Raw genomic sequence first — 57,671 nt, 5'->3', positions numbered from 1 at the left:
CTTGGGAAAAAATGGGACATGTTCGCCTTCGAAAAACAAATTCATGAAATAGCCGAGAAGCATGACAAAGAACAATATCGAATGCAGGCTGATTATTGCTTAGGCCATCTCAATAATTTGAGGGATAACGGGATTGGGTCATCGTTGTTTGTTGAGGATCGGGAAGAAATGATTTTTGATAGGAACATTTTGATATCCATTACAAGAGGGCTGATCGTACCGAACAGCCGTTCAACTAAAGATCAATGGACTATGGATGAACGAATTTCTGCAGCAATCCGGTACGCGACGTCAACATTGTCTTTCCGGCATTTAATGTCACTTAAACGGAGCCAGCTCAAATTCCAAGTATTTGAGGAATATTGGATCCTTAAAAAATTCCCTGGTGGTCGCCAATTAATTGAAGAAGCCTTGCGATTCTCCAGATTTGAAAACATGTTAGTCATTTTATCTACACAGAATCCAACGGATTCACTAGAAGATGAAACATCGGATTCAGATGATATCAATGGCTTATTCAGTTGGAAAATTATGCTTAGGTTAGAGTCAAAGGAACAAATTAAAGCTGCTTTAACGCTGTTAGGAATGAGTGAAGAGGATCCAGAAGATTGGTACACTACTTTCTCTGTTACCTATCGCAATGGAAAGGGTATTGCTAAGGATCCAGAAGGGAATATTGGAGAACTTCAGATTAATCCTATAGATGAGGAATCAATGCCTTACTTTAAATCAACTCCACAAGAAGAAGATGCAGAAATGGTGCAGCTATGAATAAGCCCATACGATCGATTTTGCTGGTTATATTGTTCTTTATCTTAAGTTTTGGAGTATCTGCTGCTGCAGAAACAACAACGGGAATGAAGCCGCCAGATTACTCGGATAGTTTTCGTTTAATACCCGATACAGAAGGGTTTGAGACTCCTGATCCTTCGTTCTTTGTATGGGAAACTGGCGGAATACTGGGCAGTATTATAGGTTATCTGTCCAACATTCTTCTTCTCGTCGGGACATCTTCCCTGAAGATGTCAATATGGATATTGGATAAGGGGTTACATCCCAAGTGGCTAAACTCGACTATTGACTCAATAGCTGGTGCAGCTCATACCAAAGGATGGGACTTTGTTGATAATTTATGGCCGTTCATTGTTATTGGCGCATTCATATTAGTCGGTAAAGACTTCATTCAGGGTAGCATGGCAACTACAATAAAGCGTTTGATGACATTTGGCATTTCATTAGTAGTCATGGCCAGTTTGCTAAATATGCCTTCGACTGCACCAGCAAAAGGGCTGACTGCAGTTGTGGATTTTTCAGATTGGATAAGCATGAAGTTCATGTCAGTTTTTTCTGATACTGATTCTAATACTATTTATGGATCTGTATGGGACCAGATGGCAAATCGACCTTTTGAAGCTGGACAATTTGGTGACATAAATACCAAAATAACTGCGGAAGATGCAGAAAAAATCAATAAAGCAATCGAACCATATGCGGTTGTCTCCGGTATGCGATGGGTTGATGCTGTACTTTGGTTTGCTCCGGATACAGATGAGCGCGGTGATATTATTGACATTTATTCAGACAACTATGAAAAGAAATATGAGTCTGCAAAGAATCCATATTCACGCTTAGGTATAAGTTTTGTAGCCTTGTTATGTTCTATACTGAGCGCATTATTTCTCTTTGTTATGGGAGGAATCATGCTCATATTGGTAGGCTACTTTTTAGCACTAATAATTGCAGGGATTATTGTGCTACCGCTTGGTTTGGTGCCAACAAAAGAGCCGGTAATGGTGATGAAGTATCTTCAACGTATATTAGGAGTTTTCATGACCGTTGTTTTTATCTTCCTGTACATAGGAGTAACACTGCTGTTAACAAATATCGTAACACTGATGGAGAATGTAGAATTTTTATTCTGTCAGCTATTAGTTATGTTGATTTTTGTAGCAGCATTAATACTTTTCTTTGTACTAATAAGTAAAATGCAAAGTTCACCTGGTTTAAAACATATGAATGATGTGTTAAGGCCCATCAATAAGGCAGGTAGTAACTTCCGAAGACGATATGGAAGAAATAGAAGGGCAAGAGCCTTGGATGACATGTACGACGATGATGAATTTGAGGATTATGCGGATCAACATGAGAGAAAAGAGAGAATCAGCAGCAATATAAGAGAACGCAAGTGGCTAGAAGAACAGACAGGGCGACCACCAATGAAGGACACAGAGACCAGGTTCATGTTGAAAATACAGATGCTCCCGAGAGCTCTTCTGAAACTAGGGCAAACAGTGACCGGGTGACGAAGCAAAATAAAAATAAGGAAAGTCTATATAACACAGCACCTCCTGAGAGGATACAACCGAATGAGAAGAAGGAAAATCAGGAAAAGGTGGTTGACAAACAAGAGTCGGAAACCAAAACAACAGGTGTATCTCCAGAACATCAGCGTGCTTCTAACAGTAAAGATGTGACTGAAAAGCAAGAATCTGATGTTTCTTCACAAGAGAGATCCGCAATTAGTGATGAAGTTTCAGTCAATAACCGCAATCCGGAAAAGACGATAGAAGCCCAGGCTACTAATCGAGTTGGAGATCGAACGGATAATTTGGAAGTGTTAGATACTATGAATCCAACTGAACCCAAAGCGAGTCTTGCAGAACAACCAGAACAAGATTCTGAACCTGCTCTGGTACCAGTGGAACAAATACAAAGAGCAACTAACCAAGTAGCGGTTACCGAGAGCGAAAGCACTTTAGAAAGTGTATCCAATCGAATTAGACGGGGCCAACAGCGTGATTTAGAGAGTATTGAATCTCCTGCGAAAGATCGCACAAGTGAGAACGGTAATAGTCATAATAATGATATTCCTGATATTCAAGCCTCAAAGCAACAAGGAATTAGTAAAAATACAATAAACGAGCTTATAGATAATGCTGGAAAAATATCAGGTTCTATAAGTGACCGTGCAGCTGGTGTGGAAATTGGTATTCGAGATACAGAGTTGAAACATAAGGAGCAATTTACTGACTCGCTGATTAAGGATGCTGAGCTTACAAGAAACGGAGTTGGTAGTGATGTGTCAGAAATAGGGCCATCGCCACTATCTGATGTATCTAAATCTGATTCTGAGTTGCCGAATGGACATACAGTAGATAAACCGGCTACTTACAATGAGACTCAAAATCAAAGAAATACTTTGGACCAGGAACAGGAGCTTGCTACAAATGCTGATATTGATAAGTTGAGATATGTGAGCGGTGAAAGGGACAAGGTATTGTCCAATTTGTTGGATGAAACTGAGCGTCAATTTGAAAAAATTGAGAATGCAACTGAAGAAGTGAATCAAAACATTAAGGAAAATCAGTCACAAGTTCAGAAAAGCGTAAAGTTAAAAGAAGAGGTGGCTGAAAGTATGAAGAAAGGATCAAATGAAAAAGAGATGGCGAGCGTCGAGAGATAAATCATGAAACAGATGTAAAGAAAAGTGATGTTCAAGAAAAGAAATCGACTGAAGAAAGAGAAAATAGGGCCAGAGACAGACTGAATAAATGGGAGTAGACCCGATGCCGGTAAACAACTCGAAAGAGCATGTTTACCGGTAATTTGTTTAAAGGTAAAAAACGAATAATAATTCGTTTTTTAACACTGGCAAAGCACAATTGGAATTAGGAGAAATATAAACTTGGACAGTAAATTACGAGAATACATTGAATATCTCGAAAGACGTGAAAAGTGGATAAAAGCGCTAACGACTATAGTGCTTATTGGGTGGGCTATTTTGTTCTTTGGTTGGATGATATGGTTGTAAGTCCGATTTAACGATCTGATCCGGATAGATTCCCTTCGTGAATTCGACTTAGCGGCTAGGAGCAGCTGCAGGGATCCGGAAGGACGACGGCAGCCGGTTGGCCAGGCTGAAGCGATCGACGCGCCAGTGCGGCCCAGGAGCGCCTGTTGGAGCCCGGGAGCAGCTGCAGGGATCCGGAAGAACGACGGCAGCCGGTTGGCCAGGCTGAAGCGATCGGCGCGCCAGTGCGGCCCAGGAGCGCCTGTTGGAGCCCGGGAGTAGCTGCAGGGATCCGGAAGAACGACGGCAGCCGGTTGGCCAGGCTGAAGCGATCGACGCGCCAGTGCGGCCCAGGAGCGCCTGTTGGAGCCCGGGAGTAGCTGCAGGGATCCGGAAGGACGACGGCAGCCGGTTGGCCAGGCTGAAGCGATCGACGCGCCAGTGCGGCCCAGGAGCGCCTGTTGGAGCCCGGGAGTAGCTGCAGGGATCCGGAAGGACGACGGCAGCCGGTTGGCCAGGCTGAAGTAATCGACGCGCCAGTGCGGCCCAGGAGCGCCTGTTGGAGCCCGGGAGTAGCTGCAGGGATCCGGAAGGACGACGGCAGCCGGTTGGCCAGGCTGAAGTAATCGACGCGCCAGTGCGGCCCAGGAGCGCCTGTTGGAGCCCGGGAGTAGCTGCAGGGATCCGGAAGGACGACGGCAGCCGGTTGGCCAGGCTGAAGTAATCGACGCGCCAGTGCGGCCCAGGAGCGCCTGCTGGAGCCCGGGAGTAGCTGCAGGGATCCGGAAGAACGACGGCAGCCGGTTGGCCAGGCTGAAGCGATCGACGCGCCAGTGCGGCCCAGGAGCGCCTGTTGGAGCCCGGGAGTAGCTGCAGGGATCCGGAAGGACGACGGCAGCCGGTTGGCCAGGCTGAAGTAATCGACGCGCCAGTGCGGCCCAGGAGCGCCTGCTGGAGCCCGGGAGCAGCTGCAGGGATCCAGAGGAGAGGCAGCAAGCGGTCGGACAATATAAACCAGCAGCATGTTATGAGGTCCATGGACGGAGCCATTGTGATCCATGTCAAAGTAAAATTCAAAAGTATTAGGAGTGATGAGACATGCCGAGATTTACTACCTGTAGAATCTGCAACAGACGGCTTTCAAATGCTAGATCAATATCAGTATCCATGGGACCGGTCTGTGCAAGAAAGTATGGGGCAATCTTTGAGGAGGCGCTGGCCTACGCTAGATCAATAGGTAGACAGCTTGATACTGGATTGCTTGAAAACAATATTATTATTGCTTCACAGCAAGCATACCGAGAGTCGCTTCGAAGAAGGAGATCCAATCAAGCTGCACCAGAGGTCCGTAGTGTCAGCATGTGGTCAGAATCAAGGAGTCAGATGGAGACGGTTCAGGTTGAATTAGTTGATGAGCAAAGAGGTCGCGTAACATCCGAATCTGGACATGTCTATGAAACGAGTGCTAATTCTTGTAGTTGTCCACATTACACAAATCGACTACAGGGATCCGGTGGCAGTTGTCGTCATATGATGGCACTACAGTCAGCTAGAACAAACTCAAATAACATAGAGCACCAGGCGTCTCACCAAAATGAAGTTATTAGAGGGATTGTGGATCAGTCTCTACATAGAGCAGTTGTTCAAAGATTTGCTGATATAGATTGGGCAAATGAAGAGGCCAGGGAAGGTGTCCTGGATGCATGGAGAGAAAACAGGGCGTTCGATGGTATTTACTTATCGCGAGATGATACGGCTTGGGAAGAGCTGAGTAATAGGGCAAAAAATGATTGGGAGTATCAGTATGGGGATGTGCTTGGAGGAACAGGAAACTCTTTTGGGATTGAAATCGAATTTGAATTACCTTCAAACGTCAGAAAAGAAGAAGTAGCTGAGCTTCTTTACGAGGCTGATCTGATAGATTCAAGAGCGATACAGCGGTATCATGCCAGAAACTCAGGACCAGGATATTTTAGATTGGAGAGGGATTCGTCCTTAGAAAATGGCCTGGAACTTGTATCACCAATCTTGTTTGATAACGAAGACTCGTGGCGTAGGATAGAGCTCGCAACTCAAAAATTAAGAGAGGTAGGAGCCCAAACATCTAGGAGAACAGGTGGGCATATTCACATAGGTATCGCTCCGTTGGACCACAGGACGTATTCATGGCAGAGGTTAGCACGCATAGGTAAAGGATATGAAAAGAACTTGTACCGAATGGGTGCAGCAGATGCTGACCATTATGAAAGAACGGGTCAGCCAGGCATACACAGAGGCAGCCATTATGCAGCTCCGTTCCCAGATACAGTATCACGAATTTCGGGATTCACAAGCCCAGAATCTGCGCGCAGAATGTTTGGAGATCGATACACTATTTTCAACGCATCAAATGTAGACAGCTCATGGGCAGGTAGAAAGCCTACGGTTGAAATGAGGTACCCGAATAGCACTCTAAATCATAAACAATGGCAAGCTCAGGTGCAGGTAGCTAATTCAATTGTTCATCAGGCAGCTGTGATCAATAATAACAGTCCACAGAGTGAATTTACTCCTGGTCTCATGCAAGCAAACAAACAATTGAGATTGCAAGATTCTTGTAATGAGCAGATGCAAATTGATAACTTCCGGAGCTTTCTAGACGTACTTGGCAATGATAAGGACAGATTAGCAGCCACATGGCTATTTACAAGAGGAAGAGCGTAGAGTTGCTATTTTATCGATGTAATGCTATATTTTGAAATAAGTAAACTTATTTCAAATACAAGGGGTGCTTTCTTTGCCTGGAAATAAAGATCAATCAGGCAAATTTGAAAAAGATCTGATTAATCAGCCGAGTACGAAAAGTAAACCTGACGGTAGAGGTGGGGCACGAAAAGGTGCCGGTAAAAAATCTTTACAAGACAAAAATATGGAATCCAGGATGGTTAAGCTTTCAATGAAAGAGGACACCTGGAGAACTGTTGATATGTACCATGAGTTGAGATCAAAGACAAAATTTAAAGTTGATGTAATTAGGGATATGCTCTCGGCAATAACGGAAATATTGGACGAAAGTGGCCTATCTCCAAAGGAGCAAGCTGAAGCTACACATGATTTAAAGAGTTTTTTGAAGGAACATTTTAGTCAGGGGAGCGATGAGAAATGAAATTCCATATAGATAATAGAAACTGGCTTCGAGAACCTGAAGAACCAAAACGAACATATTATTTTGAATTACGTGATGGAAGAAGAGGAGAGTCAGATACAGCTTTACAACTCTTTGATCTGCTCGCAAATCAGTATTATTCTGATACTGATGACCGTATTACTCAAATAATGATGTTAGGCGCAATGTGTAAAGATATTGCGGTGTCAGATTTTGCAATACGAGGATTACGTGCCAAAGTATATTCAGGGGTAGGACTATTCTATGATAACGGGCAACCGGTATATGCAGATGAGATGAAAGAGACTCAAGCTGTGAAGTTTATAAATGATAAAGTCTCCGTATTGGATTTTTGGAATGAATGGACTTGCATTGCTACCATGATTAAAAGCGGATATTTATCTTTGTACGAAAAGGCACATCTTGTAAGTAGTGAAGAAAGAGATACAGGATATGAAGATCTCACATATTTTGAAAAGATTTTAGGTGAAGAAAACACCGAGTCATTTAATGGTTATCGGAAGGTCTCGCCAAATATTTTTGATCAGGAACCAACCTGGATTCCTAACTATATCAAGGTATTGGAGAGAACAAATGAAGCAGAACACTCTTGACCGGTTTTTGATTTGGGTTGATGAGGACATAGTTGCTTTAACTACTCCGATTGTTCTTGTAGCCCTTGGAATATCAAGAGTAGTGGGCATTGATAATATTGGTGATGTACCTGCGTTGACATGGTGTGCGTATGTGTTTTTAGCAGTCATAAAGAGATATTGGTACAAACATAGATCTAAAAAGGAAGGCTTTCAATACTTTTTCCTGGAGCCGAATGCTCTTTCACTCAAATTATTTCGCAGTCGGCTGCAGGTACAAGGCGGAATAAATCGATGTTGGAGAATACATGTAAATCGAACAGCAATGAAGGGCGACATAAAAGGGATAATCCGAAGTATGAGAAATGACATGTCACAGCTTGATAATCAAGAATGGGATTCAGGAGTAATGCTGATCGGATCTACGTATGCAGGGTTAGGATCGGCACAGATGAAATTGCTAACAAGTCAAAGTTTTGAAGTACAAGAATTTAATTATCCTTTGTTTAGGCATTATGAATGGTTTGTTGGAAGAAAAAAAATGATAAAAGATCAAGAGCATATGCTCGGAAAGATATACACGGTACCACAGGAAGTCGTATGGAGAACGATTACCTTCTCAAAACAATAAAAGGGAGAGCCATTGGCTCTTCTTTTTTATTGTTAGGAATGCAGGGAATCGGAAAGTAGGGAAGAGTTTAAGTAAACGTGTTAGCTTCAGCAGAATGACTCTCAAAAGAGAGTTATTTTTTTATATACTACGTTAAAATCCTGTCCGTAAAAGCTTACAAATTAATTTTCATAATAAACGAATAATAGTTCGTAAAAATGATGGAAAACAGAGTTACTTAATGGTACTATATAACTGTTGTAGTAAGCTATTTAGTGTATTATCTCTGATAAATCGCTAAATATAGCTTAAAAATTTAAAGAAAGGGTGATTTTCACGAAAGTTTCATTAGGGGCTTTCTTGCTGACGATTAGTTTTCTTATAGCCACTGCTCTGTGTTTTGATATTGTCGACATAATGACGACCCATACATGGACACAAGCAGTTGCAGATGCTTCGTCTGACGCAGGGGCAAATAAGCGTTATTTCAATTTAGGTACATATAGTGATGAATTCCTGATTGACCCTGTACCTGCTGAGACAGTTGCCAGAGCGACCTTTGACAAGAATATTCAAAACCTTCAAGCCATGGGCATTAGCACTGAAAAAATTGATCTGCCGGTCATTTCCTTTCCGGATAACTATTCCATAAGTGTTGATGTTGATCTGTCATACGAACTAGGCTTCAGCGAACGAATGATGGATAACATTTTCGCTGATGACCATACGTACGGTGATATTCAAGATTCCATTCACAGTACAAGCAACATCAATCATAAAAAATAAGCTGTTGGAGGCTCATTAGGATTGGATCCGCAAATATTGACAATAGCACTGATAGGGATAGGGCTTTCTCTTTCCGTATTGATCCATGAGTTGGGACATGCCATAACGATGAAAATTTTCCGGGTACCCATACAACTAATTGAATGGGGAGTCGGTCCAAGAATCTTGAAGTACAAGTGTTTCGAAATACGACTGCTGCCTTTAGCTGGAGGGGTTTATCCGAATGGAGCTCTACTAGCTAAAAAGAAGGTAGAAGGAATATTAATTGGTATAGCGGGTGTGCTTTTGCAATGGATCGTCATGTGGATTATTGCACTATTCCGGTTGCATCAGGTTGAAGCAATGGAAACAGTTTGTATCGCTTATGGTTTCGCTTCGATTATTGGGTTGTTCAGTCTAATTCCTATCGGTCGGAATGACGGTAAACATGTGCTTCAAATTTTAAAGAACTCAAGTAAGGAGAAAAAATAGTGGGAAAAAAAATGAAGGTGGCATCATTCATAGGTAATACGCGACTTGATGCATCAATCAACGAATATTTCGAAAATGATAAACTGCCGATTGTGCTCGAGTCATTTTCAGAATTGGACGAACTGCCAGAATCCTATCATGTATATGTGTTCACAGATTTAAAGGGCAGTTCAGAACGGGCTGAAAGGTTACTTGAGAAGGCTAAACTTGTTCACGGTAAATTCATCGTTTGGTTGGTTACTTCCGAGGACCAAGAGTGGATGGAGGATGCGGAAGAGAGTATTCGGGGTGAAAGGACTGTATTTTTAACAAATAAACCTGATCCTACACCTGAAGATATTGTGGATGCTTTAGTCACGCTTTTCGATGTGTATGAGGAAGTCACTGAAGATCCGCGATCTGAAGAAACAGCCCAGAAAAAAGAAAATCTGTTGGCAAGCTTTGATTCAGACAAAGGTGGCAGCCGATTGTCTTCTACATTGGAAATGATGAAGAAGGTTGTTCCACCTATCGGAAGAAGAAAGGATAGTGAATCGCCTGATAAATCCAATGCTTATGTACCTGAGGAATCAGAGGTAGAACTGGATGACCTGGAACTGGACAACGTAATTGCGGTTTCAGGACATGGATCGACTGGAGTATCACATGTTGCCTGGAATATTGCGACTGTTATTCAGAAGCCCGTGGTTCTAATTGAAGGTAGGAAAACAGGTGCGCTTGCAGCGTGGCTCGGAAGAAATAGTGGAGGATTATCAACCAGGAACGAATTATTCGAAACTGGCCAAGGAAGCCAACATACAGAGTATATGGACCTGGCGCTAATTTCAGACGAGCCGTTATCCAACAGCGATGTAGTTGCACTATCTCAGCTAAAAAAGTTATCCGTCGTCGATTGCGGAACGAATTGGAACTCAGAAGTGTTCAAGAGAGCGAAAATTAAAGTGTTTGTAACAGCACCGGATCCGCAATTTTTGGAACAAGACAAACCGGAATCCGCTGGAGTGAAATGGGTGCTAAATAAATGGCCTATAGGTAGCTCTATTGAACTTTCAGCGATCGAACAGGCTTTTAACCGGAAATTTGATCTGGTAGTAGCGCAGCAGATGAGGCATGTAATGCTTGCATCATGGACACGTAGGGCAGCGATCGAACTCGAAAGTGATCTAGATATCATTCAGAGTTGGAGAAAGCTGATTGGGGAGGAGTAAGTTCTACATGAAAACGATGGTAGTAGTTGATGTGAATTCAGCCAGAATTAACGAAAATGTAAAGGTACTTTCCGAATACGGTAAAGTCTTTGATGCACGAAGTGTCGGTGAGATTGCTACTGTACTGGAAAGAGAAGGACATATTGATGCAATTTTCTTTTCGGTTTCTGTACCAAATTTGAAAGAAGCTATTCGCAAAGTATCACGGGAAATAAAGAGTGAAAAAGGACCGGCGACTATTTACCTTGTTGGTGCTACGGATCCGGATACATTAACAGATCTGCTAAGTGCAGGGGCTAAGGATGTAACACCACATCCTATCCAACCCAATGAAGTCGGTTTAAACCGAAGACTTCCTTCATCTTTCGGAGATTTTGGAGAACGGATCCAAACGGATTTTGGATCAGGAAAACAAACAACAAAAGAAAAGATAATTCTCGTGTGCAGCCCAAAAGGTGGTGAAGGTAAAACAACCACGAGTACACAGATAGCAGCAGTTACAGCGAAGATTACTGGTGGCCAATGCGTACTAATTGATTCGGATTATGCAGGTAATGCCCATCGAAAGTTAGGCATTGAGGAGCGGAGTCATACTATCTTTGAGTTTGGCGATGAAGACTCGCAGTACTGGGACAGAAACATGCTTGAAAGCAAACTTGTTACACACGGTCCAACAGGGTTGAAAGTGCTTTGTTCTCCACATGGTGAAACTACCAATGTGCCAAGCAAGATGGTATCCAATGCATTTCTTGCGTATAAACGCTATTATCCGAATATTGTTATCGATATGCATCAAGGCTACACTCCTACTTTCCACATGTTAAAAGATTATGCTACTGACATCATTTATGTTTGTAGGCCGGAAGCGGACCAGCATGAGAGAACGCTGGATACGCTTAGACAGATCTATGCTGATGCGCCAGACAAACTCCGGATTGTTATTAATGCAATACACGACAAGGACCAAGTGCAGCCTTTAAGAATTGCGATGGAAGACTTCTCAATTAATGTACCTTCATACCATATGCCTTATGCAAGGGAAGAGCTGCAGGATCTCAAAACGCTACCAGTATTTAAAGACCCTAAGAAATCTAAATATAGCGAAAAATTTCGGCATTTCCTGAAGGACATAGGCATTTCGAATGCAATGGCTCCAAAAAAGGAAGTTGCGAATGAGAAGGTAAGCAGTGGTAGTGGAATCTTTGGAAGTTTCTTTAATCGGAGGGCCAAGTAATGAAGTTGAAGTCAAAAGGATTATTGGCATGGGTGCTTGGGCTGATCGTTATAGGAGCAGCTTTAGGTGTAACGATCTATTTCGCAATGAACAGCTATCTGAAGCTCGAACCAGTATACAAAGTTAAAACGCCGGTAGAGGAACATACATTACTTGAAAAAGGTTCCTTTATAAAAGAGTCTATGCCAGCTAAGAACATACCTACAGATGCAATACGAACAGAAGCACAGCTGGATGAAATGGTTGGAAAAAGGGCAAGAACGATGTTGGTTCCTGGACAAGTACTCCAGAAGGCGAATGTATCGGAGGCCAGCAGTATCCGGGAACTAAACCAATCCATTTCTTATGACTATGTCACATTGACCATACCGTTAGACACAACAGACATCCCTATTGATATTTTGCATCCAAATGATGTTATTTCATTGATCGGTATAACGAAGGATCCGGAGTCAAGTAATCAGGCAGTAATTTCAGAATATGTTGCTGAAAACGTTTTGGTATTACAAGCATTAAGAGATGAGCAAGCAGCCAGTAACAAGTTAATTGTACTTGTTCCTCGCAGTGATTCTGAAAAACTGGAAGAAATAATTGTGACAGGCAAAGTGCGTGTTGTTCTGGATCCAAATAAATTCGAAGTGCAGAAACCCAAAGTAAAGGAGGAGGTGAAAGTGAAAAATGAGCAGCCCGTTGATAGCTCCGAAGAAAAATAATTTTCAAAGTTGGGATGAAGAAGATCGGCTTTTTGAAAAGTTGAGATCTAACAACAAAGAGGTTTCAAAAAGCTCGTGGGCAGAATGGCAGAGGGCATTGCTCGAAAAGGTATTAGAGGAGAGCGAAGCTGTCAAACGTGCCAAAGGTGAAGTAGAGGATGTAACAGAGCAGGAACGAAAGCGACAGCTGGAAAGAATCATTAAAGATCTGAAGGACATACCAGCAACCCATCATAATGAACTAATCCAGCAATTCCTTAATGAGTCATATAGGTATGGACCTTTGCAACCTTTATGGGACATGCAAGGAGTAACCGATATCCAATTCTTTGTTCCACATAACGATGGGCATGAACAGATTATCTCATACACTCAGTACAGACAAAGGAAAATATACAATGGTCCTGGCTTTAGGGATTATGAACATGCGAGAGATTGGCTAAATCTACATCTTTCAAGGATAGGATTACGTTTTGATCCAGCTAAAGTTGAGTTAAATGGTATGCTGCCAGGCGGGGAACGGATTCATATTGTTTCCGGACCAACCGGGTTTTCAGAGTTTGATTCTGCGCGTAGGGATAAACCTTATCAGTTTACAAAAGCGATGATAGTGAGCATTCGACTATTTCCAACGACCTTCACCCTTGAAGAGCTGACAACAAAGTCAATGACATCTCATCAAAAACCTTTTGAGGTTCGTTCAATAGAAGATGTCTCAAAAGTTTACCAGAGACAAGTTGTTTACTCGCCCAGAGAAGGTGGGATCGCATGTAAAGCTACTATGGATTATGTTCGTATAGCAGGGGTTCTTCAGCTAAGTAAACTTATCGCAGGAGGAACGGGTAGTGGTAAGACCACCTTCTTTAATGCAGATACTGTAAATCACGCAGAGAATGAACAGCTCCTCATAATTGAGGAATCGCCTGAGATGCAGCCGCAGGTCGATGGCCACGTTATTCGATTATATGAACGAGAAGGTGCGTACACTCAGGCGGATGCTGGAAAAAGCGCACTGAGGATGTTTCCTTCCCGAATCTACTTCTCGGAAATACGGGATGTCAAAGTGGCCTTCTTATTTTATAGGGCACTTATGAATGGTCACCGTGGTACAGGCTCTACAGTTCATGCTGGATCATGTGCAGCTGCCTTGGATATAACTCTTGATTTCATCACGGGCAATCCTGAAGCACCGCCCAGAGAGACGGTAGCAAAGAACTTATACGGTGAGCTCGGATATATCGTGCATATGGATCCAACCCACTCAGACCGAACAATAAGAGAGATCTGTGAAGTTAACCCAGATGGGACACTACATACGGTTTCCAAATTTGTAGAGGGTATTGACGATAAAGGGAAACTGAATGGCTACTATGAATTTAACGGGCCTTCGGATGCATTTGTTCGAAAAATGTTGGCTACTGGTATTGAAGTTCCAAGTACCTGGAAATGGAGAAAGCTAACATGATATTCCTTGTAATTTTTGAATGTTGCCTACTTTTGGTCTGTATGTTTTTCGTTCGTCTCTCATGGAAGAATGCTAAGAGAGAACATTATCGTAGACAGGCTGTCCCACAAGAAAAAACTGAGAAGGAGAACGCATTAAGTAAGTTTTTCTCTTTCCGAAACATCAAAATGCAGATGTACAGTATGATGACAGGCGGCGGAATCGTAGCAGGCGTTCTAGCAGCTGCCAACGGTGGAAGTTTTGTTATTGCAGGCTCCATTGCAGCTTTCGTGGTATGGGGAATCTATAAGTATCAAGAGGGCAGCTATGAGATCAAATACCGGAAAAACGGAAAGATTGCTGTAGAATATTTGAACGGAATTGTGTCTGCAGGAGGTACGTTGGAAGATTGGGTAGGTGAAGTAATTCCAAAACTCAGTGGTTCTCTAAGAACTGAATTTGAAATAGGACATGCCAACTACGAAAGAAATATCCCAATCACCAAATTCCTGGAACGACTCATAAAAAATTGTCCAGATAGTTCTCTCGGATTGATCTGGTCAGGACTGTTACGAGAGATCCGACAGGCAGGCGATATGAAAACATTTGTTGAGGAATCTCTTAAAGACCTACAGAACCAGGAGCGCATTAACCGGGTCATGGGTCAGATTCGTAAAAACGGCGCTCAAATGATGGTCTGGGTATGCGTATTGCCTGGAACTTTATATGCATTGTTCAGCGATGTACTTAAAGAAATATTAACGAAGCATCCATATACCAATATTGTTCTATTTGCACTCCTAGCAGGATATGGGTTCATCCTGTGGTGGGGTATGAGGATTTCGCAGGGAGCTAGAAAGTAAAGATCAGAAAGGAGGACTTATGCAACTTGCAATCATTTTATTGAGCGTGCTCTTTACGTTATTTCTATGTTATCCGTTGATGTTACGATCACAGACCGTATCTGATCAATTCTATAGAATGGGTCTGGTATTTGAAGAGGTACGCAAGTCAGGGAACGTATGGAAAGCAATAATAGAAATTATAAAGCCATACATGGGCAATAAACTTATTGATCGGTTTGATCGATTGTTGAGAGTTGCTGGGAGACCAGGTAATCGAACAGCTGAAGAATTAATCTTAGTTTATGCCGGTATTGTTGTGGTACTTGTGATTGTTGCATTTCAACTGGAAAATGCGAAGGAACAAGCTTTTGCATTGGCCCTGATGTACCCACTGGTGCAAATCAGCCGTCTAAGAAAAGCCAAACTAAAAAGACAGATAGAAGCTGAAGAGGCTACCAGGATCGCCAAAAGACAGTTGATCTTGATGCTGGAACAAAAGATTCCGGTTGTCGAGGCATTGGAGATGATATCCAAAGATCAGCCAGGACATTTTGGAGAAACGTTCCGAAAATATGTCGAAGCTATCGACAAGGATGGAAAATCATTGAGAGCTGCGATGAAAGAGTTTCGGGAAGATTATGAAACAAGAGCTTTGACAGAATTGTGTCTCGCATTAGAGCTATCTGATGAGAAATCTGCAGAGGCGTTGGCTGATATGATCCGAAGACAAACAACGGACGAGAATAATCGGATCGATGAGATTGTCGACTCTAAACAAGAGTCAGGGAAAAACAATATGTTGATAGTCGTCGCAGCTGCTGTTGCTTGGACTTTTGCTGGAGTCTTGTTTTTTGGCTTTATTGGATTCAAAGACAATTTCCAAGGAGCCGGTGGGTTCCTAAATTTCTAAAACAAAGGAGAAAAAATACTATGAGTGGTGTTAACAAGGGAAGGATCTTTGCGTCAGTATTGTTTATTCTGTTTGGTTTGTTCTGCTTCTATACCTTTAAGGCTGCATTTTCTGTTGCTTTCTTACTGTTAGGCATTGCATCTATTGGTATTGGAGCATTTAATATGTATCGTATTTTCGCCGGTAAAAGGAGAAAAAGGGATCCCGTAGCAGCAAATCTTCAGATGATTTTGATCTGTAAATCCTAAATTTTATTGCTCGGAAGGTGAGAATATGGAGCATTTAGTTATAGGTATGAAAGCCTCAATTGCAGAGCTTGAGGCTTGGCAAGCAGCTAATAAAGATATTCCAGAAGTTGTTGAACGATCAATTCGAGAGTACAAAAATACTATGCGGAATGCCATTGATTCCATGCAAAAGGTTCCTTTTGAGTCTGGCGATCGTGTTGAGTTGGTATCGAGCAGCCATGAAGGTGGAGGCTATTTTAGCGGGGATTTTGGAACAGTTGAAGATGTAAGACCGTCAACACGGCCGAGTGGTTATGTAGAGTATGACGTCCTGGTATCTTGGGATACAAGTGCAGCAGATTGCTGGATGCCTGCTACAGATCTTTTGGGAACAGATCAAGTTTGATCAAACTATAAAACTATAAAAATTTGGAGGTTCAATTAAACTATGAAAAACGAAATGATGATGTCGGTGCCTGTAAGAGCAATGAATTCGGTAGTAGATACGTTCAAAAAGGTTGGAGAATTCGCAATTCCGATGTACAAGTTTAGCTTTGAGAAAAAACGGATGGTTAAGGCGAACTCCCTGCGAATGGATACGCTGCTTCAATTTGCTATGCTAGCCCTTTTCCTTTGGGTTATTGTTAAGAACTCTCCTGTCGCAAACGAAGCATTCAACTCGATTATGACCACGGCAAAAGGACAAATTACTAACCTGTTTAATTCGATGGGATCGTTCTAATGAAGCGATGGGGTAAACTACTGAACAAAAAGTATCGTGGAGTTATTTCCTCTGAAATTGCGATGACACCGTTGGCTGGGCTGGCTCTTGCTGTTGTCATGGTACTTTTTATATCCGTCATCTACTACGGTATTTCAGTATTGTTTTTCTCTAATGTGATGATTAAAGGCGCTCGCTATGCGAGCGTCAATCCGGATGTAGGAACAGTAAGAAATGCAATCTATCAATCAGTAACTAAAATACTTCCGGAATCTCAAAGGGGAATTACTCTTTTTAAGATGTCTGATATTGAACTGAATACAACTGATGGGGATTATGTTACGACAAAAGCCAAATATACAGTGATGCTTCCAGGCGTAAAACTTTATGAGAAGCTTGGAGGTAGTGCAACCACCTGGACTGTGCCTTTTGGGGTGAAATTCTCTTTTCTTAGGGAGTACTGACTATGATGTGGGCATTCATTATTGCATTGGCCCTGTGTGGAGCCTTGGACTACAAGTACAGAGAAATACCGCTGTGGAGTATCTTACTAGTAAATATATTGGGCATAGGGATGTGTGCACTGCATCATCCCTTTCTTTCTGCCCTGGCGGCAGTTACTGTCCTCATTTTCTGTTTGCGCGTGAGAATGGGTGCGGCGGATAAGTTGATTTTTCCGATCGTAGCCGGATGTTTTGGTTTAGGAGGAGTTTTGTTAGTAATGTTCACAGTAATCATTTCTTTGCTAATGGTACGCAAATCACGAGGAGCATCGATACCAGCAGTAGCAATACTCTCTTTGTTCGTCATTATCTCTGTAGGAGGAGGAATCATATGATTAATCTATTTTTTGGACAAAGTGTATACTTGTCGTTTATCAATGATAGTAATCAACTGACGTATAGTAGTCTTTCAGGTTTGATATCAGATTTACCTGATGAAATAGATGATCAAGATTATATTATTGATCTCAGTACTGAAGACTGGGATGTGCGTTATGCTGCTGATCTGACAGCAGTGAGAGGTGAAAATATTTGTAGCCCAAATGAATACGATGAGGAATGGACTAAGCTATTCTACGCTGCTTTAGGGAGAAGTGATTTATCCCAGGTGGAGACAGTAACAATGGGCTTACCTTTGTCATTGTGGAATAATCCTGGAGTCTTAGAAGGTCGTATTAAAGAATTGGCCGGTGTGACTCAATTAGACGGTAGGGAACAGCATGTGAATATAAAGAACCTAGTCACATATCCAGCCATTATTGCTGCGATCTATGATTGTTTCTTAACCATACAAGAGTCTGAGCTTAAACCTAAAAGTGGTATGCCTAAAAGGTACTTAGTCATGGTTTTATTTAAAAGATGTTGTGAGTGGGCATTAGTAGAAGGGCTGACCGTGATCGAGAAGGGGATCTTTTCTTTCGGGTTTAGCGATATATTACTGGACATCAGAGATTATTATTTCAGCAAAACGAATAAAAGCCTATCTATCTATGATACAGATGTCGCTTTTCATACCGGCAAATTAGAGATTAAAGAGGGGAAATATGAGTCTGTATCATCGCTAATTGAAGAAAGTACAGAAAGACTGAATTCTAAGGTTAAAGAAGCAATCAATCAATTAAAAAGTGAGCTGAACTTTGAAAAATCATACTTGTTAGGTGAAGTGACCTCTGAATTTATATCGGATGAATCAACTGAAATTGTTACATCTCCAGAGTATGCAATTGTCCGTGGTTTATATAAATTAAATTTGCTTATGGGACAGAGTAATTATGTCAGTCAATAATATGCTGAAGCAAAAGGTTAAGAAGCGCCTAATAATATCAGGATTAGGATCCATAGGAACAGTTGTTTTGGTAGTAGTAGGCGGATTTTTGCTCCTTATGATCTTGGCAGGAGGTATTGGCGCAGCAGTAAATAGTTTAGTCCCAGACTGGTTCAATAAAGGAATAGAGGCACCAGGTCTCTCAGAGATCGGTGTTAATGAAGTTCCAGCTCAATACATTCCAATATATCAGCGAGCAGCAGAGGCATACAATGTACCCTGGACGCTTTTAGCTGCAGTACATAGAGTAGAGACCGTATTTAGCACTGACAAACGTATGATTTCATCAGTTGGTGCAATCGGGCATATGCAATTTATGCCAAGAACCTGGATAGGCTGGTCTTATCCAGGAACAAGGCTGGGTGATGCAGACATACCTGATGATGTATTGACTGATCCAGCTCAGATTGCCCATTACGGTGGTTACGGTACAGATGCTAATGGAGATGGAAAAGCGGATCCGTGGGACATTGAGGATGCAATTTTTACTGCAGCTAAATATCTATCTGCGAATGGTGGCAGCCCATTTGATATGCAAAAAGCGCTTTATGCGTACAACAAAAGCAATGAGTACTACCTGGAGGTAACAGGTTTCGTTGATCTATATACAGACGGCGGTTACGAATTGGTTATGGGAGATGTGGAATCTCCGGGGTCAACTCATGTCGGTGTTGGTGGATCTTTGCCATATCAGGAGATCAGCAGGGAATGGATGGATGGGATTGGTTGGTCATTGGATGGAGCGAATAAGATTGGGTTAAATGCAGAGCTGAAGAAACAGGTAGAGGAGCGAGGAATTGGAATACCGCATGCCATGATTTATGTACTAGTTATGACAAAAGACCAACGTAACAATGAGAAATCAGCTCGAGAATTTGCAGCGGCACTAGCACCTAGAGATATGGAAGTTATCCAAGTAGAAAAAACGATAACTACAAAGAAAACCAATAAGGATGGAAAAACAAGTACCAGCGTAAAAAAAGAAAAATTATTGTTCATTCAGTCAATCAGAACCTATAAAGGCGTGTATCGTTATCAAGTTGGTTATCAAGAAAACGAGGAAACAAGCGACTCAGGTAACGGTGGATCAACAACAATTATTACGAAGAATCCGATTTTAGCGAAAACTGATCTTGAGGAAGACGATTCTATTGTTAAGGGAGCTCTAAAAACTGCTCATTTAACAGGAAAACAGGCTATGGAGGATTTTTACGTATTGGTGAAACTCGTAGATCCTACCTTTTCAGATTCTAATCTGCCTTTAGACCAAGAAATTATTATTGGTGAGAACGGTAGTTATGCTACCGGGCAGCTGCAGTGGGTTGTTCCAGGGTTTTATACACTATCCTCACTATTTGGATCAAGGACTGATCCTGTTACTGGAGCTAAAGGTGCAATGCATAATGGCATGGACATACCAGCTCCAATTGGGACTCCAGTTGTTGCTGCAGATAATGGTGTAGTTGAATCGGCCGTACAGAACCATGCTAAGGCCGGTAACTTTGTAGTTATTAATCATGGAAATGGGATGAAGACAAGATATCTTCATATGAACAAGTTGCTTGTGCGACAAGGACAGATGGTGAAACGGGGACAGGTCATCGGTCAGGTGGGAAATACGGGTAAGAGTACCGGTCCACATATGCATACAGAAGTGTTACTTAATGATACTGCTGTAGATCCGCTGCCTTATTACAGAACTCAGAAAGGTGGTCCAGCTGATGACTAAAGCATACTCATTGCGCATCGATCCGGAAATTGATTACGTAGAAAATGAACTAGCCTTGATACTAGACGCATTGGACAGCGATGAATCTGGCCTTTTGCAATCTGATCAATGGTTGAGAGAAGCAGCTCGTCGTCGAGTTTTGGCAGATCAGGAATCTAACATAATTAAAGCCGAAAATGAAATGTTGGTGCCGGCTCAAACTAAGCATGTCCAAACAGTACAATTGGATGGAATGGTGGAATTAGATGAGGAAGTCCCTATTGAGAACTCTTTAAAAACAGCTCTTTTGAAGATGGACAGTCAGGAAAGACTAAAATGGATCATGCAAGCAGCTGTGATGAGATTCGCAATTGAGGCTAATGCCTATACTTATTTCGTAGACCAATGGCAAACAAACTCGGTGCCGGAAGTTGCAGCTGCCGTTACCGTTGAAGTTAAGGAAGTGGAGAGCATAAAGGTTGATTCGGACATTGTTCCTGTAGAGGATGAGAAAATGGTCGAAGTAGCCGAAGATATGAAACCATTTGAAGAAGATGAGTTAACTCCTTATCGTCATGCCTTATCTGTAATGGTGGAGGAATTTTATGATTGAATGGTTGGTAGCAGCAGGGGCAGCCGGATTAGTAAGTTATGAACAAATTAGGCTTGTAAAAGAAAAAAACATTATCAAATGACCTATAGATACATTCGCATATTGCAGCACGAAGACAACATTTCAATTACCGAAAAGATAAAACATATGATAACAGTTTTTCATGAATTTCGTAGAACTTGGCCCGAACAACGTAAAAAGGGTAGAGAATGGTTTCGCTTCTTGATCCATAAGAATTCAGAGGGCCAAATATTCTTTTTCTTAGGTTTCCCGGAGGATCGTATTAACGGGATTAAAACAACACTAAAAAATACGTATCCCCTAATTGAAATGCATGATTTGCCGCATTCGGACTTGCCCTTTAATCAAGAGAAAAGAGATAAAAATGTTGAGAGTGGTTTTTTTGAGCTTCAAAAGAAGGGAGACTTGAGCGGACTAGCGTTAAAGGGTTTTACTGGAGGGGATGGCTTAGAAGACATTTTATTGTCAATGGAAGCTGAGCTCACCGAAGTTTGGTTGGATGTTTTATTCACACCAGAAAGACAGTATAAACTGAAACGAAGCATTATAGTCACATCCAAAAAACTAATGGAACAAAAGAAGAACCAAGTAAATGGTCCAAAACGCGATATGCTCAACTCACTTGACGATTTTGGCCGAGAATTCAAGCAGGCACTAATTAATTCAAATGTGCAGCCAAAACGTTCTCCAAAGAAGACGACTGAACGTAAAGTTACCACTAGCGATTATGACACTGATGAAATGGCACGAATAAATGCTATGAAAAAGCGGTATACGGGGAGGGAGACATCTTACAAGCTCGAGATACGCTTAATGGTTCAAGGGCAGTATGCGTCAGCCGTAGCACAAACCATAGCAGCCAATGTAAGAGCTCAATTTCAGTTAGATAACGGTTTGCAATTTGTAAAGAACCGGTCTATAGGCAAACAGATTATGGATAAGGTGCCATACAATCCAGGACATGCTTTCCTAGTTACCGGTGACGAGCTAAACAATTTGGTCAGACTTCCAGATGCTAAGCATCGAGTGATGGAATTAGTGCCACATTTAAAACGAGGCCAACGGTCACTTGAACTTAATGAGCTACGAGAAGGTGTATCAATTGGTAAACTGATCCACCCAATCTTAAAAGACCGTTTAGTACGAATAGCTCATGAACAGATGAAAAGACACTTTTTGCTTACAGGTAAAACCGGATGGGGAAATCATCAGCATTAATGGAGATGTTACAGTCCTTAATCGAAGAGTGGCAAAGTAATAAAAATGCACCCGGATTTACCTTTATTGACCCTGCTCGTGATACCGTAGCAACTATTCTAAACAGAATGCGACAAATGGAAGCTGAAGGGAAGAAAATAGATTGGAGTAAAGTCCATTACTTTGATTTAGGTGATCCTGATTATTCACTGGGTTTGAACCTGCTTTATTCAAAGCCAGGGGAAATGCCGGATGACATAGTAGAGCGTGCTCTAAACATGATTACTAGGACATACGGTGGTCTGAATGCACCACAAATGGAAAGGGTTATCCGGAATTGTCTAACGACACTTGTTCTAGATACAGAGCAGCATGTCATTCTTGGGATAATTCCGCTACTGAGAGATCAGCGCTTCCGTTCTCGGATATTAGCTCGCATTAGTGAGCCAACGATCCTAGAATTTTGGAAGTTTGAATTCCCACATTTAGAGGAAAAACTGGATCAAGTAATTAGCCCAATTCTAAATCGTCTGTCATCATTTTCAACGAATGTAATCATGAGGAGGCTTTTCGGCCAACCTGAATGGAACTTGAAAATTAGAGAGTGGATGGATGAAGGGCATATCGTGTTGTTCAGTGTGCGTGGGGTAAGGGAGCAAGTGTTAAGTCTAGCTGGTGAACATATAGTCAATCAGTATCATGCTGAGTTCCAGGGCAGGAATACAAGTGCTTTAGCACACTATTTTATTATCGATGAGGCACACCGTACACCATTTACAATTATAGAAAAAATGATAGCAGAGGATAGAAAGTTTGGATTGGCTTTAGGATTTTCGACTCAATTTCCTGAACAGCTGCCTACTACGCTATATAAGGCGTTTAAAGAAGTATCCGGTAACGTCATGACAACAACATTAGGTAGCGACTCGGCTGCCATTGTCTCAAAGGCTACTGCTGGGAAGTTCAATTCTCAATATCTGCAGGACTTACCAGAACGAGTAATTGCGGTATATACAGCAGTAAATAGGGCTGGTAAATCAGAACAAACAACTTTTACAGTAGAATGTCCTCCGCCGTTTCTATACCGACCAGATGGTTCAGGAAAGTGGGCAAACCATCAAGATCAGGAAGACATGAGAAAAGCCCTGGAATGGGGATTAGATCAGGGTAGAGAATTACAGGCCAGAGACTCGACCTTAGGAACGAAAGCGGATGAGATAATACACCAATATTTAAGACCAGGAACACCGCTACAAGTGAGTGCTAATAAAGAACCAAGTTCTGTGGTAGAGCCAGAGCAAGAAAAAATTATTGATCCAGAAAAAGACGAACTCTATGACCAAGCGGTACAACTTGTAAGCGAAGCTGGCCAGGCTTCAGTCTCATTGTTACAACGCCGGCTACGTGTAGGATATACCCGTGCTGCTCGCATCATGGATGCTATGGAAAGCAATAACGTGGTTGGCCCATATGAAGGTAGTCAGCCTAGGAAAGTACTAATTTCAGTGCACGAAGAACCGGAGAAGAAAAAGGGATATCTGGGTTTGTCCTTCTTTAATGAGGCAGAGAGTACGTCAGAAGAAACATTTGAAGAAAATATAACTAAAGAAGTAACAACGTTTGATTTGCTTTACGAGCAAGCTTATAAGTTTGTTACTGAGAGGGAAGTAGTTTCATTGGATATGATGATGCAGGAGTTGGATTTAGGCGAGCAGATTGCTCAAAGTCTAATGAATGCAATGGAACAACAAGAAATAGTTGGGCCTGATCAGAATGGTGAAAGAGAAGTATATGCTTTACCAGGTGTACCAGTTAGCAAGACAAATATAAGTAGATGGATGTAAAGAGAGGAGGCAACGTACTTGATTTTTGACTGGATGGAAAACGACTCACTTTTGCGAACAGATCAAGTGCTAAATGTCATATATGAACTGAGAATGTGTACTAAGCAGCAGTTGCTAACGGTAACAGGGCTCAAAAGTGCAAATTTAGATCAAATATTGAAAAATATCCGTAAGTTACCGATCGATCAAAAAGGTGATTGGCTGAATATGATTGGAATTGGAATCCCTAAGAGAAAAGGAGATTCAATATATGTTTACTCTCTAGGAAAAAAAGCTATTCAGCATGTTCAGGTAATGAGAGGTATGGAGGTTAGGAGTCGAGAAGCGCCTTCAGCCCAAATGGGTCATTTTATTGGAATCAATGCGATTTTAGAGAGAGCAATAAAACAATTTGGTAAGGAAAATGTAAAGTGGTATAGTGAGATTGAATTAGCCGATCTTCTATATCTACAGCTCCGTGAAAAGAGGGTCAGGAACCGCAAAGGCGTTCCATTATTAGACCAGATGGACAGATTATAATAGATGATAAATCATTCTTTATAGAATTCGATAATAATACAGAAGGCGCGAGACAACTGGAAAATAAATTTGCAAGATATATAGAGCTATATGAAACATTAGGTTTTGATTTCCCGATATTATGGGTGGCAAATACAGAAAAAAGAATAAACTATATTCATAGAAACTGGAGAGCAAGCATAGAAAACTTCTATGTCCATAAACAAAACCTACCTAAATGTCACTTCGCAGTAGCAGGAAAAGAATTCGAAAAAATTATACAACGAAAAGTACCTTTATCATTTTGATTATTAAAGCCAGGCTTAGAATCCTGGCTTTTTATTCTATTTACTTTAGGTTACTTAAACTATATACTTTAGGTAACTTAAAATAAAGGAGTTTTGCATATGATTTGCCTGAATTGTGGAAGCTCAAATGACACCACTGATTTTTTGTCCAACGGTGAGAAAGTGATTTTATGTGTGGATTGCCGGTATGATCTAGCCACTGGTAATCTGAAGTTACCAATCAAAACGATGGGACGGCCATCCCTCGGAATTACTAAAAAGGTCTCTCTAACTTTGCCGGAAAAAATGTGGGAACACCTGGATGCCAAAGCTAATGAGAATCGATCAGAATACCTCCGCTCTTTGGTGGATCGGGATTGGTCAAACGAATCTGAATGGAGCAACAACGCTTGCTTGGGATATGCTATCCTCGGTGCGAAGCGTTTGGGTTACAGTGAGGAACAAACTAAAACGCTCGTCAGAGCGATCTACGGGCAATTTGATCTTGTCGCGGTCGCGGAAGCACGGAAGGAGTATGAAGAATCAGATTACTAATTTCTGAACTGTAGCACAATATTATGCCATTATAACGGATAGATGAGAGAGGGCACTTCAATTTTGAAGTGGCCTTTTTTGTTATCTTGCTGGCCCAGATTGATTCGCCAGCGTGCCTTTAAGCACCTGGTACCGTCCGGAGGAGATCCGGAAGCAAAGCAACTGCAGGCGGATCCGGGAGACGACGCAGCCGGCTAGCCAAAAAGGATGCGCCAGCGTGCCGTTAAGCACCTGGTACCGTCCGGAGAAGATCCGGAAGCAAAGCAGCTGCAGCCGGATCCGGGAGGCGACGCAGCCGGCTGGCCAAAAAGGATGCGCCGGCGTGCCGTTAAGCACCTGGTACCGTCCGGAGAAGATCCGGAAGCAAAGCAGCTGCAGCTGGATCGGAAGTGCGCCGGCCGGCAACCGATTCGCCAGGCTGAAGTGATTGGCGCGCCGGTAATGCCCTGGAGCGGCGGCTGGAGTCCAGGAACAACTGCAGCTGGATCCGAAAGAGCTACGCTTGCTACTTGGTTAAAATTTTTAACATAAGGAGTTGAATGGACCAGTGATACATTCTGAAGGTAGATTCGTAGCGAAGCAGCTGCATCAGGACCCGAAAGGCCAGCCGGTTGGCCAAGATGGATGCCGGCGCGCAAATCGAGTCCTGGTAACATCTGAAGGAGCTGGATTTAGCTTGTGACTAATTGGATATGATACTAATTAAGAGCAAAAAAATAAAAAGTACACTAAATGATAAGGTGATTGCTATGACTAAAACCTTGGTTACTATCGGCTTTTCTAAAAAGTCATTAAAAAGATTTGTTGAACTATTGAAGTCACAAGAAGTACTTCACTTGATTGACACCAGACTTAATAACACATCTCAACTTTCTGGATTCGCAAAAAAAGATGACTTGATGTATATCATGAGCCTAGTTGGTATCAAATACAGTCATAATCTCCATCTTGCACCAGAACGGCAAATGCTTGAAGCATTCAAAAAGAAGAGGATAAGCTGGAATGAATATGAAAAACAATACGTTGAACTCTTAGAAAAGCGGCAGGTAGGAAACGGCATAGGTAAATTATTTTCTGATGGAGTACCATGCTTCCTTTGTAGTGAGGATAAGCCGCACCATTGTCATCGCAGATTACTTGTTGAATATTTGCAACAATTCCGAAATGATATAAAAATTGTGCATTTGATTTGATTTCTATTGAAGTAGCTATAATAGTATTGCTAGCCTTCTTACTCCATTAAATTTTAGTTACGAAGAAAACAAAATGACCCTGACGAGTGTCCAATTCAGAAGGGTCATTTTAGGATCGTGCTACTTATAGTTTTGTATAAAGAGTACTCAATGTGCGCCAACACATTTTTTAATTTTACTACAACTTTATTGTTAATGGAAGCCAGCATAACAATGATGATTCCAGAATAATAACGGAATTAATGAATAATATAGGTGTGTAAAGAATTTTATAATTCTTTACATTTTTAAAAGTAAAGAATATAATGGAGGTAAAGATAAATGGATAAAGAAAAATTAAGAAAGAAGGTAAACGCTATGAGTACAGCAGAAGTAATCTCTAAATTAAGTAGCAAAGCCCAAGTAACAATACCTATTGAAATACGTCGAGCGCTTTCGCTTAAAGAAGGAGACAAAGTTAAATTTGTCTTACGGGGTGATGGTGTCGTATATGTCGAGCCTCTTCATTATAGTTCTCCTGAGCAATTGTTTGGCATTTTCAATGTCCCAGGAGAAAATAATTTTGAATTAGATTTGACTGAAGCTCGGGCAGATCGCGCTTCTCAGATTTTGAATAGAGGGAGCGAAGAGGATTGAGTAAAACGGAAATTTGGATGGATACAAACATAATTATTTATGTACTTAGAGATAACGAACAATATAGCCCGCAAGCTCGGAAATTAGTTCAAGAGGCCAATGAGGGAAAATATACATTGAAGATTTCACCTTTAATTATTAGCGAGTGTGTATTTGTTCTTACTGGGAAATTCTTCGGAAGATCAAGAGTTGAAGTGGCCGATGTTTTAAGTTCATTTATAAATCTAAAAGGTATTGAATGTGAAGAGAAAGATGTTATCGAGGAATCATTAAGAAGGTTTCGAGAAAAGAAGATTGATTTTGTAGATGCGTACTTAGCAGCACACGCTAAGGCCGTTACTCCAGCTCATGTAGTTACAGTAAATGTTAAGGATTTTCTTGTCGAAGGGTTAAAGGCTGAGACACCGGATGAAATCTTAAAGAAGTAAACACCGTTAAATGATGAATAAAAATTGAATAATATCAATTTCCTAAAATACGAATAATAATTCGTATTTTTTTATTTACTTTTTCAGTTAAATATACTATATTGGAAATATAAAGTGTTTCAAAATGTGTATATGATATTTTTGGAACAATTGCGTAATTATAAAACGAAAGGAAGATTAACAATGAAGATACAGAAACAACTCTGTGAAGTTCGTAAGTTCGTGAACAGTTGGGAAGGTGTTACTGAAAAAAGCTATATAAAATATCAAAGTACATTTGAAATCTTAGATAAATCAGAAAAGGCTATTCAGGTCCGGGTGACTAAGGTCTCATCATCATTAAGGTATCAATTTTATCCCTGGGAACAAAAACCGGATCAAGCTTATGTATGGACTAACCCTTTGACAGAAACGAAAGATATTTGGATACCGCTCAGTATTATTACAGGGGATCCTTATCAAGAGGATTTTACTGTGCAGGACTGGATAGTTAAGAAAAAAGAAAATCAGATATTGTTTAATCTAGTGCCTTATAGAGAACGAGGATACCTACACGCAAACCACTACAAAGTGTACCCACTCGAGCAATTTGAAGAGATAACTGCAAAAGCCAATGCTGAAGCCAAGGCAAAAAAATCTGATACATAATTCATTCTTTGTTAAGGAACAGCTTTAGTGACACGCAGGAGGAACATTTTTGTGAAAATGAGTATTCGGAAAAGCATGCTTTTCGAAATACTATAAATCATCCTGTATTCTTGTTTCAAAATGTCCTAAAATACATTTGTAAACATTCCATTTCATCAATGGGACTTTTGAAACAAAATAGGGAGGAATAGAATTATGTTAATGGGATATGGTCGCGTATCTGCTAAAGATCAGAATCCAGAAAGACAGCTTGTAAAATTTAGAGAAATAGGTGTTGAAGAGAGATTCATTTTTGTCGATAAACAAAGTGGTAAAGATTTCAAGAGAGCTCGTTACCAGGCTATGAGAGATATGATTCGAGAAGGCGATTTAATATATTTGGATGCTCTCGATCGTCTGGGCGAGATTACGATGGAATTATAAGTGAGTGGAAATACATTACAAGGACTTTGAAGGCTGATTTGGTCTGTCTTGATAACGAAACTCTATTTGATAGTCGCAAGTTCAAAAGCATGGGTGATTTTGGAAAAGTAATGGAAGATCAATTTTTGAGTTTATTGGCGTATGTTGCAGAGCAAGAACGTAAAAAAAATAGGCAACGTCAAGCTGAAGGTATAGAAATTGCTCGAAGTGAGGGAGTGACATTTGGACGTCCTAAACACCAGATCGATGACCAATTTATAAAAGTATATCGCGCTTGGAAAGATGGACAAATAACGGCCACGGCGGCTATGAAATCAATAGGGATGACTCGAACTACATTTTACCGCAGAGTCAATGAGTATGAACGAGAAATATCTGGTGGAGCGTAGGGAGTCGGTCGGAGTAAAAAATTAATTCATTAAAGGTGGTGGTGAAATGAGAGGGAGTAAAAAATCAGTTATTGGTTACTCTGTTCTTGTAGCAGTCTTTTTAATATCGTTTGTAATGCTGGTTATTTCTTATCAGCACCTGAATGAGATTTACGAGAACCAGGCAAAATTCGAAATAAACTATTAAGGTAGAGGGAGGATATTTTTCTATGAATGAAGAGCAAGTAAGAAGTGAATTCATGAAAGACCCGAAACAGTCTTTTGCCATAGCTTTCCGATTAGTTCAGGAAGCTGCTGCTGAAACAAATGCAGAAGAACGTATTTTTGTTATTCAAAAAGTGGCCAGAGAGTTTGGAGTTGATGTGAGTGATTGCACATTTGACGAACATGCATGATTTAGAGAAGGATCATGCGAATAAAATCCAACGACTACTCCTATTAAATTCAGAAGATATTGCAAGTACAAAGCTCAATAGTTTAATTAAAGCTGTTCGAAGCAGTGAATTAACTGTTAGCGATATTCTTCGTTACACAACTATCACTGAAAAACAATTAAACACTTTATTAGAAAATGATAAAGCATAACTGAAAGACTAAATATGCTCCGAGGAGAAGGTAAAATGGAACTGTTGAAATTATGGAAAGAAAAGAGAGAATTACGGGAAGTAAAGAGAGAATCGAAAAAGCTTTTAGAAAAAGAATATTCGCATTCTATAATTGCTTCTGTCAGATGGTCAAATATGCTTTATAAGAAGAAAAAGGTGGAAGTACTCGAAGCAAATTCAAGTGAAGAACTCAATGAAAAGTGGAAGAATTTTACAACCCAATTCATAATGGAAGCGGTAGACTCGGATCACTGTGGTCACTTGATGCTAAGGATATTTCTGTGAGTAATGAAAAGTATTATTTAATGGTCAGTTATACAGACTTCTCTCTCCGTGATGAATTTAGTAGAGAGGAGTATGAATCTGCTATTGCTGAATATGATCGAATTCAAGCTAGAGTAGAGGAGCTGAAATTAAGAATTCTTCAACGTGATCTTCATAAATTGATAGCTAAAGCTGTTATTAAAGATGTTAAATGTCCCTGCTGCGGCGAGACAACATCCACAGGATCTGAAGTGAATGATCCAGAAGACGATACCCGAGGAATTGTAACTTGCGAGGTGCATGGTTGCGAATTTTACATCATTGAATACTCGGACGGCACGACAATGCTAGAACCTAGAATAGGTAGTGGTCGAGTCGATCAGCTGGACTTGAGTAGTAATTTTAAGGAGGCTGCTCTCCGTGAATGAACAACGGTTACCTGAAGAGTTCGAACATTTTGAAGATAAGCAAAAGGTTAAGTTAAAGGAAACGGGTGAGACTGTGACAGTAAATGAATGGTCTATTACGAAATTCCCTGGAAATATCCAACAGTATACTTACACTATAATAGAGTACCCTGGAACGTTCTTTTATCATAGAGAGCTTGAGAAAATTTAGTTTGGCCTCATTAATAGTATGGTCTGGAAGCGGCCGCGAGAATTTTTGTGGGGAGTTGAAGAGAAGATATGAAAATTACGAAAAACATTGGGAAAGTTATTCTTCTTATCGGCGTACCTGTATTAATATCAGTATTAATAGTGGGATCTTGGTACTTAATAGTGAGAATCCCGAATGACATAATGCTAGACAACTTGCAAATGGAGAATATGGTAGACAGATGATTTATAAGAACCATAGCATTGGAGGATCCGGAGGTGCGGTGGAGTCGATGAGCTGAAATAGAAGAGGAGAGGAAAGTGGCCAATGAAAGCAAGTATTGAATTAAATGAATGTCCTAAAGCTCTAAAAACAGCAGTTCATTCGTTCGGCATGTGGAGGAAGTACTTATGGAAAATCTAGTTCAAGTATTAAAGAACCTTGTTGAATCTAATCCTGTTACTGATATTTATTGGACTTTCATTTGGATTCTCTTAATCATACTATTTCTAGTGGTAGCGGGTAATGCTAGGCGATAGATTCGCGCAGCGTGTACACAACACCAGGATTCAAGGATCTTACTGCAGCTGTGGAGTCGATCAGCTGGACATGACTTAGATCGCTAGTAGTACTCGGATTAAAATGACATAAAGAAGAGAGGGCCGGGTTAAAGTTGCGTAAAAAAAGAGATGTCATCAAACATATCCAATCCAACTGGGAAGTTTACTTATTTTCAATCATTTTCATTCTTTTTGCTCCTGTTTCGCTAATAGTAGTTATCATCTATATTGGGTTACCCAGTATTTCAAGCATTTTTATATGGTCGCCGTTATATATTGTGTGCATATGGATTTATTACCGTGTAATGAAAATCTTTTTAGTATCAATTAAAGAAGAGTTGAAGTAAGTCTCCTTGAGGATATGAGAGGACGCGGTGGAGTCGATCAGCTGGACATGAGCAAGGAGGAGAAGGGATAAATTATGAAAGACAGACTTTCTAGAGTAGGGGTGCTCGCTGTAGTATTCGTGTCTTTATTTGTTTTGTTTAGTGTCGTTCTATACTTGTATCAAGTAGTATTGCCGAATTTTTTGTTTGAAGAGTGGTCTCAAAGGGTTGAGGATCTGGAAGTGCGGTAGTGTTATAGCTGGACTAAAAAAATGGAAGGGAAGGGTTATGAAATGAATGAATTTTTAAAAAGAGGACGGAAATATAATCCTGAATTGTTGATACATAGCTTGGTCGAAGAGGGAAAAGCCAGTGTTATTAATATGGAATCATCTAAAATAACGACAAGAGGTCAAGGTTTGGGAGATGATGGGGATAAGAAACAAGGTATTGGATACGAAGAAAATCTTAAACCGGCGAAAATATACGTGGGTGATGCAAGAGAAGGAACATTTGAACAATTGATTCGGCCAATGTTAAAGGGCCATTCAGTTCATCCGCAGTTACATAGAGAAGGCTGAGGAACTCTAGGTAAATGGTGTCTCTGTATAACAAGCCACAAAAATACTAACGGTGGGTGAAGCAAAAAATATTAGAATGTGCGAAATCACCACGAAATAAAAAATTGAGAGGAATATGCAGCGGTTTACAGGGTATGAGCGTAATAAAAAGAGTACTGTTGCTTCAAAAGGAAAGGAGATATACATATGATGCGTAAAACTCTCTTGACTCTCGTAACTCTTTTTACTATTCTTTTTTATCTAATTATTTGGCGTGGAATACTGATTAATCCTGAATTAGTTCATGGTGTAGTAGAACTCGGTTCTTTTATTTTCATTTTCATGACGATTTTTTTGGCTGGTGCGCCTTTGGTTGTGTTTAGAAGTATGTATAAATACATAAACCGAATTTGTGTTTAAGAGGGACCTATAGAAGGAAGCTGAGGAGGAACGACATGGGTAAATCGGAAAAGAGCATATACTGTCATCCAGGAACCTACAATTTTAAGTGGCCGTACGTCCCTGGGAATGCAATAAGTGATGGCCAGGGTGAAGTATCAGTATATTATTGTGATGTCGAACTTCGGGTGGGAGATGAACAAGACACATGTGAGGGAAAGCTGGTTACTATTGTAGTTACCTCATACGAGCCTCCAGGAGTGCAAAATTGGTTTGAGATTATTGCAACAAAGATTAGAATCTCATTTTTTGATTCAATTTTTTTAGAAACACATTGGGGCAATCCTATGGTTCCTGAAGATAAAATTCGTTGGATTGAGCGTCATTTATTTTCTGGGGAAACAGGAGATAGTACACTTGATTCGGTAATGGAAGTAAGCATGGATTGGAATCCGAAGAAGCACATTTATATGTCAGCAATTCGAAAAAATTATAAACACGAAGTATAAGCAAGGAAACAGCTCATTCACTTGAGCTGTTTCTTTTCGTTAATTATTATGTTTGTTATACACTGTTATAAACTTATCCCAAAATCTATCTTCCACTTCATGAGTAACTTCGCCATCTTTGGTATTGAAAGTAACCAATCGTTTCGCTTTATCCAATTTTGCAATATTTGAGACATTCGCTATAGTCTCCTCTGTAATTCGTACCAATTGAGGGTGCTGCTCAGCCATGCTTTCCATATAAGCTTCATTGTCCTTAATTGTAGGAACAAGATAATATTCTTTCCCGTCCTTCATCTCAGCGACTACCATTTCACCTAAAGTCTTGAGTTCTTTTAAGTCTGACTCAAACAACTCTATGAAATCATCTTCAGTCAATGGAGCATCTGGCCGTTTCATCGGGTTTCGTTTCAGAGAAATCCCTAAGAATCCATTCTCTGCTTTTAATTTTCTTCTCAAAGCATCGAGTAATCGTTTTTCTTCCTGTTTATCCATGATGAAACCTCCCTTGCTGCATTTGAACAACATCCTAATCATACTCACTGAAGGACATACAAGGCAATGGAGAGTTCCAAATGTAAACACCTCCTTGGGCCGGTTAAGTCCTTGCAGCGCTACCCAAAGAGATAGAAGAGCAGCTGCTGCATACCGATCCGGAAGGTGTAGAGAAGTGGCACATGGTCAGGATAATAGAATGGTAACCTTTAGCCAAATGGATGTAAAAAAATCGTTATTTTATATGATACAATTAGAAAAAATAGAAAGGAAAAAGCTATGAATAAAAGTAAACATATGGGAATGGTACGCAACTTGGATTCACTCGGCCGTATTGTTCTACCAATTGAGCTTAGACGTACACTTGACGTGAAGACTGGTGACGCTCTCGATTATTTTTATGAAGATTCAGATGAGAAAATTATTTTGCGAAAATATAAAAGAATGGAATGTATATTCTGTGAATCGGAAAGTGACTTGGCTTTCTTTAAAAATTATTTTATTTGTGCCTCATGTTTAAAAGAAGCTTCGGGCAATAGCTCGGAACCAGGAAAAAATAAATCTCAAAAGTTAGTATTCTCCGATCAAGCTGTCATGGCGAAATTTTTACAAGGTGCGGTAGGTAAGAATGTCCGAAGCAAAGATATGCTACAGAGGCTGAATAATGTTATGGAGGAGTATCCAGATGCTACACAAAAAGTGTGGGCGGAGTTATTAGGTGTGTCGCAGGGACGTGTCAGTCAGTTAGTACAAAAGCTCAAGACCAAGAAATCTCCCGGAAATTTAAAATAATTAGGGTAATGGAGGGAAGAACATGAACAATCATGGCACGGGTTATTAATTCAATATCATTATTGAACAATTCAGGATCTGCCGAGTTCATTCGGCAGTTTTTTTACTAAACAGTTTGATTGATCTAATACATAACAGAATAAGACTGAGGCACATAAAAATAACCCAGTCGACAAGACTGGGCACAAATAGGGATTATGGGAGAGGTACAATAAGTGTCGTCTTAAAATTGCATTCATATACACTTACATTGCAATCTATAGTAATCCGTAGGAATACATTGGCTGCAGAGGATGGTGAGGTATGGAGAGTTCTTTCAATTAAGTTGGCTTTTTCTATTTACAAGCAAATGAGAAAGTCGAATGCCAAGGACTCCCCAAAATATATATGAAATAACGCCAATAAGGATACTGAAAGTATACAGCGTAGAAAATTCAGCCATTAAAAAGAAAATCAAAGAGCATGATAGGGTAAGGCTTAGAAGTATTAGCGTTTTAATTTTTCGTAATTTTAAAAAACTTGCCTGTTTACTCTTAAAAATCAACGGAAATAATCCAATAAGAAAACCAATTAAACAGAGAGGGAGCATAGGTTTCGACAAGCTGATAATCATGCTATCTGGAAAAGTTTCTTTCAAAAAAATTTGAGATCTAATGGAGAAGTGAATAGCTGCCAAGATAATAGCGATATATAAAACAAAACCACCCGTTTTGAAAACATATTTTACCAAGAATTTACACATCCTTTCCAATTTCTTATTGACTAAATATACCATATTTTGTTATTCTTTCAAAGAACGAATTAGAAAAGGAGCTAATATGATGAAAAAATATTTCAGCAAAGCAACAAAGGTATTAACAACCGCAGCCCTGATGTCTTCTATTGCAGTTGGAAGTGCATTTGCAGCTGCTCCTCAGACGGACAACCCAAAGAATGCACCAATCATTTCTGTTGAAGAACTGAATAATGTACCTATCAATAAAAAATTGAAAAAAGTATACACTGCGGATCAGATCCCAACTGTAGCTGAAGTCAATGAAGCACTGCAAAATATGAATATATCAAGTGACAACCCTCATCAAATTATTGATTTAGGGAACGGCTTTACGGTTGAAGCTGGTGGATTCAACACAGCAACTCCATCAGCATCAGACAAGATCGAAGCACAAGTAATCCAGAACCAAACTGCCTCAGGATATTTCAGAGTAAATGCAGCATTTAATATTTTATTATACGATATATCTGTTTCGGCATCATATACTTATGATGATAAGACTAATGAAATAAAATCCGTACAAAATCCTATAAGCGCTAACGCTGAAGGTGGTATTGGATGGGTAGGGGAAATTACTCAAAAGACTGCTTACAAAATTGATAACAAAGCATGGGACCTCATTGCCGACGCAAAGTACAGCTATGTTAAGCTGATCGGCAATTATACTGGACATATTGAAGTTAGATTTACTGGAACGGGTAACTGGTATATGAAAAACACCTGGATTGGTGACGTTCATTATTAAAATTCCCGTCTCTGCAGCTATAGACCTGGAATTATTTAAAAATATCCCATTGAGACAACTCGAAGTCTCTATGGGATATTTTTATGTACCAGGATGTAGATAAATCCATCAATTAATAAAGAACAGTAGCCGGTTGGCCAGAGATCGATGCGACCGGCGTGTGGGTGACGTCCAGGTAGCAGCTGCAGAGGGATCCGGAAGAGGAGCAGCCGGTTGGCCAGAGATCGATGCGAGTGTCAGTGCCTGAGACATCCAGGTAGCAGCTACAGAGGATCCGGAAGAGGAGCAGCTCGGTTGGCCAGAGATCGATGCGAACGTTGTGTGTGCGGCATCCAGGTAGCAGCTGCAGAAGGATCCGGAAGCAGTAGCCGGTTGGCCAGAGATCGATGCGATCGGCGTGCCGGTGACGTTCTGGTAGCAGCTGCAGAGGGATCCGGAAGAGAGCAGCAGCCGGTTGGCCAGAGATCGATGCGATCGGCGTGCCGGTGACGTCCTGGTAGCAGCTGCAGAGAGATCCGGAAGAGAGCAGTAGCCGGTTGGCCAGAATTGATGCGATCGGCGTGCCGGTGACGTCCTGGTAGACGCTGCAGACGGATCCGGAAGGAGCGAAGCAGCCGGTTGGCCAGAGATCGATGTGATCAGCGTACCGGTGGCGCGTCCTGGTAGCAGCTGCAGAGAGATCCGGAAGAGAGCAGTAGCCGGTTGGCCAGAGATCGATGCGATCGGCGTGCCGGTGACGTCCTGGTAGCAGCTGCAGAGAGATCCGGAAGAGCAGTAGCCGGTTGGCCAGAGATCGATGCGATCGGCGTGCCGGTGACGTCCTGGTAGCAGCTGCAGAGGGATCCGGAAGAGAGAAGCAGCCGGTTGGCCAGAGATCGATGCGATCGGCGTGCCGGTGACGTCCTGGTAGCAGCTGCAGAGAGATCCGGAAGAGCAGTAGCCGGTTGGCCAGAGATCGATGCGATCGGCGTGCCGGTGACGTCCTGGTAGCAGCTGCAGAGGGATCCGGAAGAGCAGCAGCCGGTTGGCCAGAGATCGATGCGACCGGCGTGCCGGTGACGTCCTGGTAGCAGCTGCAGAGGGATCCGGAAGAGCAGCAGCCGTTTGGCCAGAGATCGATGCGATCGGCGTGCCGGTGACGTCCTGGTAGCAGCTGCAGAGAGATCCGGAAGAGCAGTAGCCGGTTGGCCAGAGATCGATGCGATCGGCGTGCCGGTGACGTCCTGGTAGCAGCTGCAGAGGGATCCGGAAGAGAGCAGCAGCTGGTTGGCCAGAATCGATGCGACCGGCGTGCCGGTGACGTCCTGGTAGCAGCTGCAGAGGGATCCGGAAGAGCAGCAGCCGGTTGGCCAGAGATCGATGCGATCGGCGTGCCGGTGACGTCCTGGTAGCAGCTGCAGAGAGATCCGAAGAGCAGCAGCCGGTTGGCCAGAGATCGATGCGAACGTTGTGCCTGCGGCATCCTGGTACCCTACCTGAAAGATGAGAGTACATGCCAAGCTTTTCTGACCATTTCCCCGTACTATTTTTTACGCATAGAGTAGGATCTTGCTAAATCATTTATGCTCAATTCTTAATACACGATAACAAAAAATCGCTTATCTTCTTTAGTCAGCAAGTAACAGCCATTCGAATTCGCTAAGATAGTCTATCATTAGTTCACGTCCATTATTGAAGTACATATCTAAAGGTCTTGAAGAATTTCGAATTGTTTCAGCTGTATTATCAAGATAAGAAGAGAACGATCTTAAAGCGTTAGTAACATCGGGATGCTCTTCTAAATACAAATACCAGAGATAATCGTACCAAATGGGAAGAAGTTCTTTTCTAAAGGTACGGTTGTTTACACAAAAGTGAGTAGGGTTATGTCCCTGCAGGGTCCCACCAGGCAATGGGTCGAATCTATTTATAGGGATACGGTTACCAAATCGCAATGAAGAAAAATACCAATCATCTATGGCCTTATACTCGTTAAAGAGTGTTAATTTGGCTGTAGCCGACGAAAAAAAGGGACTGCCGTATACACTGCATTCAACAGATCCATATCTCTGCATCTAATACCTCCAGATCTCTAGTAAGTGATCAATCTATTATAACTGACACATCTAGTTTTCTCAGTTCACGGATGATAAATTACTCTCCAAAATTTTTTGATTATAAAAGGGATAATAAGTTTAGAGTGGAATTTACAAAGTTATAAGAAGTAAGGGATAAAAAAATCGAGAATAAATTACTTATTTTTGAAAATAACCTTAAATGTGATTGATATTTTTGATTTTTGCGGTTATAATCAAAAAGTAATTTATCAATAAGGGGCGCTCTTTCTTGAAAGAAACTAACAACTCAAGTAACAACCACATTGAAAGTAGAGGAGGAGCACGGAAAGGAGCGGGTAGGCCAAAAAAATACAGTGAATCGACAATTAAAGTTTCACTATCAATTTATTTAACAGAAGAAGACTGGGAAACTTATGAGAATGAAGCAAAGATCCGGAAGGCCAGCGGTGAGAAAGACGTTCAATTGTCATCTGTAATAAATGATGTACTGCAAAAGAATGCTGAGATACTAAGACAGCGCCATAATAAAAAAACCGTAACTGACAGTTAACGGATGAAGGGAGGTATTATATGACTCCTGGAAAAATTGAGAGAATGAGTCGGCTATTTGAAAAAAACAGAGAAGAATTAAACTTAATGGCAGCTAACAACGAGTTGACATCAGAAGTTATGCTACGCAAGTCACGTAGGATAGATAGGATACACAATGTTATAGAGGTCTTAAAGAGGAAAACCGACTGCTCGAACAGTCGGTTGAGGAAACGTGTATTTGAGCCCACGAATCCTCTCCATCATAACATAAATAAGGAGAGATTAATATGGATATTATGGATAGTACATTTCAAATTTGGGGTGCTATAATTTTCTTGAGTAGTATATCTGCTTTTATCTGGTGTTATGTTGATTGCGTAAAGGAAGAAAAAGAAAGAACAAAACCGATCGACGATGTTCAATGGATTCCAAACTATGAATTACCTCAAATAAAAGAAGAAGTGAGATGTTCGTTTATTTATCCATCAGTGCAATAATTCCAAGAGCCCTTCAAAGGGCTCTTATTTGTATCACTCTAAACTATTGACCATCGGTATAATTATCCATAGGATTACTATATACAGGCCCATGATCTACAAATTATGGATTTTTTTGATCTGGAGGTGTGATATTGGAGAGCGCTACAATTACAGCTTTACTAGTTGAGCATATAGAGAAAAAAAATCAAGTTCTATCTCACTTCGCTGCAGCTGCGGGAATCAATTCCGGTACTTTACATAAAATTCTTCATGGACTGCAGCCCATCTCAGTAAAGATTCTAGACCAGATCACACATGCTCTGGGATTAGAAGAAGGTTACTTTTACATTGAATATGCGAATGACTTAATTGGTTCAGCTCCGAATTGGAGAAGGATAAGACCGTTTATTTATAGATGTGTAGATTTGGACCAATTTGCATGTTTAAAAAGGGTCGTAGGATTACTTATGGAGAATGTAAGCTATTCAAATAGTTTATTTGGGATAGCTGAAGAATTACATCAACAAAAGAAAAAGCAAGCTGCTTATATTATATTTAGTGCCGTTGCAGAAAGTGAAAAATACCAGCATGCTGAACGTTTAGCACTGTGCCAGTATAGAATCTTTATCAATTCACTGGGAATTGATCAGGAAAAAAATTATGAGTATGCAACACTATTTGAACCATATTTGTATAGGTTACATGAATCAGAGCAACTAGATGCTTTAAAAGATTTGGCGAATCTCTATTACTCTCTTCGCCGTTGGGATCGGGCAATGGTATTAGCTACTCAGATGCTTGAAGTTGCCAAGAATATGTACTACTACAAACATAAGAAGAATAAAAGAAGCAAAAAGAGGACTTACCCTTCAAAGCCACTTTTTGGATACATGTTGTATGCCTACTTACTTTTAGGTGGTATTCATGAAGAAAAAAGGGACTACAAGACTGCTCTGGAGTACCTGGCGTTGTATGAAAATCAGGAGTGGGTTGTGGAAAATGATGATGAAGCTAATAGAACCAAAGAACAGTTCCGGGAATGGGCTAAAGCGAATAAATACTTGTATCGATTAATGTCAGGTGATACGTCTATACTGGACGAGTATGTAGATTACATCTCAAATAATGAAAATGAAGTTCTAAGAGCTTTATTTAAAATCGTTGAAGCTGCCAGGTTTTATACGCTCAACATAGATCATGTATTAGAGAGATTTCGTCCTTATATTATGGGCCATCTACAGAAAGGAGGTACCTTCGGATCTTATAGTGAACAGATTGCCAGCGAAGGATTTGCAAACTTTTTGGCAGATGTTGGTGCATACTATATAGATAACCATCTTATAGAGGCTGGGATAATTTATATTCTGGAGAGTTTGGCAATTGCGGCTAAAATTAAAAATGATGCTTGTGTTGTTAGGTGTGTAAGCACAGTCGAAAAAATGCGTCATAAAATGGGAGCCCAAGAATTGCGGAAATATTCTACTATCATGATGGAGGTCTATGAAGAAAATGAAAAAGAGAAAATTGGTGTCTATAGTCATACTTAGTCTAGTAATTTTAATTCTACCGATTGGAAATGTGTACGCAGATGGTAATAAGGCCGAGCCCGTACCTATGGTCACTACACTGACACATGGCGCGGGTGGATGGTAATTCATATGAAAGAGCAACCGAAAAACGGTTGCTCTTTTTTGTCTTTTCTTCAGTAAATCAATGGGTTCCGGGAAGAGAGGGATGCGGCTAAAAGACCAGAGACATGTAGCCGTAGGTATAACAGGCAAGTAAGCTCCGAAGAAAAGGAAAAGGTAAATATATTTGTAAAACGTTAATCAGAATAAGATTTTTACATAATTAGATAAAATATTACAGGAGGGGTGACAGAATTGTTCGAAAAAAATTCCCAGTATACGTTGTTGGAGAAAGAAAGGGATAGGCTATATGAATTAGCTGATATGTTTGGGATGAATCATCCAAAGGTCCTAAAACAGTCTCAGATTCTTGATATATATGTTAATGATTACTATAAAAACATCAAAGTAGACAATAAGTCATGAGCTTAAATACCTAAAAAACCCAAAACAATTCTTTACAAATATGAGAAATGGCCATATAATCAATTTATTGAAAATAACCGCTAAAATCAAAGTGGGGTGTAGGACATTAAAACCTTAAGTAAGGAAAAAAATACATATCATCCAAGCAGGGCCCATAAAGAGTTAATTAATGAGACGATTGCAGATATGTATAGCGACGATGAGTTATTGTGTGCTTTCTGTATGCAGAATCATCCAGAAAGTCAGTTTAGTAGTAAGGTACTGGAAGCTGATATTTGCAAAGAATGTGAGGCAGAGTACTACGTAACCCGTGTAGAACAGATTAAAATCCAACCTAGTAGGGCAATAGAATATGTAAAGGATTGGTTTGGTCTAAAATCAGTTCAAATTTTAGAAGTGGGGTCTCAATACCTTTTGCTTAGTGCAATAGAGTATGGAGAAGTGAAAGCCCAGTATAATTACCGTATCCATTTAAACCCGGATCAGTTTGGCAGCTATGCTATTGAGCGGTTGTCAAAAGAAGATCAAAATAATGATTGGACTTGGTGTGATTGTATACCAAGAGAAGCAATTATCTCCTCGATAGCAAATTGATCAAGAACGTTTTTCCTTTCATAAAGGGAAGACGTTTTTTTGTTTTCAAAACTATTTGCAACAAATATGAATAATAATTCGTCTAAATATAGCTTGTTTTCATAATAAATGATACTATATTGCATGTATAGTAGTCTATTTGGGGTGCATATATGGAAAATGCACCTATAATCGCACTTATATGCGATTAATAAAGCGTAATGAAGTGCTTTTATGAAAATTTCATCGGAAAGGAGATAGCTAGTTCAGCGTTTTGACATCAAAAAGATCTTTGAGAATTGAATAGAAAGGAAAAGACATGAAGAAAAAATCATTGATTCTGTTTGTAATAGCTGCCATGATATTCAGTTATTTTCCTCCTCCATCAGCTTCTGCAGCTACATACGCGTGGGACACATACCATACTGAAAGTTACCAAACCGGCGGTGGATATTATCAGTCCTATCAATATTGCACCCAGTACACTCAGCCGCCTGGTGGAGGTACAGCAACATGTACAGCATACGCAACTGGACAACAATGGGTAAGCCCAACGTATTCATCAAGAGAAGTCTATGATGGGAGAGTCACTGCACAAAGTAGGAATGCGTATCCCGACAATGGATACTCTGGTAGTACGAGGTATGTTTATTACGGAATTCTAAATAGTAACCCGGTGATTCAGATTACTCAGACGAACCAAGTAGGCAGTGCAGGTAATGTGAGTATTACAGGGACTGTTTCTGATCCGGATAATGATAACGTTGTTGTTTCCGCGACAATAAATGGAGTGGAAAAAAATGTTACTGTTACGGGTACAGTTAGCGCTAAGCCATGGACGTTAACATGGAGTGGGACTCAACTAGCTGAAGGAGCATATACAAACATTGCAGTAAAAGCTACTGATCCTAGTGGTGGAGTTTCAACGGCTAATTACACGGGCCAAATTTTGATCGATAAGACAGCACCAACGATTCCTAGTGTAAGTTTGTCCAGCACAACCTGGACTAAAGCGCCTGTAACTGTCACGATCACGCCGGGAACTGACAAAGCCGGTGGAAGCGGAGTTAAGGGTACAGAATATCGAATTAACAATGGAAGCTGGGTAGTTGGAAAGAATACAGTGGTTTGCCGCTCTTAATAGATCAAGAAGGCGAAACGACGATTGAGACTGCAACAACAGATAATGCGAACAACACAGGTGCCACGGCTTCGGTTGTCGTCAAGATAGATCGAACTGGACCAGGTAAACCTGGAGTCACTGTAACACCTAGTGGGGACTGGTCGAAGGAAACCGTATCAATTGTTCTAACACCTGGTATTGATGCCGGTGTAGGGACAGAAAAAACACAGTATAAGTTAAATAATGGCTCCTGGGAGGATTATAAGGGAACCATTGTTTTACAAGATGAAGGTGTCCATGAGTTAACAGCTGTGTCGATCGATAAACTCGGAAACGTAGGTACAGAATTACATCAGACCATAAAAATTGATAAGACATTGCCTGGTCGTCCGGATGTGTACCTGTCTGAAGATTCATGGTCAAATTCAGATGTAACACTGTTTGCATCGCATGGAACGGATGCTGATAGCGGTCCAGATTACACCGAATTTACAAGAGACGGACAGACATGGACGAAATATACAGCACCTGTAATCGTTCAGGATTCTGGAGAATGGACATATCAGGTTCGCACAATAGATAAAGCGGGCAACATTGGAGAATCAACTCAAGTGATTGCTAAAGTTGATAAGGTATCACCAGAAACACCAGAATTGAATTTAAGTTCGGATAAACCTACCCAAGATCCAGTTACTATCACACTGATCGATGGACAGGATGATCTGAGCGGTGTGGCCAATAGCCAAATTAAAGTGGGAACAGGGAACTGGACAACATATACAGGCCCTGTGGAAGTGGATGTCGAGGGCATTACTGATGTGTGGGGCCGGACAATCGATATTGCTGGCAATGTTAGCGTAGAAGCGCATGCACAGGTATTTATTGACCGAACAGCACCAACAGCACCCATTCACACTGTCACAGATACATCCTGGTCCAATCAAGACGTATCTTTCGAGTTGGGTGGCAGCCAGGATGCAACCGACGTGACGTATGAATATAAGATCGATAATGGATCGTACATTACCGGCGATCGTGGAACACTGACAGACTCAGGTGAGTATATAATCACAGCTCGGGCGGTGGATGCCGTTGGACTTACGAGTCCGGAAATCGAATTTACCATCCGGATAGACAAAGAACTGCCAGAAGTAGTGTTTGGACCTAATGGCCTGAACTGGTCTACACAGGGCACAGATGTCCAGATTACGGCTAGCGATCGTTTATCTGGAGTGGTGGATCCAATCTACTATGAGGTGAGTCAGGACGCCACACCAAGCGGTTCATGGCAGACACTGCCTAGCAATGGCCAAGTGACCGTGAATGATGGAGAAGGGACTTGGTATGTTCATACTCAAGTTACTGACCATGCAGGTAATGTGGGAACACATACATCAAATCCATATCAGCTGCAGGAAGTACCAGATGCTCCTACGTTGGATGCGACTGCGCTGAGCGCGTCCGAAGTAAGGCTGCAATGGAGCCTACCAAGCAATCGGTATACGGACGGGTACACATATACGGTCAGAAACATGAACACAGGTAAGGAAACAACACTGGAGTATCCGACAAATGAATATGTAGATCAAAACCTGGCAGGCGGCGAAAATTATGCTTACCAGTTGACAGTAAACAATCATGTGGGATCAGCAGAAGCTCGCACGGAAGTGCTGACATATCCGGACAGCCCATCAGTAAGTATTAAACCTGTCTTCCGGACACCGGGTGAGATGAATGTGACGATTGATCCAGTCCCAAGTGCGACGGAATACAGATTAGTACTGACTGATAATCAGGGACAGACTCGACAAGACGGAGTAATATCTGGCACACAACACACTGTAACTGGCTTGGATCCAGGTAGTTTGTATACGCTCCAAGTTTGGGCAATGAACGCAACAGGGGCAAGCGTAGCTACGAGCACCGGCTTTTTGACCCTACCTGCCACTCCAATGGGTTTCACATCAGTGGAGATTAAGGAGGACAGCGTTACAACCGAATGGCAAAGCGTAACTACAGCCACATACTATGATTTATACCGGGATGATGCTCTGGTGTTTAACGGAGGAGACCAGGACCTCAGTTATGAGGATGCTGGACTTGAATCGGGTACAGCGTATGCATATACAATTGCTGCCGGAAATGAGACGGGTGAGGGAGATGTATCGGACCCGTTGAACATAATGACGTTGCCAGCGCAGGACAAATCCTTGCACGTACACAGCTACACTACAACTGGATTTACAGTGCAGTGGGATGGTGTACAGAGTGCTCATACGTACCATTTAGAAGTGATGGATCAGAATGGAATACCTGTGGTAGATCACGAAGGTGCAGATTTGCAGTACACCGTTACCGGGCTAACATCTGGCACAGAGTACACCATATCACTTGTAGCAATTAATAACACCGGTCAAGGTAAGGCCCAAGTGATTCGAACAGTAACGTTACCAGACCAAGTTGGATCAATTCAGGTGAGTGGTATTGAAGAAATACAAGCAGAGGTACAATTGAGCGCAGTCACAGGAGCGACCTTCTACAAGATTGAATTGCATGATGGTACTCAGTTTATCACTTCTGACTTACATTACGTGATGCGGCAGCTGAAGGGCAGCACCGTGTATACAGGTACTGTACAAGCGGGAAACAGCTCGGGCTTCGGAGCACCACTTTCCTTTGAGTTTATGACCAAACCAGCACGACCATCAATGCTGCAGGTTCAGACGGTAGGTGAAAAGGAGCTGGTACTGAGCTGGGCTGCAGATACAACGGCTGAGCGGTACTGGGTGAGAGATGAGCAAGGAAACCGCTTAGAAGTACTAGAACCGTCCATCCGGATATCCGATCTACAGCCAGGTACCGAGTATCGTTTTACCGTTGCGGCCGAAAACGCGACTGGCATGGGTAAAGCATCTGAGATCGTGTGGAGCACAAAAACGGAGGCACCGGAATTGCTGCAGGTCGATGCAGATTACACTGAGGCTGCCCTGACATGGACAGAGCCACAGGGATCCATTCGGTACTTGCTGAAAGATGAGGCTAATGGGTATGTGTACTACAACGGACCGCAGGCAGCTGCACAATTAACTCAGCTGCAAGTTGGCCATGCGTATGATTTAACGTTGTACGCCATCAATAAGACGGGTGATGCATCTGAAGGAGTTCAGGTACAGCTCGTTACCAAAGCAGAGTTGAGTGAAGCTAATGCGAGAATCACCGATGTAAAGTCCGGATCCGTTACGATTGAGCTGAAGACCGTTGGACAAGCTATCCAGGAATACGTGATCTTACGTGATGGACAGGAAATCGCTAAGGTGGACGCAGGTAGCGGGGAAGTAATCTACAAGGATACGGATCTGCAACCAGGAACGGCATATGAATACGAAATTAAGCCAATAAACCAGGGCGGCGAAGGCCAAGGAATCAAATTGACCACAACAACGGCCACGGATCCAGTTTCGGTAGAGGATTTGGAAGTAGAGACCGGGAACGACTGGGCAGAAATCCGATTCCCGGAAGTCGACCACGCTAACGAATATGTAGTGATCGATGAGGAAGGAACGGAGTTGTGGCGTGGAGATACGCTGCCGATCCGAATCGATGGTTTGGAACCAGGAACGTCTTATCCAGTGCATATCGTCGTGGAGAATAGCGAAGGTATTCCATCGGAGAGCGTGCCTGTAGAGCTGTGGACGTTGCCACTAGCTCCAAGTAACATCACGGCGACAAGCACAACACAGACCGTGACACTAGATTTTAAACAGGTAGACACGAAAGGCATTACGTACCTGGTTATCTATCGTAACGGCAAAGAAATTGGCCGAGTAAAAGCCGGACAAACCCGATTTATAGAAACTGGTTTGGATCCAGCAACCTCGTATGAGTACCAAATTAAGGCCCTGAATCCAGGAGGTTTAAGCCTAGAAGAAACAACGGTGCTTGCCTGGACACAGGCTATTCTGACAATTACAAACCCAAATCCTCCTTCTAAAACTGAAGTGACGAAGGATGAGGAAAATGAAGTTATACCAGAAGAAAATGTAAGTTCAGATAACACAAATTCAAGTAAAGACGTCTTCAAAGATATCTCAACCAATTTTGCTAAAAATGAAATTGAGAGCTTGGCAAAAGAAGGTATTATCAAAGGCATTACATTTGAGATGTTTGCTCCAGATAAGCAAATTACACGAATGGAATTTGCAGCATTGATTGTACGCACTATGGCTGCTGATCCCGATGAGTCAATAACATTAACCTTCCAGGATGTAAAGGATTCCGCATGGTACGCTAGAGAACTCAATGCAGCTATCGTAAATGGAATAGCAAGAGGTTTTAGCGCAGTTGAGTTTCGGCCGGAGGCTCTTGTAAACCGGGAGCAAGCAGCAAAAATGTTAATCAATGTGCTATTAAATGAAGGGGTAGCACCTGGAGTAACAGCACAGCAATTTTCTGATGAATCAGATATTGCAGTATGGGCTGCCGAAGATGTAAAGATGGCTACGGAGCAGCAATTGGTAAAAGGATATCCAGATAACACGTTTAGGCCCAAAAACGGACTTACTCGAGCAGAAGCAGCGGCATTAATTTATCGTTTACGTGATTATTTGAATTCAATCTCAGAGTAACAAAAGGGACAGTTATCTATGTAACTGTCCCTTTTTTAAGAAAAATTAAAGGAGTTGCAGGAAATGATTCACGAATATACGCGTAAAATAGTTTTGGCTTTACTTTGCTTCATTCTAGTCGCTTCAAACTTATTGATACCTAATGCTGAAGGAGCAGCTGTACGCCAATATAATTACGATATTTACGGCACAAAGAATGGCACTGTCTGCTCTGAAGGAACAGATAAATTTGTAAGAAAGTATGAGGCAGCGACTACCACAACTGTTTTTGGGCAATACAAATTCTCGGGTTGTAGTTTTCAAATGGTAGGCGAAATATACGATCTATATGGCACAGGGTATAACAGGGGATTAGATACGGATAGTATGAAAGTCTTCGTAAAAACTGGTGGTTATGTAGATGAATACTTAAGATCCGTTGTGTATAACAAGATTAAAGGAGCCTTTATTATGTCTACCACGGCTCCGGACGGAACTTATCCAAACGATGGCATACATACCGATGGTTATTGGTACGTAAAAACCAGCATGGTGCCGAACACGCCGGTGCTTTCCATAACGTCGAGTGGTGACAAGGATATCAATCTTAAACAAGGTCAAGATACATTCACGATATCAGGCACGGTAATGGACACATATAACGAAGCGTTAACTGTATCAGCTTCTATTGGTGGTCTAACAAAACAAGTTATAGTTTCCAATGCAGGGTCAACAGCAAGGAGTTGGACGTTAACTTGGCGGACGTCCGAGTTTAATTCTTCAGGTACGTACACAGGTATTACGATCAAGGCGGATGATGGTAATAACGGAGTTTCAACAGCAACGTATACTGGTACTTTAAAAGTTAACAAGACACAATTATTTTACTGGGATAAGTATAGTCTAAAGCAAAATCCTGTCTATAATTTAGCATGGAGTGCGTATAACGGAGGAACAAGTACTGTAAGTCTGGAAGACTACGCAACATATTATACGGAGTACACATTCGATAAAAACACTGGACGGGCGTACGTAAATAGTGATAGCGCGATCTCTGGTTTTGCCGCTAAATCGCAATTTATACAAGAAGTATACAAAAGTTATGGTTCAGATGGAGTGTTTCGGTACACGAAAGCATCAAGCGGTAGTACCGGAACCAAGTATTGGCAGTATAGTTCGTATACTACTGTATCAGGATCGGAAATGGTAAAAGATCAATTGCTGCAATCTAATCTGTTGGATTTAGATGGAACATATCCAGACAACGGAGTACTTAATGGATACTGGTACATTAAAAAGTCCACAACCAACATGTTCCCAGTACTTAGCGTAGATAACTCTGACATTACGGTCAGTCAACCTACAAGCAAAATTACGTTGAGCGGAACAGCATCTGACAGTGACGGTGACAAAATTACCATCACTGCGACACTGGCAGGAGTCGCTAAATCAACAAGCGTTACCGGTTCAGGCGCTTGGAAGCTTGAATGGCCGGTCTCTGAAGTGCCTGAAGGGTTTTACACAGTAATATCTATCAAGGGAAATGACGGAAAAGAAGGAATCGACACGATAACGTATAGCGGAATTATTACAGTCGATATGACCGGTCCAGACAAACCGGCAGTCACTATCACTCCAAGCGGAGAATGGTCAAACGAAACGGTTACTGCGATCCTTACACCTGGGCTAGATGACGGCGTAGGAACAGACAAAACCCAGTATAAGTTAAACGGCGGAGCTTGGGAGGACTATATGGGTCCGATCGTACTTTCAGAAGAAGGTTCATATGAGTTGAAAGCCGTATCGATCGATAAGCTGGGGAACGTTGGAACAGAGCTGCAGCAAACGATTCGGATCGATAAAACTGTTCCTGGTCGTCCAGATGTATTCCTGTCTAGCGATGTATGGACTAAACAGGACGTAACAATCAATATTACCCATGGATCTGACGCTGTCAGCGGTGCGGATTACAGTGAATACTCTCATGATGGAGTTAATTGGACGAAATATACGGCTCCTGTAGTAGTTAAGGAATCCGGAGAATGGACTTACCAGGCGTACACCGTAGACAAAGCGGGAAACAAAGGTGAAGCGAGCCAGGTCATTGTCAGAATTGATAAAGAGGCTCCAACAACACCGGCGCTGCACCTTTCGAATGAAACGTACACTCAGGATCCAGTAACGGTTTCGTTAATCGATGGGCAAGATGATTTGAGCGGTGTGGCCAATAGCCAAATTAAAGTGGGAACAGGGAACTGGACGACTTATACAGGTCCTGTAGAAGTCGATGTTGAGGGCATTACTGATGTGTGGGGCCGGACAATCGATATTGCTGGCAATGTTAGCGTAGAAGCGCATGCACAGGTATTTATTGACCGAACAGCACCAACAGCACCCATTCACACTGTCACAGATACATCCTGGTCCAATCAAGACGTATCTTTCGAGTTGGGTGGCAGCCAGGATGCAACCGACGTGACGTATGAATATAAGATCGATAATGGATCGTACATTACCGGCGATCGTGGAACACTGACGGACTCAGGTGAATATATAATCACTGCTCGAGCGGTGGATGCCGTTGGACTTACGAGTCCGGAAATCGAATTTACCATCCGGATAGACAAAGAACAGCCGGAAGTGGTACTGGCACCTAATGGCCAAACTTGGTCTAAACAAGGAGCGAATGTCCAAATTACGGCTAGTGATCGTTTATCTGGAGTGGTGGATCCAATCTACTATGAGGTGAGTCAGGACGCCACACCAAGCGGTTCATGGCAGACACTGCCTAGCAATGGCCAAGTGACCTTGAATGATGGAGAAGGGACTTGGTATGTTCATACTCAAGTTACTGACCATGCAGGTAATGTGGGAACACATACATCAAATCCATATCAGCTGCAGGAAGTACCAAATGCTCCTACATTGGATGCGACTGCGCTGAGTGCGTCCGAAGTAAGGCTGCAATGGAGCCTACCAAGCAATCGGTATACGGACGGGTACACATATACAGTCAGAAACATGAACACAGGTAAGGAAACAACACTGGAGTATCCGGCAAATGAATATGTAGATCAAAACCTGGCAGGCGGCGAAAATTATGCTTACCAGTTGACAGTAAACAATCATGTGGGATCAGCAGAAGCTCGCACGGAAGTGCTGACATATCCGGACAGCCCATCAGTAAGTATTAAACCTGTCTTCCGGACACCGGGTGAGATGAATGTGACGATTGATCCAGTCCCAAGTGCGACGGAATACAGATTGGTACTGACTGATAATCTGGGACAAACCCATCAAGATATTACTATATCCGAGACACAGCATATGTTAACTGGTTTAGCTCCTGGTAGTCTGTACACCGTACAGATATCAGCACTGAATAGTAGTGGTGCAAGTGTAGCGACGAGCACCGGCTTTTAACCCTGCCGGCTACTCCAACAGGATTTACAGCAGTAGAAATTAAGGAGGATAGCATTACAACTGAGTGGCAAAGCGTAACCACAGCCACATACTATGATTTATATCGAGACGATGCTCTGGTATTTAACGGCAGAGATCAAGATCTCAGCTATGAGGATGCTGGACTTGAATCAGGTACAGCGTATGCATATACAATTGCTGCTGGCAATGAGACGGGCGAGGGAGATGTATCAGACCCTTTGAACGTACTGACGCTACCGCAACAAGATAAATCCTTAAGCTTGAGTAGCTATAGCATTACAGGATTTACAGCCCAATGGGATGGTGTGCAGAGTGCACATACGTACGAACTGCAGGTATTTGATCTTAACGGATTGTCTGTAGCACATTACCAGGGCCCGAATCTGCAGTATACCGTTACTGGCCTGACAGCGGGCACGGAGTATACCGTATCACTGGTGGCGATTAATGACACCGGTCAAGGCAAGGCCCAAGTGATTCGAACAGTAACGTTACCAGAGCAAGTTGGATCAATTCAAGTGAGTGGCATTGAAGAACTTCAAGCTGAAGTACAATTAAGCGCAGTCACAGGAGCGACCTTCTACAAGATTGAATTGCATGATGGTACTCAGTTTATCACCTCTGACTTACATTACGTGATGCAGCAGCTGAAGGGCAGCACGGTGTATACAGGTACCGTGCAAGGAGGAAACAGTTCGGGCTTGGGAGCACCACTTACCTTTGAATTTATGACCAAACCAGCACGGCCATCGATGCTGCAGGTTCAGAAGGTAGGCGAAAAGGAGCTGGTACTGAGCTGGACTGCAGATACAACGGCTGAACGGTATTGGGTGACGGATGAGCAAGGAAATCGCGTAGAAGTACTAGAACCGTCCATCCGGATATCCGATTTACAGCCAGGTACCGAGTATCGTTTTACCGTCGCGGCGGAAAACGGAACTGGCATGGGTAAAGCATCTGAGATCGTGTGGAGCACAAAAACGGAGGCACCGGAATTGCTACAGGTGGATGCAGATTACACTGAGGCTGCTCTGGCATGGACAGAGCCACAGGGATCCATTCGGTACTTGCTGAAAGATGAGGCTAATGGGTATGTGTACTACAACGGACCGCAGGCAGCTGCACAATTAACTCAGCTGCAAGTTGGCCATGCGTATGATTTAACGTTGTACGCCATCAATAAGACGGGTGATGCATCTGAAGGAGTTCAGGTACAGCTCGTTACCAAAGCAGAGTTGAGTGAAGCTAATGCGAGAATCACCGATGTAAAGTCCGGATCCGTTACGATTGAGCTGAAGACCGTTGGACAAGCCATCCAGGAATACGTGATCTTACGTGATGGACAGGAAATCGCTAAGGTGGACGCAGGTAGCGGGGAAGTAATCTACAAAGATACGGGTCTGCAACCAGGAACGGCATATGAATACGAAATCAAGCCGTTAAACCAGGGCGGTGAAGGCCAAGGAATCAAATTGGCCACAACAACGGCCACGGATCCAGTTTCGGTAGAGGACTTGGAAGTAGAGACCGGGAACGACTGGGCAGAAATCCGATTCCCGGAAGTCGACCACGCTAACGAATATGTAGTGATCGATGAGGAAGGAACGGAGTTGTGGCGTGGAGATACGCTGCCGATCCGAATCGATGGTTTGGAACCAGGAACGTCTTACCCAGTGCATATCGTCGTGGAGAATAGCGAAGGTATTCCATCGGAGAACGTGCCTGTAGAACTGTGGACGTTGCCACTGGCTCCAAGTAACATCACGGCGACAAGCACAACACAGACCGTGACGCTAGATTTTAAACAGGTAGACACGAAAGGCATTACGTACCTGGTTATCTATCGTAACGGCAAAGAAATTGGCCGAGTAAAAGCGGGACAAACCCAATTTATAGAAACCGGTTTAGATCCAGCAACCTCGTATGAGTACCAAATTAAGGCCCTGAATCCAGGAGGGATGAGTCAGAAAGACACAATCGTGTTGGCGATTACAAAATCTGAACAGATTATTAGTGACCCAAATCCACCATCAAAAACTGAAGAGACGGAGGATGAAAAAAGGAGACCGAACCAGTAGTAAATAATGAGACTGAAGAGAATGAAGAAATTAACTCTAATCAGTCTGATTCCGGAGTATTCCGCGATGTGTCTCCAAAATCCTTCGCCAAAACGGCGATTGAAGCCTTAGCAAAGGATGGCATTATAAAAGGCGTGACTTTTGATATGTATCTACCAGACAAGCAAATTAGTCGTGTTGAGTTTGCTGCTTTACTAGTGCGTACTCTATCAGCGAAGCCTGATGAAACTTTGAGGCTGTCTTTTAAAGATATTAATACGACAGCATGGTACAAGGATGAATTAAACGCTGCCATCGTAAATGGGATTGCAAAAGGGTTTAGTACGTCAGAATTCCGGCCAGAAGCACTTATAAATCGTGAGCAAGCATCCAAAATGCTAATCAATGTGCTATTGGGTGAAGGTGTAGCACCTGGAGTAACAGCACAGCAATTTTCTGATGAATCGGATATTGCAGCTTGGGCTGCCGAAGATGTTAAGATGGCTACGGAGCAGCAATTAGTAAAAGGATATCCAGATAACACGTTTAGGCCTAAAAATGGGCTGACGCGTGCGGAGGCCGCGACACTCATTTATCGTCTCAGAGAGTATTTATTGCAAAACGAGTAAGATAAAAGAGGAAATGCTACTCATGGCATTTCCTCTTTTTTGTGAAGTTAGGGCGTCAGCTGCAGAGAGATCCGGAAGAGCTGCAGGTGGATCCGGAAGGAGAGAAGCAGCCGGTTGGCCAGAGATCGATGCGAACGGCGTGCCGGTGACATCCTGGTAGCAGCTGAAGAAGATCTGTAAGAACTGCAGGTGGATCCGGAAGGAGAGAAGCAGCCGGTTGGCCAGAGATCGATGCGAACGGCGTGCCGGCGACGTCCTGGTAGCAACTGCAGAGAGATTCGGAAGAGCTGCAGGTGGATCCGGAAGGAGAGAAGCAGCCGGTTGGCCAGAGATCGATGCGAACAGCGTGCCGGTGACATCCTGGTAGCAGCTGAAGAAGATCTGTAAGAACTGCAGGTGGATCCTGAAGGAGAGAAGCGGCCGGTTGGCCAGAGATCGATGCGAACGGCGTGCCGGCGACGTCCTGGTAGCAACTGCAGAGAGATTCGGAAGAGCTGCAGGTGGATCCGGAAGGAGAGAAGCAGCCGGTTGGCCAGAGATCGATGCGAACGGCGTGCCGGCGACGTCCTGGTAGCAACTGCAGACCGTTGGCTAATAGATCGATTTGATGGCGATCTGGTGATGACGTCCGGGGATTGTCGTTCGATAATGGCCAAATAATCCGGAAAAATGAGTATTAACGAAAATAGACTGATACACTTGTGTATCAGTCCATAAAGTTATGTACCTGGAGGCTATATACAATTACTAAAATTCCAGGCCTAATCTTCTTTTTTTATTCTTTCCTCTTTCGGAAGCGGATCTTGCCACTCATCAATATAAAAAGGACTTACAGTTAAAAATCTACATATCTTTAAAGCAACATCAACTGCTGGTATTTGTTCTCCTGACTCATAGAATTGATAAGATCGTAGAGTTATACCAGCATACTCAGCAACTTCAGTTTGTTTCTTTCTTCTTCGATTTCTAGCAGTTTTTAAGTTCATCTATTTTTCCTCCAGTTTTTCTTTCCGATTCTTACAATAAAGAAAAATGGAGAAAAAGTTAAGATGAACAATAATTCGTAAAAACAGTGTATTTAGGCTTAAAATTATCGTTCAAAACTATTAATAAAAGGAAATTTAATAAAAAATCGTTAAAAAATCGTTCGTATATAGTGTCGAAAGTTGTCGAAATTGGTCGAATTGGATAATAGTATGAAAAAAGTGGTTGCGATTAGCTCACTATCACTATTATAATGGATAGTAACCAATAAAACAGAAACCCATTTTCCTCACCAGAGCGACCAACTCATAGGAAAATGGGTTCCACCTTTAAATATCGTTTGTTATAAGTATACCTGAATCAAAGTTTAGATTCAAGTATAATCGGCTGTGTAATTATGAATTTATTTGTGTTCTTCACAATCTAATTACACAGTCGTGGGAGAGCCTTTTCTTCCAAACATCGGTATTTGAGGTGGCCAAGTGGATTAACAATCCAATCTGGCTGCCTTTTTTGCATTCAAAAGGGAAATAGCCCCATTTAATAGGGGCACACAAGTTTCAGCAGTTGGCAGACTGCAAATGGACTAACAATTCAATTTTGACCTATCAACATTGGCAGATGTTTGATTAGGCCCGGCGCAACCCTTTTTCTCAAATTTTTTTAAAATGAGAGATTAAAAGGCTATTTAAGTGCGCCCATTTTCTAAAAAAATGGTATGACAATGCGCTGGCAGGCGCGTTTGTCTTAGAGTCTACTGCTTGGCCGCAGTTGAGCAACTAAGGCAGCTTAAATGCTGCTAATTTGTTGCTCTATTATACAGTGCCCAAATGTAGGATTCAAGATACCATTTCCCTAAAAAACAAACAAAAATAGGGAGGTATAGACCTTGAGCACTATTGTTGCAGAAGAACTTCAGGATTGGTGTGTAAACACATCCTGGCTCGATCAAGCGCGTTACGTACATAGAGAACTTTTGAAGTATCAATATGAGTCTCACCTTACTGAGAGAACTCAACCGAATATCAATCGTGTTTTTAGTAATCAGAATAATTATGGCTGGACTGCTCTTGCGTTTGATGTTGCTGGAATGAGTTTGAAACCGAAAACAGCAAGATCCTTTCCAAGTCTGTTCAACAAAATTGAAAAAGAAGGATATCAATATTACCGTCCTAATCTCTCTTACACATCTCAGTCTCATGCCAAACGAAAACTTCGGTGGCTTGTTTCAATTATTATGGATTTTGATGCGGAGCATTTAAAAGACCTCGGAATTGAAGATCACGAACAACTTATTCGCCACGTAGAAGACCATGGATTTGAAGTTTTTGGAGTAATCAAAACAACTTCAGGCTACCATGTTTATTTACCAATGCAGCCATTAAGAGGGCAGTACAATGGTAACCGGACAATAATAAGATATGACCAAACGTTGAAATATATTACTCGTATGCTCGGAGCTGACATGAATGCTGCTTCTGCAGAGCATTATTTTCGTACACCACAACAATACAATGTAGTCTACTTCAAGCCTGTACCTAAACCAGACTTTTCGTTCTATGAGCAGCTTTTTATTGAGAGTATTAAAAAAGAAACTAAAAGTATTGTAGAAGTGGTAGATTCGCAACCCAACTTTGGAAAGATCATGAAGCAACCAGCTATTGTAAAGTTGTATTCAGGTAACTTCATAGAGAAAGCATATACCGACGGAAAAGCTGGTAGAAAAAAAGTCGGGAGAAACAATGCAGCTTTTACGCTAGCCCTAGCAATGAAAGCAGATGGATGGAATAAAGAAGAGGCAGTTATGGGTTTAAAAGATTGGTTTCATAAAAGGCTTAACAATAAAAGCGGGTTTACTTGGGCTGAAGTAGGCAGAGCAATAGAACATGCTTACTGTAAGGACTATAAAGGACCGTCACCCGTATACGTTGAAGCACTGACTGGATTAAAATTTCGCCCATTAACAGAGCGAGTAAGCGAACAAGATAGAAAGAAAATGACATACAAATCCATTGAGGAGAAGATCGTTTCTTACCTGCGGCGATATTACCAAGAGTTCGAGAAAGATTTAATGTTGTCTCAAGCTAAATTAGCCGAGGAATTGAGGGTCAATTTACGATCATTGCAGTATGTACTGAAATCTATGAAGTCCAGAGATGTTATTTGCATAGAGACAAAGAGAGTTGGTCGCAGTAATGTTTCGATTTATTTTTTGGATAGTGAACTATTGAAGCAAACAGATGGAGAGAATCTAACTGAAGGTATTAGTACCTCTGTAACAGAGGAATTCTTTGAGCGTAGTCCTGATGGTCAAAGTTCTCAAAACGGCGTTACAGATGGACCTGGAGCCTCAGAAAGTATTCTGGCACACGGTCATAGTTGTCACAACGCAGATCCGTCTTACTTATTTTTTAGCTATTGGTCAACCGGGTTTTCGATTTTCGAGAGAGAATTCTATTTCCAATCCTATGATTGGTGGCGAAGATGTTTTGGTTGGGGAGCTCCCCCTGGTAGGCCGAAACTTTATCCACTAGCCTGACATATACGAGCAATCGTTTGTGGATACTTTATTTTTTGTTAATTTGAATCCACAAGTCGAACTATATCAGGTTTTTTTGTTCACACTAAGTTGCATTTACAGCGAACCTAGAAGGAAATTTAACTTCTCAATTGATGTATTTCTGCGCGGACTGCTTCGATTTTTGCCAACCGCGAGCTGATCGCTTTCAGCCTGGCCAACTGGTTACCGTCGTCCTTCTCGATCGCTCTGCAGCTGCTTCTGGAACTCCAGCGAACGCTCCAGGGCCTCATCGGCGCGCCGATCGCTTCAGCCTGGCCAACCGGCTGCCTTCGTTCTTCCGGATTCCTGCAGCTGCTCCTGGACTCCAGCGGACGCTCCTGGGCGTCGCCGGCGCGCCGATCGCTTCAGCCTGGTCAAACGACTGCCTTCGTTCTTCCGGATTCCTGCAGCTGCTCCTGGACTCCGGTGGACGCTCCAGCGCGTCGAACACTTCAGCCTGGTCAACCGGCTACCGTCGTCCTGTTGGATCACTCTGCAGCTGCTCCTGGACTCCAGCGGACGCTCCTGGGCGTCGCCGGCGCGCCGATCGCTTCAGCCTGGTCAAACGACTGCCTTCGTTCTTCCGGATTCCTGCAGCTGCTCCTGGACTCCAGCGGACGCTCCTGGGCGTCGCCGGCGCGCCGATCGCTTCAGCCTGGTCAAACGACTGCCTTCGTTCTTCCGGATTCCTGCAGCTGCTCCTGGACTCCAGCGGACGCTCCTGGCGTCACCGGCGCGCCGATCGCTTCAGCCTGGCCAACCGGCTGCCTTCGTTCTTCCGGACTCCTGCAGCTGCTCCTGGACTCCGGTGGACGCTCCAGCGCGTCGAACACTTCAGCCTGGTCAACCGGCTACCGTCGTCCTGTTGGATCACTCTGCAGCTGCTCCTGGACTCCAGCGGACGCTCCTGGGCGTCGCCGGCGCGCCGATCGCTTCAGCCTGGTCAAACGACTGCCTTCGTTCTTCCGGATTCCTGCAGCTGCTCCTG

The 57,671-nt window shown here is 42.1% G+C and carries 63 protein-coding genes and 2 pseudogenes (1 of these 65 running past the window's edge); 60 read left to right on the top strand and 5 right to left on the bottom strand.

From position 1 onward, the window contains the following. The 42 genes and pseudogenes from ACTWJ7_RS34615 to ACTWJ7_RS34410 form a co-directional block, all read left to right on the top strand. On the top strand, nt 1-771 hold the 3' end of the coding sequence (locus ACTWJ7_RS34615; RefSeq protein ID WP_443146520.1) for an ATP-binding protein. It extends 1,173 nt beyond the left edge of the window; the window shows 771 of its 1,944 coding nt (coding positions 1,174-1,944); its start codon lies beyond the left edge, outside the window; the stop codon is at nt 769-771. After that, entirely contained in the window at nt 768-2,303 is a 1,536-nt protein-coding gene (locus ACTWJ7_RS34610) for a hypothetical protein (RefSeq protein ID WP_443146519.1), read from the top strand. The genes ACTWJ7_RS34615 and ACTWJ7_RS34610 overlap by 4 nt, the downstream gene beginning before the upstream one ends. Further along, on the top strand, nt 2,300-3,463 hold the full coding sequence (locus tag ACTWJ7_RS34605) for a hypothetical protein (RefSeq protein WP_443146518.1): 1,164 nt from the start codon (nt 2,300-2,302) through the stop codon (nt 3,461-3,463). Before ACTWJ7_RS34610 ends, ACTWJ7_RS34605 begins: the two co-directional genes overlap by 4 nt. 1,425 nt (nt 3,464-4,888) lie before the next feature. Then, a complete protein-coding gene (locus ACTWJ7_RS34600; RefSeq protein WP_443146517.1) occupies nt 4,889-6,493 on the top strand; it encodes an amidoligase family protein in 1,605 nt (534 codons plus the stop codon). A 73-nt stretch (nt 6,494-6,566) separates the two neighbouring features. Continuing rightward, nucleotides 6,567-6,935 carry a hypothetical protein gene (locus ACTWJ7_RS34595; RefSeq protein ID WP_443146516.1) on the top strand — a complete coding sequence of 123 codons (369 nt, stop codon included), beginning with the start codon at nt 6,567-6,569 and terminating at the stop codon, nt 6,933-6,935. Next, nucleotides 6,932-7,549: a hypothetical protein gene (locus tag ACTWJ7_RS34590; protein ID WP_443146515.1), complete on the top strand. Its 618-nt coding sequence runs from the start codon at nt 6,932-6,934 to the stop codon at nt 7,547-7,549. Before ACTWJ7_RS34595 ends, ACTWJ7_RS34590 begins: the two co-directional genes overlap by 4 nt. Further along, entirely contained in the window at nt 7,530-8,159 is a 630-nt protein-coding gene (locus ACTWJ7_RS34585; RefSeq protein ID WP_443146514.1) for a hypothetical protein, read from the top strand. The genes ACTWJ7_RS34590 and ACTWJ7_RS34585 overlap by 20 nt, the downstream gene beginning before the upstream one ends. Before the next feature lie 339 nt (nt 8,160-8,498). Further along, entirely contained in the window at nt 8,499-8,924 is a 426-nt protein-coding gene (locus ACTWJ7_RS34580; RefSeq protein WP_443146513.1) for a hypothetical protein, read from the top strand. 21 nt (nt 8,925-8,945) lie between these two features. Continuing rightward, nucleotides 8,946-9,395, top strand: coding sequence for a site-2 protease family protein (locus ACTWJ7_RS34575; RefSeq protein WP_443146512.1), 450 nt, complete (start codon nt 8,946-8,948; stop codon nt 9,393-9,395). Next, on the top strand, nt 9,395-10,603 hold the full coding sequence (locus ACTWJ7_RS34570; RefSeq protein ID WP_443146511.1) for a hypothetical protein: 1,209 nt from the start codon (nt 9,395-9,397) through the stop codon (nt 10,601-10,603). The genes ACTWJ7_RS34575 and ACTWJ7_RS34570 overlap by 1 nt, the downstream gene beginning before the upstream one ends. 7 nt (nt 10,604-10,610) lie before the next feature. Next, nucleotides 10,611-11,837 carry an AAA family ATPase gene (locus tag ACTWJ7_RS34565; RefSeq protein WP_443146510.1) on the top strand — a complete coding sequence of 409 codons (1,227 nt, stop codon included), beginning with the start codon at nt 10,611-10,613 and terminating at the stop codon, nt 11,835-11,837. Next, the gene (locus ACTWJ7_RS34560) at nt 11,837-12,550 is read left to right on the top strand and encodes an SAF domain-containing protein (RefSeq protein ID WP_443146509.1); all 714 of its coding nucleotides are present in this window, start codon (nt 11,837-11,839) and stop codon (nt 12,548-12,550) included. The genes ACTWJ7_RS34565 and ACTWJ7_RS34560 overlap by 1 nt, the downstream gene beginning before the upstream one ends. Beyond that, nucleotides 12,516-14,015, top strand: a complete 1,500-nt coding sequence (locus ACTWJ7_RS34555) for an ATPase, T2SS/T4P/T4SS family (RefSeq protein WP_443146508.1) — start codon at nt 12,516-12,518, stop codon at nt 14,013-14,015. The genes ACTWJ7_RS34560 and ACTWJ7_RS34555 overlap by 35 nt, the downstream gene beginning before the upstream one ends. 182 nt (nt 14,016-14,197) lie before the next feature. Continuing rightward, on the top strand, nt 14,198-14,857 hold the full coding sequence (locus ACTWJ7_RS34550) for a type II secretion system F family protein (RefSeq protein WP_443146507.1): 660 nt from the start codon (nt 14,198-14,200) through the stop codon (nt 14,855-14,857). 19 nt (nt 14,858-14,876) lie between these two features. Continuing rightward, entirely contained in the window at nt 14,877-15,749 is an 873-nt protein-coding gene (locus ACTWJ7_RS34545; protein WP_443146506.1) for a type II secretion system F family protein, read from the top strand. A gap of 20 nt (nt 15,750-15,769) precedes the next feature. Next, the gene (locus tag ACTWJ7_RS34540) at nt 15,770-15,997 is read left to right on the top strand and encodes a hypothetical protein (protein WP_443146505.1); all 228 of its coding nucleotides are present in this window, start codon (nt 15,770-15,772) and stop codon (nt 15,995-15,997) included. Between the two features lie 25 nt (nt 15,998-16,022). Further along, entirely contained in the window at nt 16,023-16,382 is a 360-nt protein-coding gene (locus tag ACTWJ7_RS34535; protein ID WP_443146504.1) for a hypothetical protein, read from the top strand. A gap of 42 nt (nt 16,383-16,424) precedes the next feature. Beyond that, the gene (locus tag ACTWJ7_RS34530) at nt 16,425-16,718 is read left to right on the top strand and encodes a hypothetical protein (RefSeq protein ID WP_443146503.1); all 294 of its coding nucleotides are present in this window, start codon (nt 16,425-16,427) and stop codon (nt 16,716-16,718) included. Beyond that, complete coding sequence (locus tag ACTWJ7_RS34525) at nt 16,718-17,161, top strand: hypothetical protein (protein ID WP_443146502.1); 444 nt, start codon at nt 16,718-16,720, stop codon at nt 17,159-17,161. Before ACTWJ7_RS34530 ends, ACTWJ7_RS34525 begins: the two co-directional genes overlap by 1 nt. 2 nt (nt 17,162-17,163) lie before the next feature. Next, nucleotides 17,164-17,535 carry a hypothetical protein gene (locus ACTWJ7_RS34520; protein ID WP_443146501.1) on the top strand — a complete coding sequence of 124 codons (372 nt, stop codon included), beginning with the start codon at nt 17,164-17,166 and terminating at the stop codon, nt 17,533-17,535. Continuing rightward, entirely contained in the window at nt 17,532-18,485 is a 954-nt protein-coding gene (locus tag ACTWJ7_RS34515) for a hypothetical protein (protein ID WP_443146500.1), read from the top strand. The genes ACTWJ7_RS34520 and ACTWJ7_RS34515 overlap by 4 nt, the downstream gene beginning before the upstream one ends. After that, entirely contained in the window at nt 18,472-20,253 is a 1,782-nt protein-coding gene (locus ACTWJ7_RS34510; protein ID WP_443146499.1) for a peptidoglycan DD-metalloendopeptidase family protein, read from the top strand. The genes ACTWJ7_RS34515 and ACTWJ7_RS34510 overlap by 14 nt, the downstream gene beginning before the upstream one ends. After that, nucleotides 20,246-20,845 carry a hypothetical protein gene (locus ACTWJ7_RS34505; protein ID WP_443146498.1) on the top strand — a complete coding sequence of 200 codons (600 nt, stop codon included), beginning with the start codon at nt 20,246-20,248 and terminating at the stop codon, nt 20,843-20,845. The genes ACTWJ7_RS34510 and ACTWJ7_RS34505 overlap by 8 nt, the downstream gene beginning before the upstream one ends. A gap of 102 nt (nt 20,846-20,947) precedes the next feature. Continuing rightward, complete coding sequence (locus ACTWJ7_RS34500) at nt 20,948-22,084, top strand: hypothetical protein (protein ID WP_443146497.1); 1,137 nt, start codon at nt 20,948-20,950, stop codon at nt 22,082-22,084. Nucleotides 22,085-23,376: 1,292 nt separating this feature from the next. Then, nucleotides 23,377-23,577, top strand: a pseudogene (locus ACTWJ7_RS34495) (DNA translocase FtsK); the annotation flags it as partial. Then, complete coding sequence (locus ACTWJ7_RS34490; RefSeq protein ID WP_443146530.1) at nt 23,569-23,907, top strand: DNA translocase FtsK; 339 nt, start codon at nt 23,569-23,571, stop codon at nt 23,905-23,907. The pseudogene ACTWJ7_RS34495 and the gene ACTWJ7_RS34490, both read left to right, overlap by 9 nt. Before the next feature lie 18 nt (nt 23,908-23,925). After that, nucleotides 23,926-24,426: a hypothetical protein gene (locus tag ACTWJ7_RS34485; RefSeq protein WP_443146496.1), complete on the top strand. Its 501-nt coding sequence runs from the start codon at nt 23,926-23,928 to the stop codon at nt 24,424-24,426. Then, nucleotides 24,399-24,713 carry a replication-relaxation family protein gene (locus ACTWJ7_RS34480; RefSeq protein WP_443146529.1) on the top strand — a complete coding sequence of 105 codons (315 nt, stop codon included), beginning with the start codon at nt 24,399-24,401 and terminating at the stop codon, nt 24,711-24,713. The genes ACTWJ7_RS34485 and ACTWJ7_RS34480 overlap by 28 nt, the downstream gene beginning before the upstream one ends. 99 nt (nt 24,714-24,812) lie before the next feature. Further along, on the top strand, nt 24,813-25,247 hold the full coding sequence (locus tag ACTWJ7_RS34475) for a hypothetical protein (protein WP_443146495.1): 435 nt from the start codon (nt 24,813-24,815) through the stop codon (nt 25,245-25,247). Nucleotides 25,248-25,559: 312 nt separating this feature from the next. Continuing rightward, a complete protein-coding gene (locus ACTWJ7_RS34470; protein WP_443146494.1) occupies nt 25,560-25,778 on the top strand; it encodes a hypothetical protein in 219 nt (72 codons plus the stop codon). Nucleotides 25,779-25,996: 218 nt separating this feature from the next. Further along, nucleotides 25,997-26,440, top strand: coding sequence for a DUF488 domain-containing protein (locus tag ACTWJ7_RS34465; RefSeq protein WP_443146493.1), 444 nt, complete (start codon nt 25,997-25,999; stop codon nt 26,438-26,440). A 321-nt stretch (nt 26,441-26,761) separates the two neighbouring features. Next, nucleotides 26,762-27,076, top strand: a complete 315-nt coding sequence (locus ACTWJ7_RS34460) for an AbrB/MazE/SpoVT family DNA-binding domain-containing protein (RefSeq protein ID WP_443146492.1) — start codon at nt 26,762-26,764, stop codon at nt 27,074-27,076. After that, nucleotides 27,073-27,504, top strand: coding sequence for a PIN domain-containing protein (locus tag ACTWJ7_RS34455; protein WP_443146491.1), 432 nt, complete (start codon nt 27,073-27,075; stop codon nt 27,502-27,504). The genes ACTWJ7_RS34460 and ACTWJ7_RS34455 overlap by 4 nt, the downstream gene beginning before the upstream one ends. Before the next feature lie 183 nt (nt 27,505-27,687). After that, nucleotides 27,688-28,152 carry a hypothetical protein gene (locus ACTWJ7_RS34450; RefSeq protein ID WP_443146490.1) on the top strand — a complete coding sequence of 155 codons (465 nt, stop codon included), beginning with the start codon at nt 27,688-27,690 and terminating at the stop codon, nt 28,150-28,152. 195 nt (nt 28,153-28,347) lie between these two features. Beyond that, nucleotides 28,348-28,964: pseudogene (locus ACTWJ7_RS34445) on the top strand (recombinase family protein). A gap of 209 nt (nt 28,965-29,173) precedes the next feature. After that, nucleotides 29,174-29,359 carry a hypothetical protein gene (locus ACTWJ7_RS34440; RefSeq protein WP_443146489.1) on the top strand — a complete coding sequence of 62 codons (186 nt, stop codon included), beginning with the start codon at nt 29,174-29,176 and terminating at the stop codon, nt 29,357-29,359. Beyond that, entirely contained in the window at nt 29,331-29,549 is a 219-nt protein-coding gene (locus ACTWJ7_RS34435; protein WP_443146488.1) for a hypothetical protein, read from the top strand. Before ACTWJ7_RS34440 ends, ACTWJ7_RS34435 begins: the two co-directional genes overlap by 29 nt. 35 nt (nt 29,550-29,584) lie before the next feature. Next, complete coding sequence (locus ACTWJ7_RS34430; protein ID WP_443146487.1) at nt 29,585-29,854, top strand: hypothetical protein; 270 nt, start codon at nt 29,585-29,587, stop codon at nt 29,852-29,854. Continuing rightward, a complete protein-coding gene (locus ACTWJ7_RS34425; protein ID WP_443146486.1) occupies nt 29,851-30,261 on the top strand; it encodes a hypothetical protein in 411 nt (136 codons plus the stop codon). Before ACTWJ7_RS34430 ends, ACTWJ7_RS34425 begins: the two co-directional genes overlap by 4 nt. Further along, the gene (locus ACTWJ7_RS34420) at nt 30,254-30,451 is read left to right on the top strand and encodes a hypothetical protein (protein ID WP_443146485.1); all 198 of its coding nucleotides are present in this window, start codon (nt 30,254-30,256) and stop codon (nt 30,449-30,451) included. Before ACTWJ7_RS34425 ends, ACTWJ7_RS34420 begins: the two co-directional genes overlap by 8 nt. 1,158 nt (nt 30,452-31,609) lie before the next feature. Further along, complete coding sequence (locus tag ACTWJ7_RS34415; RefSeq protein ID WP_443146484.1) at nt 31,610-31,897, top strand: hypothetical protein; 288 nt, start codon at nt 31,610-31,612, stop codon at nt 31,895-31,897. 434 nt (nt 31,898-32,331) lie between these two features. Then, the gene (locus tag ACTWJ7_RS34410) at nt 32,332-32,784 is read left to right on the top strand and encodes a hypothetical protein (protein ID WP_443146483.1); all 453 of its coding nucleotides are present in this window, start codon (nt 32,332-32,334) and stop codon (nt 32,782-32,784) included. Nucleotides 32,785-32,823: 39 nt separating this feature from the next. Here ACTWJ7_RS34410 and ACTWJ7_RS34405 read toward each other — a convergent pair whose 3' ends face one another. Beyond that, complete coding sequence (locus ACTWJ7_RS34405) at nt 32,824-33,276, bottom strand: hypothetical protein (RefSeq protein ID WP_443146482.1); 453 nt, start codon at nt 33,274-33,276, stop codon at nt 32,824-32,826. A 279-nt stretch (nt 33,277-33,555) separates the two neighbouring features. Between ACTWJ7_RS34405 and ACTWJ7_RS34400 the strand changes: the two genes are divergently transcribed. After that, complete coding sequence (locus ACTWJ7_RS34400) at nt 33,556-34,068, top strand: AbrB/MazE/SpoVT family DNA-binding domain-containing protein (RefSeq protein WP_443146481.1); 513 nt, start codon at nt 33,556-33,558, stop codon at nt 34,066-34,068. Nucleotides 34,069-34,384: 316 nt separating this feature from the next. On the opposite strand, the gene ACTWJ7_RS34395 is transcribed toward ACTWJ7_RS34400, so the two are convergent. After that, nucleotides 34,385-34,798, bottom strand: coding sequence for a hypothetical protein (locus ACTWJ7_RS34395; protein ID WP_443146480.1), 414 nt, complete (start codon nt 34,796-34,798; stop codon nt 34,385-34,387). 88 nt (nt 34,799-34,886) lie between these two features. On the opposite strand from ACTWJ7_RS34395, the gene ACTWJ7_RS34390 reads away from it, so the two are divergent. The 5 genes from ACTWJ7_RS34390 (at nt 34,887) to ACTWJ7_RS34370 (ending at nt 36,818) form a co-directional block, all read left to right on the top strand. Further along, nucleotides 34,887-35,588, top strand: a complete 702-nt coding sequence (locus tag ACTWJ7_RS34390; protein WP_443146479.1) for a hypothetical protein — start codon at nt 34,887-34,889, stop codon at nt 35,586-35,588. A gap of 294 nt (nt 35,589-35,882) precedes the next feature. Further along, nucleotides 35,883-36,077, top strand: coding sequence for a hypothetical protein (locus tag ACTWJ7_RS34385; protein WP_443146478.1), 195 nt, complete (start codon nt 35,883-35,885; stop codon nt 36,075-36,077). A gap of 213 nt (nt 36,078-36,290) precedes the next feature. Continuing rightward, nucleotides 36,291-36,416, top strand: coding sequence for a hypothetical protein (locus ACTWJ7_RS34380; protein WP_443146477.1), 126 nt, complete (start codon nt 36,291-36,293; stop codon nt 36,414-36,416). Between the two features lie 36 nt (nt 36,417-36,452). After that, nucleotides 36,453-36,578 carry a hypothetical protein gene (locus ACTWJ7_RS34375; protein WP_443146477.1) on the top strand — a complete coding sequence of 42 codons (126 nt, stop codon included), beginning with the start codon at nt 36,453-36,455 and terminating at the stop codon, nt 36,576-36,578. A gap of 114 nt (nt 36,579-36,692) precedes the next feature. Continuing rightward, nucleotides 36,693-36,818, top strand: a complete 126-nt coding sequence (locus ACTWJ7_RS34370; RefSeq protein ID WP_443146477.1) for a hypothetical protein — start codon at nt 36,693-36,695, stop codon at nt 36,816-36,818. Nucleotides 36,819-37,195: 377 nt separating this feature from the next. Here ACTWJ7_RS34370 and ACTWJ7_RS34365 read toward each other — a convergent pair whose 3' ends face one another. Further along, entirely contained in the window at nt 37,196-37,642 is a 447-nt protein-coding gene (locus ACTWJ7_RS34365) for a hypothetical protein (protein WP_443146476.1), read from the bottom strand. A 271-nt stretch (nt 37,643-37,913) separates the two neighbouring features. Between ACTWJ7_RS34365 and ACTWJ7_RS34360 the strand changes: the two genes are divergently transcribed. The 11 genes from ACTWJ7_RS34360 to ACTWJ7_RS34310 all read left to right on the top strand — a co-directional run bounded on the left by ACTWJ7_RS34360 (nt 37,914) and on the right by ACTWJ7_RS34310 (nt 53,799). Further along, a complete protein-coding gene (locus ACTWJ7_RS34360) occupies nt 37,914-38,195 on the top strand; it encodes a hypothetical protein (RefSeq protein ID WP_443146475.1) in 282 nt (93 codons plus the stop codon). Between the two features lie 268 nt (nt 38,196-38,463). Next, nucleotides 38,464-38,673, top strand: coding sequence for a hypothetical protein (locus ACTWJ7_RS34355; RefSeq protein WP_443146474.1), 210 nt, complete (start codon nt 38,464-38,466; stop codon nt 38,671-38,673). A gap of 128 nt (nt 38,674-38,801) precedes the next feature. After that, nucleotides 38,802-40,202 carry a helix-turn-helix domain-containing protein gene (locus ACTWJ7_RS34350; RefSeq protein WP_443146473.1) on the top strand — a complete coding sequence of 467 codons (1,401 nt, stop codon included), beginning with the start codon at nt 38,802-38,804 and terminating at the stop codon, nt 40,200-40,202. A 327-nt stretch (nt 40,203-40,529) separates the two neighbouring features. Beyond that, nucleotides 40,530-40,709, top strand: a complete 180-nt coding sequence (locus ACTWJ7_RS34345; protein ID WP_443146472.1) for an aspartyl-phosphate phosphatase Spo0E family protein — start codon at nt 40,530-40,532, stop codon at nt 40,707-40,709. Between the two features lie 186 nt (nt 40,710-40,895). After that, nucleotides 40,896-41,303, top strand: coding sequence for a hypothetical protein (locus tag ACTWJ7_RS34340; protein ID WP_443146471.1), 408 nt, complete (start codon nt 40,896-40,898; stop codon nt 41,301-41,303). A gap of 298 nt (nt 41,304-41,601) precedes the next feature. Continuing rightward, nucleotides 41,602-42,423 carry a hypothetical protein gene (locus ACTWJ7_RS34335; RefSeq protein ID WP_443146470.1) on the top strand — a complete coding sequence of 274 codons (822 nt, stop codon included), beginning with the start codon at nt 41,602-41,604 and terminating at the stop codon, nt 42,421-42,423. Beyond that, a complete protein-coding gene (locus tag ACTWJ7_RS34330; RefSeq protein WP_443146469.1) occupies nt 42,411-47,030 on the top strand; it encodes a fibronectin type III domain-containing protein in 4,620 nt (1,539 codons plus the stop codon). The genes ACTWJ7_RS34335 and ACTWJ7_RS34330 overlap by 13 nt, the downstream gene beginning before the upstream one ends. A 450-nt stretch (nt 47,031-47,480) precedes the next feature. Beyond that, nucleotides 47,481-50,432, top strand: coding sequence for an OmpL47-type beta-barrel domain-containing protein (locus tag ACTWJ7_RS34325; protein WP_443146468.1), 2,952 nt, complete (start codon nt 47,481-47,483; stop codon nt 50,430-50,432). A gap of 281 nt (nt 50,433-50,713) precedes the next feature. Continuing rightward, nucleotides 50,714-52,531, top strand: coding sequence for a fibronectin type III domain-containing protein (locus tag ACTWJ7_RS34320; RefSeq protein ID WP_443146467.1), 1,818 nt, complete (start codon nt 50,714-50,716; stop codon nt 52,529-52,531). Between the two features lie 68 nt (nt 52,532-52,599). Beyond that, nucleotides 52,600-53,139: an S-layer homology domain-containing protein gene (locus ACTWJ7_RS34315; protein ID WP_443146466.1), complete on the top strand. Its 540-nt coding sequence runs from the start codon at nt 52,600-52,602 to the stop codon at nt 53,137-53,139. Between the two features lie 528 nt (nt 53,140-53,667). Further along, nucleotides 53,668-53,799, top strand: coding sequence for a hypothetical protein (locus tag ACTWJ7_RS34310; protein ID WP_443146465.1), 132 nt, complete (start codon nt 53,668-53,670; stop codon nt 53,797-53,799). A 101-nt stretch (nt 53,800-53,900) separates the two neighbouring features. Here ACTWJ7_RS34310 and ACTWJ7_RS34305 read toward each other — a convergent pair whose 3' ends face one another. Then, a complete protein-coding gene (locus tag ACTWJ7_RS34305) occupies nt 53,901-54,125 on the bottom strand; it encodes a helix-turn-helix domain-containing protein (protein ID WP_443146464.1) in 225 nt (74 codons plus the stop codon). A gap of 887 nt (nt 54,126-55,012) precedes the next feature. Here ACTWJ7_RS34305 and ACTWJ7_RS34300 point away from each other — a divergent pair. Then, complete coding sequence (locus ACTWJ7_RS34300; RefSeq protein ID WP_443146463.1) at nt 55,013-56,662, top strand: hypothetical protein; 1,650 nt, start codon at nt 55,013-55,015, stop codon at nt 56,660-56,662. Between the two features lie 288 nt (nt 56,663-56,950). Here ACTWJ7_RS34300 and ACTWJ7_RS34295 read toward each other — a convergent pair whose 3' ends face one another. Next, nucleotides 56,951-57,175 (bottom strand): hypothetical protein, encoded by a 225-nt coding sequence (locus ACTWJ7_RS34295; protein ID WP_443146462.1) that lies wholly within the window; start codon nt 57,173-57,175, stop codon nt 56,951-56,953. Nucleotides 57,176-57,671: the final 496 nt, after the last annotated feature.

Origin of the sequence: Paenibacillus sp. 1A_MP2 (assembly GCF_052244825.1) — a bacterium.
GTDB classification, from domain to species: domain Bacteria; phylum Bacillota; class Bacilli; order Paenibacillales; family Paenibacillaceae; genus Paenibacillus; species Paenibacillus vandeheii.
The sequence above is the reverse complement of the archived record's forward strand: the minus strand, read 5'-3'. Positions and strand labels throughout refer to the sequence as shown.

Excerpts from the sequence above, each read along its gene's own strand:
- ACTWJ7_RS34610 (WP_443146519.1), top strand. The coding sequence starts at position 768 with ATGAATAAGCCCATACGATCGATTTTGCTGGTTATATTGTTCTTTATC.
- ACTWJ7_RS34600 (WP_443146517.1), top strand. The coding sequence starts at position 4,889 with ATGCCGAGATTTACTACCTGTAGAATCTGCAACAGACGGCTTTCAAAT.
- ACTWJ7_RS34590 (WP_443146515.1), top strand. The coding sequence starts at position 6,932 with ATGAAATTCCATATAGATAATAGAAACTGGCTTCGAGAACCTGAAGAA.
- ACTWJ7_RS34585 (WP_443146514.1), top strand. The coding sequence starts at position 7,530 with ATGAAGCAGAACACTCTTGACCGGTTTTTGATTTGGGTTGATGAGGAC.
- ACTWJ7_RS34565 (WP_443146510.1), top strand. The coding sequence starts at position 10,611 with ATGAAAACGATGGTAGTAGTTGATGTGAATTCAGCCAGAATTAACGAA.
- ACTWJ7_RS34560 (WP_443146509.1), top strand. The coding sequence starts at position 11,837 with ATGAAGTTGAAGTCAAAAGGATTATTGGCATGGGTGCTTGGGCTGATC.
- ACTWJ7_RS34555 (WP_443146508.1), top strand. The coding sequence starts at position 12,516 with ATGAGCAGCCCGTTGATAGCTCCGAAGAAAAATAATTTTCAAAGTTGG.
- ACTWJ7_RS34550 (WP_443146507.1), top strand. The coding sequence starts at position 14,198 with ATGATGACAGGCGGCGGAATCGTAGCAGGCGTTCTAGCAGCTGCCAAC.
- ACTWJ7_RS34545 (WP_443146506.1), top strand. The coding sequence starts at position 14,877 with ATGCAACTTGCAATCATTTTATTGAGCGTGCTCTTTACGTTATTTCTA.
- ACTWJ7_RS34540 (WP_443146505.1), top strand. The coding sequence starts at position 15,770 with ATGAGTGGTGTTAACAAGGGAAGGATCTTTGCGTCAGTATTGTTTATT.
- ACTWJ7_RS34535 (WP_443146504.1), top strand. The coding sequence starts at position 16,023 with ATGGAGCATTTAGTTATAGGTATGAAAGCCTCAATTGCAGAGCTTGAG.
- ACTWJ7_RS34530 (WP_443146503.1), top strand. The coding sequence starts at position 16,425 with ATGAAAAACGAAATGATGATGTCGGTGCCTGTAAGAGCAATGAATTCG.
- ACTWJ7_RS34525 (WP_443146502.1), top strand. The coding sequence starts at position 16,718 with ATGAAGCGATGGGGTAAACTACTGAACAAAAAGTATCGTGGAGTTATT.
- ACTWJ7_RS34520 (WP_443146501.1), top strand. The coding sequence starts at position 17,164 with ATGATGTGGGCATTCATTATTGCATTGGCCCTGTGTGGAGCCTTGGAC.
- ACTWJ7_RS34515 (WP_443146500.1), top strand. The coding sequence starts at position 17,532 with ATGATTAATCTATTTTTTGGACAAAGTGTATACTTGTCGTTTATCAAT.
- ACTWJ7_RS34510 (WP_443146499.1), top strand. The coding sequence starts at position 18,472 with ATGTCAGTCAATAATATGCTGAAGCAAAAGGTTAAGAAGCGCCTAATA.
- ACTWJ7_RS34505 (WP_443146498.1), top strand. The coding sequence starts at position 20,246 with ATGACTAAAGCATACTCATTGCGCATCGATCCGGAAATTGATTACGTA.
- ACTWJ7_RS34475 (WP_443146495.1), top strand. The coding sequence starts at position 24,813 with ATGATTTGCCTGAATTGTGGAAGCTCAAATGACACCACTGATTTTTTG.
- ACTWJ7_RS34470 (WP_443146494.1), top strand. The coding sequence starts at position 25,560 with ATGCGCCGGCGTGCCGTTAAGCACCTGGTACCGTCCGGAGAAGATCCG.
- ACTWJ7_RS34465 (WP_443146493.1), top strand. The coding sequence starts at position 25,997 with ATGACTAAAACCTTGGTTACTATCGGCTTTTCTAAAAAGTCATTAAAA.
- ACTWJ7_RS34460 (WP_443146492.1), top strand. The coding sequence starts at position 26,762 with ATGGATAAAGAAAAATTAAGAAAGAAGGTAAACGCTATGAGTACAGCA.
- ACTWJ7_RS34450 (WP_443146490.1), top strand. The coding sequence starts at position 27,688 with ATGAAGATACAGAAACAACTCTGTGAAGTTCGTAAGTTCGTGAACAGT.
- ACTWJ7_RS34440 (WP_443146489.1), top strand. The coding sequence starts at position 29,174 with ATGAATGAAGAGCAAGTAAGAAGTGAATTCATGAAAGACCCGAAACAG.
- ACTWJ7_RS34430 (WP_443146487.1), top strand. The coding sequence starts at position 29,585 with ATGGAACTGTTGAAATTATGGAAAGAAAAGAGAGAATTACGGGAAGTA.
- ACTWJ7_RS34415 (WP_443146484.1), top strand. The coding sequence starts at position 31,610 with ATGAATGAATTTTTAAAAAGAGGACGGAAATATAATCCTGAATTGTTG.
- ACTWJ7_RS34410 (WP_443146483.1), top strand. The coding sequence starts at position 32,332 with ATGGGTAAATCGGAAAAGAGCATATACTGTCATCCAGGAACCTACAAT.
- ACTWJ7_RS34405 (WP_443146482.1), bottom strand. The coding sequence starts at position 33,276 with ATGGATAAACAGGAAGAAAAACGATTACTCGATGCTTTGAGAAGAAAA.
- ACTWJ7_RS34400 (WP_443146481.1), top strand. The coding sequence starts at position 33,556 with ATGAATAAAAGTAAACATATGGGAATGGTACGCAACTTGGATTCACTC.
- ACTWJ7_RS34390 (WP_443146479.1), top strand. The coding sequence starts at position 34,887 with ATGATGAAAAAATATTTCAGCAAAGCAACAAAGGTATTAACAACCGCA.
- ACTWJ7_RS34365 (WP_443146476.1), bottom strand. The coding sequence starts at position 37,642 with ATGCAGAGATATGGATCTGTTGAATGCAGTGTATACGGCAGTCCCTTT.
- ACTWJ7_RS34355 (WP_443146474.1), top strand. The coding sequence starts at position 38,464 with ATGGATATTATGGATAGTACATTTCAAATTTGGGGTGCTATAATTTTC.
- ACTWJ7_RS34340 (WP_443146471.1), top strand. The coding sequence starts at position 40,896 with ATGTATAGCGACGATGAGTTATTGTGTGCTTTCTGTATGCAGAATCAT.
- ACTWJ7_RS34335 (WP_443146470.1), top strand. The coding sequence starts at position 41,602 with ATGAAGAAAAAATCATTGATTCTGTTTGTAATAGCTGCCATGATATTC.
- ACTWJ7_RS34325 (WP_443146468.1), top strand. The coding sequence starts at position 47,481 with ATGTCTACCACGGCTCCGGACGGAACTTATCCAAACGATGGCATACAT.
- ACTWJ7_RS34305 (WP_443146464.1), bottom strand. The coding sequence starts at position 54,125 with ATGAACTTAAAAACTGCTAGAAATCGAAGAAGAAAGAAACAAACTGAA.